59 protein-coding genes and 1 riboswitch (2 of these 60 running past the window's edge) are annotated in these 55,092 nt (G+C 71.6%); of the genes, 22 read left to right on the top strand and 37 right to left on the bottom strand.

The window, feature by feature from the left end; translation table 11 throughout:
• The 5 genes from carB to pyrR form a co-directional block, all read right to left on the bottom strand.
• Positions 1–225: the 5' end (the start) of a carbamoyl-phosphate synthase large subunit gene (gene carB, locus ACIBX3_RS18190; protein ID WP_397118242.1), read on the bottom strand. 3,063 nt of this gene lie to the left of the window's left edge; 225 of the gene's 3,288 nt are visible here — the first part of the coding sequence; it begins with the start codon at positions 223–225; its stop codon lies off the left edge, out of view.
• On the bottom strand, positions 212–1,318 hold the full coding sequence (gene carA, locus ACIBX3_RS18185) for a glutamine-hydrolyzing carbamoyl-phosphate synthase small subunit (protein ID WP_397118240.1): 1,107 nt from the start codon (positions 1,316–1,318) through the stop codon (positions 212–214). Before carA ends, carB begins: the two co-directional genes overlap by 14 nt.
• On the bottom strand, positions 1,315–2,646 hold the full coding sequence (locus tag ACIBX3_RS18180; RefSeq protein ID WP_397118238.1) for a dihydroorotase: 1,332 nt from the start codon (positions 2,644–2,646) through the stop codon (positions 1,315–1,317). The genes carA and ACIBX3_RS18180 overlap by 4 nt, the downstream gene beginning before the upstream one ends.
• A gap of 64 nt (positions 2,647–2,710) precedes the next feature.
• Positions 2,711–3,628 (bottom strand): aspartate carbamoyltransferase catalytic subunit, encoded by a 918-nt coding sequence (locus ACIBX3_RS18175; protein WP_397118236.1) that lies wholly within the window; start codon positions 3,626–3,628, stop codon positions 2,711–2,713.
• The gene (gene pyrR, locus ACIBX3_RS18170) at positions 3,625–4,170 is read right to left on the bottom strand and encodes a bifunctional pyr operon transcriptional regulator/uracil phosphoribosyltransferase PyrR (RefSeq protein WP_397118398.1); all 546 of its coding nucleotides are present in this window, start codon (positions 4,168–4,170) and stop codon (positions 3,625–3,627) included. Before pyrR ends, ACIBX3_RS18175 begins: the two co-directional genes overlap by 4 nt.
• 171 nt (positions 4,171–4,341) lie before the next feature.
• Between pyrR and ACIBX3_RS18165 the strand changes: the two genes are divergently transcribed.
• The 4 genes from ACIBX3_RS18165 to ACIBX3_RS18150 all read left to right on the top strand — a co-directional run bounded on the left by ACIBX3_RS18165 (position 4,342) and on the right by ACIBX3_RS18150 (position 8,894).
• A complete protein-coding gene (locus tag ACIBX3_RS18165; RefSeq protein ID WP_397118234.1) occupies positions 4,342–5,586 on the top strand; it encodes an arginine deiminase in 1,245 nt (414 codons plus the stop codon).
• Positions 5,587–5,588: 2 nt separating this feature from the next.
• Complete coding sequence (gene arcC, locus ACIBX3_RS18160; protein ID WP_397118232.1) at positions 5,589–6,524, top strand: carbamate kinase; 936 nt, start codon at positions 5,589–5,591, stop codon at positions 6,522–6,524.
• A 10-nt stretch (positions 6,525–6,534) separates the two neighbouring features.
• Complete coding sequence (locus ACIBX3_RS18155; protein ID WP_397118230.1) at positions 6,535–7,959, top strand: amino acid permease; 1,425 nt, start codon at positions 6,535–6,537, stop codon at positions 7,957–7,959.
• 440 nt (positions 7,960–8,399) lie between these two features.
• On the top strand, positions 8,400–8,894 hold the full coding sequence (locus ACIBX3_RS18150; RefSeq protein ID WP_026214021.1) for a transcriptional regulator: 495 nt from the start codon (positions 8,400–8,402) through the stop codon (positions 8,892–8,894).
• A gap of 43 nt (positions 8,895–8,937) precedes the next feature.
• Here the strand turns inward: ACIBX3_RS18150 and ACIBX3_RS18145 are convergent, their stop codons facing one another.
• Positions 8,938–9,321, bottom strand: a complete 384-nt coding sequence (locus tag ACIBX3_RS18145) for a hypothetical protein (protein ID WP_397118228.1) — start codon at positions 9,319–9,321, stop codon at positions 8,938–8,940.
• Between the two features lie 376 nt (positions 9,322–9,697).
• Between ACIBX3_RS18145 and ACIBX3_RS18140 the strand changes: the two genes are divergently transcribed.
• The gene (locus ACIBX3_RS18140) at positions 9,698–9,859 is read left to right on the top strand and encodes a hypothetical protein (protein ID WP_397118226.1); all 162 of its coding nucleotides are present in this window, start codon (positions 9,698–9,700) and stop codon (positions 9,857–9,859) included.
• Between the two features lie 301 nt (positions 9,860–10,160).
• Here the strand turns inward: ACIBX3_RS18140 and ACIBX3_RS18135 are convergent, their stop codons facing one another.
• The 3 genes from ACIBX3_RS18135 to ACIBX3_RS18125 all read right to left on the bottom strand — a co-directional run bounded on the left by ACIBX3_RS18135 (position 10,161) and on the right by ACIBX3_RS18125 (position 12,620).
• A complete protein-coding gene (locus ACIBX3_RS18135; RefSeq protein WP_397118224.1) occupies positions 10,161–10,607 on the bottom strand; it encodes an SAV_6107 family HEPN domain-containing protein in 447 nt (148 codons plus the stop codon).
• 621 nt (positions 10,608–11,228) lie between these two features.
• On the bottom strand, positions 11,229–11,423 hold the full coding sequence (locus ACIBX3_RS18130; RefSeq protein ID WP_397118222.1) for a ferredoxin: 195 nt from the start codon (positions 11,421–11,423) through the stop codon (positions 11,229–11,231).
• Positions 11,424–11,429: 6 nt separating this feature from the next.
• Positions 11,430–12,620, bottom strand: a complete 1,191-nt coding sequence (locus ACIBX3_RS18125) for a cytochrome P450 (protein WP_397118220.1) — start codon at positions 12,618–12,620, stop codon at positions 11,430–11,432.
• 97 nt (positions 12,621–12,717) lie between these two features.
• Between ACIBX3_RS18125 and ACIBX3_RS18120 the strand changes: the two genes are divergently transcribed.
• Complete coding sequence (locus tag ACIBX3_RS18120) at positions 12,718–13,371, top strand: TetR/AcrR family transcriptional regulator (RefSeq protein WP_397118218.1); 654 nt, start codon at positions 12,718–12,720, stop codon at positions 13,369–13,371.
• Positions 13,372–13,403: 32 nt separating this feature from the next.
• The gene (locus ACIBX3_RS18115) at positions 13,404–13,931 is read left to right on the top strand and encodes a hypothetical protein (protein WP_397118216.1); all 528 of its coding nucleotides are present in this window, start codon (positions 13,404–13,406) and stop codon (positions 13,929–13,931) included.
• On the opposite strand, the gene ACIBX3_RS18110 is transcribed toward ACIBX3_RS18115, so the two are convergent.
• A complete protein-coding gene (locus ACIBX3_RS18110) occupies positions 13,914–14,789 on the bottom strand; it encodes an NmrA family NAD(P)-binding protein (RefSeq protein WP_397118214.1) in 876 nt (291 codons plus the stop codon). The two genes, ACIBX3_RS18115 and ACIBX3_RS18110, sit on opposite strands and share 18 nt — an antisense overlap.
• A gap of 74 nt (positions 14,790–14,863) precedes the next feature.
• Between ACIBX3_RS18110 and ACIBX3_RS18105 the strand changes: the two genes are divergently transcribed.
• Positions 14,864–15,265 carry a winged helix-turn-helix transcriptional regulator gene (locus tag ACIBX3_RS18105; RefSeq protein WP_397118212.1) on the top strand — a complete coding sequence of 134 codons (402 nt, stop codon included), beginning with the start codon at positions 14,864–14,866 and terminating at the stop codon, positions 15,263–15,265.
• Between the two features lie 4 nt (positions 15,266–15,269).
• Here the strand turns inward: ACIBX3_RS18105 and ACIBX3_RS18100 are convergent, their stop codons facing one another.
• On the bottom strand, positions 15,270–16,943 hold the full coding sequence (locus ACIBX3_RS18100) for a hypothetical protein (RefSeq protein ID WP_397118210.1): 1,674 nt from the start codon (positions 16,941–16,943) through the stop codon (positions 15,270–15,272).
• 96 nt (positions 16,944–17,039) lie between these two features.
• Positions 17,040–17,870: a L,D-transpeptidase family protein gene (locus ACIBX3_RS18095; RefSeq protein WP_397118208.1), complete on the bottom strand. Its 831-nt coding sequence runs from the start codon at positions 17,868–17,870 to the stop codon at positions 17,040–17,042.
• 98 nt (positions 17,871–17,968) lie between these two features.
• Here ACIBX3_RS18095 and ACIBX3_RS18090 point away from each other — a divergent pair, with 98 nt between their 5' ends.
• The gene (locus ACIBX3_RS18090) at positions 17,969–18,445 is read left to right on the top strand and encodes a YbaK/EbsC family protein (RefSeq protein ID WP_397118206.1); all 477 of its coding nucleotides are present in this window, start codon (positions 17,969–17,971) and stop codon (positions 18,443–18,445) included.
• Between the two features lie 10 nt (positions 18,446–18,455).
• Entirely contained in the window at positions 18,456–19,031 is a 576-nt protein-coding gene (locus tag ACIBX3_RS18085) for a GNAT family N-acetyltransferase (RefSeq protein ID WP_397118204.1), read from the top strand.
• A 273-nt stretch (positions 19,032–19,304) separates the two neighbouring features.
• Here the strand turns inward: ACIBX3_RS18085 and metF are convergent, their stop codons facing one another.
• Positions 19,305–20,225: a methylenetetrahydrofolate reductase [NAD(P)H] gene (gene metF / locus ACIBX3_RS18080; protein ID WP_397118202.1), complete on the bottom strand. Its 921-nt coding sequence runs from the start codon at positions 20,223–20,225 to the stop codon at positions 19,305–19,307.
• Between the two features lie 109 nt (positions 20,226–20,334).
• On the opposite strand from metF, the gene ACIBX3_RS18075 reads away from it, so the two are divergent.
• A complete protein-coding gene (locus ACIBX3_RS18075; protein WP_397118200.1) occupies positions 20,335–21,402 on the top strand; it encodes a polyprenyl synthetase family protein in 1,068 nt (355 codons plus the stop codon).
• Positions 21,403–21,548: 146 nt separating this feature from the next.
• Here ACIBX3_RS18075 and thiE read toward each other — a convergent pair whose 3' ends face one another.
• Genes thiE through ACIBX3_RS18060 form a run of 3 tightly spaced genes read right to left on the bottom strand, consistent with a single transcriptional unit; the run spans position 21,549 to position 23,736 of the window.
• Positions 21,549–22,190: a thiamine phosphate synthase gene (thiE, locus tag ACIBX3_RS18070; protein WP_397118198.1), complete on the bottom strand. Its 642-nt coding sequence runs from the start codon at positions 22,188–22,190 to the stop codon at positions 21,549–21,551.
• Positions 22,168–22,542, bottom strand: coding sequence for an Rv2175c family DNA-binding protein (locus ACIBX3_RS18065; RefSeq protein ID WP_397118196.1), 375 nt, complete (start codon positions 22,540–22,542; stop codon positions 22,168–22,170). Before ACIBX3_RS18065 ends, thiE begins: the two co-directional genes overlap by 23 nt.
• Positions 22,543–22,572: 30 nt before the next feature.
• Positions 22,573–23,736, bottom strand: a complete 1,164-nt coding sequence (locus tag ACIBX3_RS18060) for an NAD(P)/FAD-dependent oxidoreductase (RefSeq protein ID WP_397118194.1) — start codon at positions 23,734–23,736, stop codon at positions 22,573–22,575.
• Between the two features lie 58 nt (positions 23,737–23,794).
• A riboswitch (TPP riboswitch) is annotated at positions 23,795–23,911 on the top strand.
• On the opposite strand from ACIBX3_RS18060, the gene ACIBX3_RS18055 reads away from it, so the two are divergent.
• From ACIBX3_RS18055 to pknB, 4 genes are all read left to right on the top strand, one after another.
• Complete coding sequence (locus tag ACIBX3_RS18055; RefSeq protein WP_397118192.1) at positions 23,901–25,160, top strand: FAD-dependent oxidoreductase; 1,260 nt, start codon at positions 23,901–23,903, stop codon at positions 25,158–25,160. It overlaps the preceding riboswitch by 11 nt.
• Before the next feature lie 5 nt (positions 25,161–25,165).
• Entirely contained in the window at positions 25,166–25,357 is a 192-nt protein-coding gene (gene thiS, locus ACIBX3_RS18050) for a sulfur carrier protein ThiS (RefSeq protein WP_397118190.1), read from the top strand.
• Positions 25,350–26,105, top strand: a complete 756-nt coding sequence (locus ACIBX3_RS18045; RefSeq protein WP_397118188.1) for a thiazole synthase — start codon at positions 25,350–25,352, stop codon at positions 26,103–26,105. Before thiS ends, ACIBX3_RS18045 begins: the two co-directional genes overlap by 8 nt.
• A gap of 161 nt (positions 26,106–26,266) precedes the next feature.
• Positions 26,267–28,222 carry a Stk1 family PASTA domain-containing Ser/Thr kinase gene (pknB, locus tag ACIBX3_RS18040; RefSeq protein ID WP_397118186.1) on the top strand — a complete coding sequence of 652 codons (1,956 nt, stop codon included), beginning with the start codon at positions 26,267–26,269 and terminating at the stop codon, positions 28,220–28,222.
• A 352-nt stretch (positions 28,223–28,574) separates the two neighbouring features.
• On the opposite strand, the gene alc is transcribed toward pknB, so the two are convergent.
• The 4 genes from alc to ACIBX3_RS18020 are packed head-to-tail and all read right to left on the bottom strand — an operon-like array spanning position 28,575 to position 32,281.
• Positions 28,575–29,531, bottom strand: a complete 957-nt coding sequence (gene alc, locus ACIBX3_RS18035; RefSeq protein WP_397118184.1) for an allantoicase — start codon at positions 29,529–29,531, stop codon at positions 28,575–28,577.
• Positions 29,532–30,860 (bottom strand): allantoinase AllB, encoded by a 1,329-nt coding sequence (gene allB / locus ACIBX3_RS18030; protein WP_397118182.1) that lies wholly within the window; start codon positions 30,858–30,860, stop codon positions 29,532–29,534.
• Positions 30,861–32,069, bottom strand: a complete 1,209-nt coding sequence (locus ACIBX3_RS18025; RefSeq protein WP_397118180.1) for a glycerate kinase — start codon at positions 32,067–32,069, stop codon at positions 30,861–30,863. It abuts the gene before it with no gap.
• A 17-nt stretch (positions 32,070–32,086) separates the two neighbouring features.
• Positions 32,087–32,281, bottom strand: coding sequence for a hypothetical protein (locus ACIBX3_RS18020; RefSeq protein ID WP_397118178.1), 195 nt, complete (start codon positions 32,279–32,281; stop codon positions 32,087–32,089).
• A gap of 180 nt (positions 32,282–32,461) precedes the next feature.
• On the opposite strand from ACIBX3_RS18020, the gene ACIBX3_RS18015 reads away from it, so the two are divergent.
• On the top strand, positions 32,462–33,574 hold the full coding sequence (locus ACIBX3_RS18015) for a winged helix DNA-binding domain-containing protein (protein WP_397118176.1): 1,113 nt from the start codon (positions 32,462–32,464) through the stop codon (positions 33,572–33,574).
• Between the two features lie 33 nt (positions 33,575–33,607).
• Here the strand turns inward: ACIBX3_RS18015 and ACIBX3_RS18010 are convergent, their stop codons facing one another.
• From ACIBX3_RS18010 to uraD, 7 genes are all read right to left on the bottom strand, one after another.
• Positions 33,608–33,820, bottom strand: a complete 213-nt coding sequence (locus ACIBX3_RS18010; RefSeq protein WP_397118174.1) for an EF-hand domain-containing protein — start codon at positions 33,818–33,820, stop codon at positions 33,608–33,610.
• A 151-nt stretch (positions 33,821–33,971) separates the two neighbouring features.
• Positions 33,972–35,357 (bottom strand): 8-oxoguanine deaminase, encoded by a 1,386-nt coding sequence (locus ACIBX3_RS18005; RefSeq protein ID WP_397118172.1) that lies wholly within the window; start codon positions 35,355–35,357, stop codon positions 33,972–33,974.
• Complete coding sequence (locus ACIBX3_RS18000; protein WP_397118171.1) at positions 35,354–35,827, bottom strand: (2Fe-2S)-binding protein; 474 nt, start codon at positions 35,825–35,827, stop codon at positions 35,354–35,356. Before ACIBX3_RS18000 ends, ACIBX3_RS18005 begins: the two co-directional genes overlap by 4 nt.
• Complete coding sequence (locus ACIBX3_RS17995; protein ID WP_397118169.1) at positions 35,827–36,690, bottom strand: FAD binding domain-containing protein; 864 nt, start codon at positions 36,688–36,690, stop codon at positions 35,827–35,829. Before ACIBX3_RS17995 ends, ACIBX3_RS18000 begins: the two co-directional genes overlap by 1 nt.
• Positions 36,691–36,694: 4 nt before the next feature.
• Positions 36,695–37,555: a factor-independent urate hydroxylase gene (gene pucL, locus ACIBX3_RS17990; protein ID WP_397118167.1), complete on the bottom strand. Its 861-nt coding sequence runs from the start codon at positions 37,553–37,555 to the stop codon at positions 36,695–36,697.
• The gene (uraH, locus tag ACIBX3_RS17985) at positions 37,556–37,861 is read right to left on the bottom strand and encodes a hydroxyisourate hydrolase (protein ID WP_397118165.1); all 306 of its coding nucleotides are present in this window, start codon (positions 37,859–37,861) and stop codon (positions 37,556–37,558) included.
• On the bottom strand, positions 37,858–38,367 hold the full coding sequence (uraD, locus tag ACIBX3_RS17980) for a 2-oxo-4-hydroxy-4-carboxy-5-ureidoimidazoline decarboxylase (RefSeq protein WP_397118164.1): 510 nt from the start codon (positions 38,365–38,367) through the stop codon (positions 37,858–37,860). The genes uraH and uraD overlap by 4 nt, the downstream gene beginning before the upstream one ends.
• A 156-nt stretch (positions 38,368–38,523) precedes the next feature.
• On the opposite strand from uraD, the gene ACIBX3_RS17975 reads away from it, so the two are divergent.
• Positions 38,524–39,366 carry a deoxyribonuclease IV gene (locus ACIBX3_RS17975; protein WP_397118162.1) on the top strand — a complete coding sequence of 281 codons (843 nt, stop codon included), beginning with the start codon at positions 38,524–38,526 and terminating at the stop codon, positions 39,364–39,366.
• 517 nt (positions 39,367–39,883) lie between these two features.
• On the opposite strand, the gene ACIBX3_RS17970 is transcribed toward ACIBX3_RS17975, so the two are convergent.
• The 5 genes from ACIBX3_RS17970 to ACIBX3_RS17950 form a co-directional block, all read right to left on the bottom strand.
• Entirely contained in the window at positions 39,884–41,374 is a 1,491-nt protein-coding gene (locus tag ACIBX3_RS17970; RefSeq protein WP_397118160.1) for a cation acetate symporter, read from the bottom strand.
• Between the two features lie 173 nt (positions 41,375–41,547).
• On the bottom strand, positions 41,548–41,838 hold the full coding sequence (locus ACIBX3_RS17965; protein ID WP_397118159.1) for a hypothetical protein: 291 nt from the start codon (positions 41,836–41,838) through the stop codon (positions 41,548–41,550).
• 91 nt (positions 41,839–41,929) lie between these two features.
• Positions 41,930–42,670 (bottom strand): LytR/AlgR family response regulator transcription factor, encoded by a 741-nt coding sequence (locus ACIBX3_RS17960; protein ID WP_397118157.1) that lies wholly within the window; start codon positions 42,668–42,670, stop codon positions 41,930–41,932.
• A gap of 55 nt (positions 42,671–42,725) precedes the next feature.
• A complete protein-coding gene (locus tag ACIBX3_RS17955) occupies positions 42,726–43,871 on the bottom strand; it encodes a sensor histidine kinase (RefSeq protein ID WP_397118155.1) in 1,146 nt (381 codons plus the stop codon).
• A gap of 65 nt (positions 43,872–43,936) precedes the next feature.
• The gene (locus ACIBX3_RS17950; protein WP_397118153.1) at positions 43,937–44,533 is read right to left on the bottom strand and encodes a molybdopterin-dependent oxidoreductase; all 597 of its coding nucleotides are present in this window, start codon (positions 44,531–44,533) and stop codon (positions 43,937–43,939) included.
• 233 nt (positions 44,534–44,766) lie between these two features.
• On the opposite strand from ACIBX3_RS17950, the gene aroF reads away from it, so the two are divergent.
• A complete protein-coding gene (gene aroF, locus ACIBX3_RS17945; RefSeq protein WP_397118152.1) occupies positions 44,767–45,798 on the top strand; it encodes a 3-deoxy-7-phosphoheptulonate synthase in 1,032 nt (343 codons plus the stop codon).
• Positions 45,799–45,919: 121 nt separating this feature from the next.
• Entirely contained in the window at positions 45,920–46,207 is a 288-nt protein-coding gene (locus ACIBX3_RS17940; protein ID WP_397118150.1) for a YiaA/YiaB family inner membrane protein, read from the top strand.
• Between the two features lies 1 nt (position 46,208).
• Here the strand turns inward: ACIBX3_RS17940 and thiI are convergent, their stop codons facing one another.
• The 3 genes from thiI to macS all read right to left on the bottom strand — a co-directional run bounded on the left by thiI (position 46,209) and on the right by macS (position 49,781).
• A complete protein-coding gene (gene thiI / locus ACIBX3_RS17935) occupies positions 46,209–47,405 on the bottom strand; it encodes a tRNA uracil 4-sulfurtransferase ThiI (RefSeq protein WP_397118148.1) in 1,197 nt (398 codons plus the stop codon).
• A gap of 81 nt (positions 47,406–47,486) precedes the next feature.
• Positions 47,487–48,128: a response regulator gene (locus ACIBX3_RS17930; RefSeq protein WP_397118146.1), complete on the bottom strand. Its 642-nt coding sequence runs from the start codon at positions 48,126–48,128 to the stop codon at positions 47,487–47,489.
• Positions 48,129–48,686: 558 nt separating this feature from the next.
• The gene (gene macS / locus ACIBX3_RS17925) at positions 48,687–49,781 is read right to left on the bottom strand and encodes a MacS family sensor histidine kinase (RefSeq protein ID WP_397118144.1); all 1,095 of its coding nucleotides are present in this window, start codon (positions 49,779–49,781) and stop codon (positions 48,687–48,689) included.
• A 117-nt stretch (positions 49,782–49,898) separates the two neighbouring features.
• Between macS and ACIBX3_RS17920 the strand changes: the two genes are divergently transcribed.
• Positions 49,899–50,765 carry an MHYT domain-containing protein gene (locus ACIBX3_RS17920; protein ID WP_397118142.1) on the top strand — a complete coding sequence of 289 codons (867 nt, stop codon included), beginning with the start codon at positions 49,899–49,901 and terminating at the stop codon, positions 50,763–50,765.
• Positions 50,766–50,885: 120 nt separating this feature from the next.
• Positions 50,886–51,647 (top strand): MHYT domain-containing protein, encoded by a 762-nt coding sequence (locus tag ACIBX3_RS17915; protein WP_397118140.1) that lies wholly within the window; start codon positions 50,886–50,888, stop codon positions 51,645–51,647.
• Positions 51,648–51,780: 133 nt separating this feature from the next.
• Here ACIBX3_RS17915 and ACIBX3_RS17910 read toward each other — a convergent pair whose 3' ends face one another.
• Positions 51,781–52,806, bottom strand: coding sequence for a 6-phosphofructokinase (locus tag ACIBX3_RS17910; RefSeq protein ID WP_397118138.1), 1,026 nt, complete (start codon positions 52,804–52,806; stop codon positions 51,781–51,783).
• A 145-nt stretch (positions 52,807–52,951) separates the two neighbouring features.
• Between ACIBX3_RS17910 and glpK the strand changes: the two genes are divergently transcribed.
• Entirely contained in the window at positions 52,952–54,412 is a 1,461-nt protein-coding gene (glpK, locus tag ACIBX3_RS17905) for a glycerol kinase GlpK (RefSeq protein WP_397118136.1), read from the top strand.
• A 3-nt stretch (positions 54,413–54,415) separates the two neighbouring features.
• Here the strand turns inward: glpK and ACIBX3_RS17900 are convergent, their stop codons facing one another.
• On the bottom strand, positions 54,416–55,092 hold the 3' portion of the coding sequence (locus ACIBX3_RS17900; protein WP_397118134.1) for a lactonase family protein. The gene runs 226 nt beyond the window's last position; only the last 677 of its 903 coding nucleotides appear in the window; its start codon lies beyond the right edge, outside the window; it ends in the stop codon at positions 54,416–54,418.

The following is a 55,092-nucleotide window of genomic DNA, read 5'->3' as shown; positions in this document are numbered from 1 at the left end:
CTCGACGAACTCGGGGGTGATCGGCTCGACGTACGTGGCGTCGGCGAACTCGGGATCCGTCATGATCGTCGCCGGGTTGCTGTTGACCAGGATGACGCGGAAGCCCTCGGCCCGCAGCACCCGGCACGCCTGGGTGCCCGAGTAGTCGAACTCGCACGCCTGGCCGATCACGATCGGCCCCGAGCCGATCACCAGGACTGACCTGATGTCCTCACGCTTGGGCACGGCTCATGACCTCACAGAACTCGTCGAAAAGGTAGGCGGCGTCGTGGGGCCCGGCGGCGGCCTCGGGGTGGTACTGGACGCTGAAGGCCCGCCCGTCGAGCAGCCGCAGGCCCTCCACGCAGCGGTCGTTGAGGTTGACGTGGCTCACCTCGGCCGGCCCGTACGGGGTGTCGAACGGCCCGTCGAGCGGCGCGTCCACCGCGAACCCGTGGTTGTGCGCCGAGATCTCCACCTTCCCGGTCCGCACGTCCTGGACGGGCTGGTTGACGCCGCGGTGGCCGTAACGCAGCTTGTACGTGGACAGCCCCAGGGCCCGGCCGAAGATCTGGTTGCCGAAGCAGATGCCGAAGAACGGCATCCGGGCGTCCAGGACCTTCTGGAGGGCGGAGACGTCCACGGTGGCCGGGTCGCCGGGCCCGTTGGACAGGAAGACGCCGTCCGGCTCGACCGCCATGATCTGCTCGAACGTGGCGTCGGCGGGCAGCACGTGCACCTCGCAGCCGCGCTCGGCCATGCGTTGCGGCGTCATGCCCTTGATGCCCAGGTCCACGGCCGCGACCGTGAACTTCTTCGCGCCGATGGCCGGGACGACGTACGGCTCGGTCGTGGAGACCTCGGGCGCCAGGGCGGCGCCCTCCATGCGCGGCGAGGTGCGCACCCGCTCGACGAGCTCCTCGACCGGCTCGGCGGGCGCGGTGAAGATCCCGGCGCGCATGGCGCCGCGCTCGCGCAGGTGGCGGGTGAGCGCGCGGGTGCCGGAGATGGCGATCCCGACGACGCCCTGCTCCTTGAGGTAGTCGTCCAGCGAGCGGTTGGCCCGCCAGTTGGAGACGATCCTGGACGGCTCGCGCACGACGTAGCCGGCCACCCACACGCGCCGCGACTCAGGGTCCTCGTCGTTGACGCCCGTGTTGCCGATGTGCGGGGCCGTCATGGCGACGATCTGCCGGTGGTAGGAGGGGTCCGTGAGGGTCTCCTGGTAGCCGGTCATGCCGGTGTTGAAGACCATTTCGCCGAACGTCTCGCCTTCGGCGCCGTAGGCGGATCCGTGGAAGACGCGGCCGTCTTCCAGGACGAGCACCGCTGTGTTCAAACCAGCTTCCCTTCGAGTACGGTCGGCCTGCCGCGCAGGAACGTGGCCACCACCCTGCCGGGCAGCGTCATGCCTTCGTAGGGGGTGTTCCTGCTCTTCGACGCGAAGGCGGAGGGGTCCACCTCGGTGCGCACGGACGGGTCGTACAGCGTGATGTTGGCCGGAGCACCCACCTCCAGCGGCTGCCCCTGCCCGGCCAGGCGTCCGATACGCGCGGGCACGACGGACATGCGCTGGGCGACGCCCGCCCAGTCGAGCAGGCCGGTCTCGACCATGGCCTCCTGGACGACGCTGAGCGCGGTCTCCAGCCCGACCATGCCCATGGCCGCGGCCGACCACTCGCTCTCCTTGTCCTCGATCGGGTGGGGCGCGTGGTCGGTGGCGACGACGTCGATCGTGCCGTCGGCCAGCGCGGCGCGCAGCGCCTCGACGTCGGCGCGGGTGCGCAGCGGCGGATTGACCTTGTAGATCGGGTTGTAGGCGCCCACCGGCGACTCCTCCACCAGGTCGTCGGTGAGGAGCAGGTGGTGCGGGGTGACCTCGGCGGTGATGTTCCAGCCCTTGGACTTGGCCCAGCGGAGGATCTCGACAGAGCCGGCCGTGGAGACGTGGCAGACGTGCAGCCGGGAGCCGACGTGGGCGGCCAGCAGGCAGTCGCGGGCGATGATCGCCTCCTCGGCGACCGCCGGCCAGCCGGTCAGGCCGAGCCTGCCGGAGATCACGCCCTCGTTCATCTGGGCGCCCTCGGTGAGCCTGGGCTCCTGGGCGTGCTGGGCGACGACGCCGTCGAACGCCTTGACGTACTCCAGGGCGCGGCGCATCAGCACCGCGTCGTCCACGCACTTGCCGTCGTCGGAGAAGACGCGCACGCGGGCGGCCGAGTCGGCCATCGCGCCCAGCTCGGCCAGCTGCCTGCCCTCCAGGCCGACGGTGACGGCGCCGACCGGATGCACGTCGCAGTGCCCGAACTCGCGGCCGAGCCGCCAGACCTGCTCCACGACGCCGGCGGTGTCGGCGACGGGCGAGGTGTTGGCCATGGCGTGCACGGCGGTGTAGCCACCGCGGGCCGCCGACTGCGTCCCCGTCTGCACGGTCTCGGCGTCCTCACGGCCCGGCTCGCGCAGGTGCGTGTGGAGATCCACCAGCCCGGGCAGCACGATCGCCCCGCCACCGTCGACCACGAGATCGTCCCCCTGGTCCCCGAAAGGCCGGTCGCCACTGACCGCGCCTGACGGGGGGTCGGCGGGAGTGATCGCGGCGATGACCCCCTGGGAGACCCGGAGGTCAACCAGCTCCCCGCCCAGAATCCTGACGTTGCGAATGATCATTACGCCTCCTTCGCCGGCACAATGATCAAGATGCTGTGCCCATTGGTTCGTTCGCTGCGCTCACTCACGCGATCTCTCCCCCGAGCAGCAGGTACAGGACGGCCATGCGGATGGTCACCCCGTTGGCGACCTGCTCCACGATCGTGGAGCGCGCCGAGTCGGCCACCTCGGCGGCGATCTCCATCCCCCGGTTCATCGGCCCGGGATGCATGACGATCGCCTCGTCCGGCATCTTCGCGAACCGGTCGCGATCGAGACCGTACCGCCGCGAGTATTCACGCTCCGAAGGGAAGTAAGCGGCGTTCATCCGTTCCTTCTGCACCCGCAGCATCATCACCGCGTCCGACTTGGGCAGCACCGCGTCGAGGTCGTACGACACCTCGCACGGCCAGCTCCCCACCGCCACCGGCAGCAGCGTCGGCGGCGCGACCAGGGTGACCTCGGCGCCGAGCGTGTGCAGCAGCAGCACGTTGGAGCGGGCGACCCGGCTGTGCAGCACGTCCCCGACGATCGTGACCCGGCGCCCCTCGAGGGCGCCCAGCCGCCGGCGCATGGAGAAGGCGTCGAGCAGGGCCTGCGTGGGGTGCTCGTGGGTGCCGTCGCCGGCGTTGACGACGCTGCCGCGCACCCAGGTGGCCAGGCGGTGCGGCGCGCCGGAGGCGCTGTGGCGGATGACGACCGCGTCGGCGCCCATGGCCTCGAGGGTGAGCGCGGTGTCCTTGAGCGACTCGCCCTTGGACACGCTCGAGCCCTTGGCGGAGAAGTTGATCACGTCGGCGGACAGCCGCTTGGCCGCCGCCTCGAACGAGATGCGCGTCCGCGTGGAGTCCTCGAAGAACAGGTTGACCACGGTCCGGCCGCGCAGCGTCGGCAGTTTCTTGATGGAACGTTCCGAGACCCTCGCCAGCTCCTCGGCGGTGTCGAGGATGAGGAGCGCGTCGTCCTTGGCGAGGTCGCCCGCGGAGATCAGATGCCGGTTCACAGGGTGTCCCCCTTCATGAGAAGCACGGCGTCGCGCCCGTCGATCTCCTGCACGTAGACCTTGACCTTCTCGCTCTTGGCCGTGGGGAGGTTCTTCCCGACGTAGTCGGCGCGGATGGGCAGCTCGCGGTGGCCGCGGTCGACCAGCGTGGCGAGCTGGACGGCGGTGGGGCGGCCGAGGTCGTTGAGCGCGTCGAGGGCGGCGCGCACGGTGCGTCCGGAGTAGAGGACGTCGTCGACGAGTACGACGATCTTGCCGTCGATGCCGTCGGACGGCAGCTCGGTGCGGCCGAGCGGCCGGGCCGGTCTGAGCCGCAGGTCGTCGCGGTACATCGTGATGTCGATCGAGCCGACGGGGATCTTGACGCCCTCGAACTGCTCGATGCGGTCGCCGAGCCGGCGGGCGAGGGTCGCGCCGCGGGTGGGGATGCCGAGGAGGACGACGTCACCGGCGCCCTTGGTGCGCTCGAGGATCTCGTGCGCGATCCGGGTCAGCGCCCGGTGGACGTCGGGGGCTTCCAGGACTGCCCTGGAGTCGGACATGACGAAGCTCACCACCTTTCCCGCCTCACGGGACGGGTTTTAAAAGGGTGTTGGTCGGGACACACAGTACCAGGGGCTACCAGGAACAACGCGAGTGCCCTACCGTGGCGCCCGCCGACGCGCCGCGGCGGAACGCGTGAGATCCGGCCTGCTCGAGGGGATACCGCAAAGATGACATTCCACGTCGATTCGGAGGTCGGGCCGCTGCGCCAGGTCCTCCTCCACAAGCCCGACCTGGCGCTCAAGCGGCTGAGCCCGGCCAACAAGGACGAGTTCCTGTTCGACGACGTCCTGTGGGTCCAGCGCGCCATGGAGGAGCACGAGGAGTTCCAGCAGGTGCTGCGCGCGCGGGGCATCACCGTCCACCTGCTGGACGTCCTGCTCAAGGAGACGGTCGACATCCCCGAGGCCCGCAAGCACATCCTCGACGCGGTGATCGACGAGCACTGGCTGGGCCCGGTGGCGATCGACGACATCCGCAACACGCTCGACGCCATGGACGCGGCGACGCTGCAGGTCTACCTGACCGGCGGCATCACGAAGCGGGAGCTGGTCGAGCTGGGCTGCGACCCGCAGTCGGTGACCTTCCACACGCTGGGCGACGACGACTTCATCATGCCGCCGCTGCCCAACCACCTGTTCACCCGGGACACCTCCTGCTGGGTGTACGACGGCGTGTCGATCAACGCGATGCGGAAGAAGGCCCGCAGGCGGGAGACGGTCAACATGGAGGCCGTCTACATGTACCACCCGATGTTCGCGAAGGGGTTCAACCGGCCGGAGCACGGCGGCTACCACTGCTGGATGCCGGGCCACCAGGCGGCGCCGGCGACCATGGAGGGCGGCGACGTGCTCGTCATCGGGCGCGGCGCGGTGCTGATCGGGATCAGCGAACGCACGCAGCCGCAGGCGGTCGAGATGTTCGCGCAGCGGCTGTTCCGGGCCGGCTCCGCACGCAGGATCGTGGCGCTGAACATGCCCAAGGCGCGGGCGTTCATGCATCTCGACACCGTGATGACGATGCTGGACGTCGGGGTGTTCACCAAGTACGCGGGCCTGGGCATGCTGCCCGCGTACACGATCGAGCCCGGCGGCACCCACAAGGAGCTCAAGTTCACCGACCATCCTCCGGAGGACATGCACAAGGCCATCGCCCACGCGCTGGACATGGGCGACATCACGGTCCTCACGCCGACGCAGGACGTGCGCGCCGCCGCGCGGGAGCAGTGGGACGACGGCTGCAACGGGCTGGCCCTGGAGCCGGGCGTGGTGGTCGCGTACGAGCGCAACACCACCACCAACAACTACCTGCGCGACAACGGCATCGAAGTGATCACGATCAGGGGCAGCGAGCTCGGCCGGGGCCGCGGAGGGCCGCGCTGCATGAGCTGCCCGCTGGAGCGGGACGGGATCTGAGCGTGCGCGTCATCGTGGCCTTGGGCGGCAACGCGGTGCTCAGGCGCGGCCAGCCGCCCGACGCCGACGTGCAGATCGCCAACGTCAGCGCGGCCGTCAAGACGCTGGCCCGGCTGGCGGGCGAGCACGAGCTCGTCATCACCCACGGGAACGGCCCCCAGGTGGGCCTGCTGGCCCTGGAGAGCGCCGCGGACCCGAACCTGACCAGGCCGTACCCGTTCGACACGCTCGGCGCGCAGACGCAGGGCATGATCGGCTACTGGATGCAGCAGGCGCTGCAGAACGCGCTGCCCGGCCGGCAGGTCCTCGCCGTGGTCACGCAGACGCTGGTCACGGCCGTGGACCCCGCCTTCGAGCGCCCGTCCAAGTTCGTCGGCCAGGTCTACGAGCGGGAGGAGGCGGAGAAGCTGGCCGCCGAATACGGCTGGACGGTGGAGAAGGACGGCCCGTACTGGCGGCGCGTCGTCCCCTCCCCCGCCCCGCGCCGCATCGTCGAGACCCGCCTGATCCACAAGCTGGTCCGCGAGGGCGTGGTGGTGATCTGCGCGGGCGGCGGCGGCATCCCCGTGGTCCGCGACGAGCGCGGCCGGCTGACCGGCGTCGAGGCGGTCGTGGACAAGGACCTGGCGGCGTCGGTGCTCGCCGAGGCGCTGGAGTGCGACGCGTTCCTGAGCCTGACCGACGTGCCCCGGGTGCTGCGGGGGTACGGCACGGCGCACCAGAGCGAGATCGCCCACACCACGCCGCACGAGCTGCGGGCCCTGGAGTTCCCCGCCGGGTCGATGGGGCCGAAGGTGGAGGCGGCGTGCCGGTTCGTGGAGACGACGGGCGACATGGCCGCCATCGGGAAGCTGGACGAGGCGGAGCGCATACTTGACGGCTCGGCGGGAACGATCGTGACACCCAACGGCAGGTGGCCGCTGACGAGCACGCTGTAGGGGGTGTCCCGTGGCACTGGCCCGGCGGCTCTTGCGCACCAAGCCCACGGAACGGCTCGTGGCCGAGGGCGGGCACGGCGAGGGCGGCGAACTGCGGCGCACGATGTCACTGTGGCAGCTGACGCTGTTCAGCGTGGGCGCCACGCTCGGCACCGGCATCTTCGTCATCCTCGGGCAGGCGGTGCCGAAGGCGGGTCCGGCGGTGGTGCTGTCGTTCGTGCTGGCCGCGATCACGGCGCTGTTCTCGGCCCTGTCGTACGCGGAGCTGGCCGGGACGATCCCGGTGTCCGGCTCGTCGTACTCGTACGCCTACGCGACGCTGGGCGAGCTGGTGGCGTGGATCTGCGGCTGGTGTCTCATGCTGGAGTACGCCGTGTCCGTCGCGGCCGTGGCCGTGGGCTGGGGCGAATACCTCAACTCGTTCCTGCGGTCGCTGTTCGGCGTCACGCTGCCGGCCGCGATCACCCGCTCCCCCGGCCAGGACGGCGGTGTGATCAACGTCACCGCGATCGTCATCGTGCTGCTGGCCACCTGGCTGCTGCTGTACGGCGCCTCGGAGAGCGCCACGGCCAACGCCGTCTTCGTGCTGATCAAGGTCGCGGTGCTGCTGTTCTTCTGCGTGGTGGCGTTCACCGCGTTCCGGTCGGGCAACCTGGCGCCGTTAGCCCCCATGGGGGTGGCCGGGATCACGGCGGCGGCCTCACAGGTGTTCTTCTCCTACATCGGCTTCGACGCCGCCTCCACCGCGGGCGAGGAGGCCAGGAACCCGCGGCGCGACCTGCCCCTGGCGATCATCCTGTCGCTGGCCATCGTGACCGCCGTCTATGTCCTGGTGGCGGTGGCCGCCGTGGGCGCGATGCCGTGGACGGCGTTCGACCCGGAGAGCACCGAGGCGAGCCTGTCGTACATCGCGGACCTGGCCGCCGGCGCGACCTGGCCCGGCCTGATCGTGTCGTTCGGCGCGGTCATCGCCATCGCGAGCGTCGTCCTGACCGTCATCTACGGGCAGACGCGCATCCTGTTCGCGATGTCCCGCGACGGGCTCATCCCGCGCGTCTTCCAGCGGGTCGACCCGCGCCGCCAGGTCCCGGTCGCCAACACGCTCATCGTCGCGCTGTTCATCTCGGTGCTGGCGGGGCTGGTGCCGCTGGGGCAACTCGCGGAGGCGACGAGCATCGGCACGCTGTTCGCCTTCGCCCTGGTGAACATCGGCGTGCTCGTCCTGCGCCGCCGCCGCCCTGACCTGCCGCGCAGCTTCCGCGTCCCGCTCTTCCCCGCCACGCCGGTGCTGGGCGCGGTCTTCTGCGCGCTGGTGATGGCGGGGCTGGCCGGGGTCACCTGGGCGGCGTTCGGGCTGTGGATGCTCGCGGGCCTGGTCTGCTACTTCCTGTACGGCTACGGGCATTCGCGGCTGAATGCCGAAGTGAGCGAATGAAGCTCGTGGCTCCCCGGCGAGATGATCATATGCGCTTCGAGCGACACCGGGCCACTCAGGCGGGTCTTCCCGGGGATGCCTCGCTCAAGATCGTCCAGACCTCGACACGCCCTGTCATGATTCTCACCTGACAGCCCTGACTGGGTGACTTTTATCGGCAAACTGTGACGAATTAGTGTTACTTCCGGGACATGTGGGGCGTTTGTGGCGTTCAGTACCGGACCGGATTCGGCATCTTTTTTCCAATCAGCTTGACCTGCGGCGTCCGCCCCTTTACCGTCACTGTGCGTAACCACACCTCGCGGCGTTCTGGGGTAAACCCAGGGCCATGGCTACCGATGGTGCCGAGCCTGGCACCGGACCCCCGGTGGCCCGGGCATATGCCGCGAGGGAGCACAATCTACTGAGAGCGATAACACGAGAGCCGGGGGGCCGACACGATGCCGTCTGAGTACGCAAAGTCGCTGGGTGCACGACTCCGCGCAATCCGCACCCAGCAGGGCCTGTCCCTGCATGGAGTCGAGGAAAAGTCGCGTGGCCGGTGGAAAGCCGTGGTCGTCGGCTCCTATGAGCGTGGCGACCGAGCGGTCACGGTGCAGAAGCTTGCCGAGCTTGCCGACTTCTACGGGGTGCCCGTCTCCGAGCTGCTGCCGGGCGGAGCCGCCCCCAGCCCGCTCGGGCCGACGCCCAAGCTTGTGATCGACCTGGAGCGGCTCGCGACACTGCCGAAGGAGAAGGCGGGGGCCCTGGCCCGGTACGCCGCCACGATCCAGAGCCAGCGTGGCGACTACAACGGCAAGGTCCTGTCGATCCGCCAGGAGGACCTGCGCTCCCTGGCCGTGATCTACGACAAGTCGCCCAGCGAGCTGACCGAGGAGCTCATCAGCTGGGGCGTCCTGGACGCCGAGGCCCGCCGGGCCGTCGAGTCCTTCTGAGGCCACGTCGCCGGAGGGTGTGTCGTGCCCTCCGGCGGTCCCGTCAGCCGACGGCGTAGGCGCGGATGATCGTTTGAGTCAGTTCGGTCCCCGCCGCGCCCCACGCGGTCACCCGGAGCGAGACGAAGCCCGCCACCTGCGGGTTGCGCACCGTGGCGGCCTTGTCCGTCACCGGGATCCGCTGCCAGGTGGTTCCGTCGTCGCCGGAAACCTCCAGCGACGTCACCCTGGCGGGCGCGCCCTCGATCCAGATCGGCAGCGGGGTGATCGAGCCGGGCCGGGCCCGGCTGAACCCGTCCAGCCCCTCAGGGGCGCACCTGTCCAGCCCCTCAGGGGCGTACCTGACCGCCGCGAGCGGGAGCGGCTCCCGTCGAGCCGTGCGCGCCGACCGGAACGTCCAGACCGCCTCCACAGCGACCGGCGGCATTGAGCACGGCGCCCGCCTGAGGGCCGCGCCGCATGAGCCTGCTGCCGTCCGTCAGCAGCGCCTCGCCGTCGGCCGCCCCTCCGCCGCCACGCCCGCGGCCCGGAGCCGCCCGCGACCATCACCCGGTCAGCGGTGATCAATGTCACACCGGCCTTTCCGCGGGAAGCGGACCGGTCTGCTGCCGCCCGCGAGTTCGCGGGCGAGAACCTGATTGCGGGGATCGGGAAACAGCAGGCATGACAAGCACGCAACCGGAGAAACTGGTCGAGGCCGACGACGCCGAGCTCATCCGCCGGTCCCATGACGTCCCTGAGGCGTTCGCGGCCATGGCACGGCGTTCGTCTACACCGGCGCATGGGAGCGGTTCGAGATCATCGTGAGCTCCGACGGCTACCGGTTCCTAGGCACGTACGGCGAGAGCGTCGCCGACCGCACCTTCCCGAGCGACAAGGTGGGAACGGTCAAGGCGGGCACCCCGCTGGGCTGGACCGCCCGCCTGGAGACGAGAGTGGTTGACCAGCCGGGCAACCGCGGGTAGAGGGGCGAATCGGGCGGCCGTCGCCGCGCCCGCCAGAACCGGCTGAAACGGCCGCAGGCCGCACCGTCACTACAGACGCCAGGCGATCAGGCGCCTCCTGGAACCCGCGAGCAGTCGCCCTCGCAGAACCCGCAGGTGAGCACCGATGCGCGGCCACAAGCGGCATCACCACGACGGAACGCATGCGTCGGGTGCCCTCACGGGGACCGCAGGCGGGCACCGTCACGGCACCACGTGCGTGGCAGGCAGCCTCATGGCGTCCCTGGGAGACGTGGCGCTCCCGGGGTGTCCAGGTCGGGGGTCAGCCTGCCAGAGGGACGTTGACGGGGAGTTGGGGTTGGGAAGGGACGCCGAGGAGGTCCTCCACCGTGGAGACGAAGGTCTCCGCCTCGGCCAGGATCTCGTCGGCGTCGGCCGCGCTGACCCTGCTGACCATGCCCGCCTCCGCGGCGGCGCGCTTGGCGGCGCTCACCGAGAAGTAGGCGGCCCATTCGGCCAGGTGCGGCTCGGCCTCCGGCAACTGCTCCCAAGCGCTGCGCAGCCTGCGCCTGCGGCCCTCCGCCGGACGGGGACGGGCGGCCAGGATCGCCGCCGCCGCCCGAAGGGCTGCCAGGTGGGCGGCCACATATCGGGATGCCGGGGTGCGAGCGCTGCTCGCCTCCGCCAGGCAGGAACGTGAATCGGTCAGATGTGCCCGAACCGCAGGCGACAGCCGGGGCCCGGGCGTGTCTCTAGGCCGTGGTGCCATCTTGCGCGCCTCCTTGGAGTCGTGGGCCGCTGCCGGCGTCTCCGCCGGTGGAGCCAACACTTGCAGACGCCACCGACATTTCCGCCGAGCCGGCCGGACGAGGAGCTTCCCCTCTCCCCGTCCGGCCAGGACACGCCCGCTCGTCTCCGCCGACGACGAGGACGCGCCCTTCGCCCTCGGAGCCTGGCCACGGGGCTCGCTTGGGGAAGCGAACGGCCCGCGACCAGGTCCTGTGACGTTGAGCCGCGAGCCTCACCGCCACTAGGTCGAACATAATTTCGATCACGCTGACTTGTCAATCTGTTCCACGAACATAGGTTCGATGACCTTGAACGGGAAAGACCGCCACACCCCGAAAGGCCTCCTATCGGCGGAGTCAGGTGACGGAGGGAGCCCGTTTCGTGTCGTTCACCCCGTGTCGGTTCATGGCCAGGCCGGGCGCGCCATGCGGGTGGAATTCGCGCGTGGCGAGGGGGGCCGCCATGCCGTCTGAACGCTGTGCCCGCGTCGAGCGGGAGCCGCGCAGGAGGCGGGAGTGGGCCGTCGCCGCAGGGCCGGGTCGCGGCGACGGCCGGTGGTTCAGGGGGGTGTCAAAGGGCCGGCGCGGGGCGCGGCCCGGTGTCAGGAGACGGAGATGGCTCCCGAGGGGCACAGGGTCACGGCGCGGCGGACGGCGTCCTCCAGCTTCTCCGGCACCTCACCCTCCAGCAGCACCACCACCGTGCCCTCGTCCTCACTCTGATCGAACACCTGCGGCACCGTCAGCGCACACATGCCCGCCCCGATGCACACCGTCGTATCTGCCTTGATTTCCATGGTGACCTACCAAGTGACTGGGAGGCGGTGCACTCCATAGATGCTCATATCCGACCGCATCGGCACCTCCTCGGGTGTTACGGCCAAGCGTAGGCCAGGGAAGCGCCGCAGCAGCGCAGGATAGGCGATGCGCATTTCGATGCGGGCGAGCTGCTGGCCGAGGCACTGGTGGATGCCGTGGCCGAACGTCATGTGCCCGCTCGCGGACCGTGCGACGTCGAGGGTCTCGCCGCCGGGGAAGCGCGAGGGGTCGCGGTTGACGGCGGGCAGCTGGATGCCGACCATCTGACCCGCCTCGATCAGGTTGCCCTCGATCTCGACGTCCTCCAGGGCGACGCGGAAGGGGCCGAGGTGGATGATCGTGAGGTAGCGCAGCAGTTCCTCGACGCCGTTGCCGACCACGGACGGGTCGTCCCGCATGGCGGCGAGCTGATCGGGATTCGTGAGCAGCGCGTACGTCCCCAGCCCGAGCATGTTGGCGGTCGTCTCGTGCCCCGCCACCAGCAGCAGGAACGCGACCCCGGTGAGCTCCTCGTCATCGAGCTCCCCGCTCTCGATCAGCCCGCTGAGCAGGTCGTCGGCCGGCTCCTTGCGCTTGCGCTGGATCAGGCCGTGCAGGTAGGCCATGGTGCTGCCCAGCGCCGCCAGCGCGTCCTCGGCCTTGGTCTCGAGGTTGACCAGCACCTTGGCGTCCTCGTGGAACCGGGCGCGGTCCTCGTACGGGACCCCGAGCAGCTCGCAGATCACCAGTGAGGGAATCGGCAGGGCGAACGCCTGCACCAGGTCCACGGGCCCGCCGGCGGCCTCCATCTCGTCCAGGCAGGCGTCGGTGATCTCGGCGACCCTGGGCTCGAGCAGCTTCATCCTGCGTACGGTGAACTGCCCGGTGAGCAGTTTGCGGAAGCGGGTGTGCTCGGGCGGGTCGGTACGCAGGAAGAACCCCGGCGGCACCCGGAACTCCCCCTTCTTGAGGAGGTCCATCCTGGAGGCGATCGGCGGGTGCATGTTGTCCGGCCGGTTGCTGAAGCGCGGATCGGCCAGCACCGCGCGGGCCGCCGTGTAGCCGGTGACGAGCCAGCCGACGTGGCCGTCGGCGTACGTCATGGGGTGCATCGGCGCTTGACGTCCCAGCTCGATGATCTCCTCGGGCGGGTCCAGCGGGCGCTGCCGTGCGATGGGCAGGGTCAGATCAGACATGCCGTGGCTCCTTTCCAGGTTCGTTCCTCCAGAAAACCTCAATCAATGCAAATTTACAATGCATGAAAAACCCTATGCTGTGCAGTATAGTTCGCGCATGGCGGGACTGCGGGAGCGCAAGAAACAGCGCACACGCCGGGCGCTGATCGAGGCGGCGCTCCGGCTGTTCGAGGAGAAGGGCTACGCCGAGACCACGCTGGCGGAGATCGCCGCCGAGGCCGAGGTGTCGACGCGGACGTTCTTCAGCTACTTCGCGAGCAAGGAGGACCTGGTCTTCCACGACGGGCCGGAGCGGCTGGAGAAGGCGCTGGCGCTGCTGGCCACCAGGAGGCCCGGTGAGACGCCCTCCGCGCTGCTGCTGAGGCTGATCGAGGCGAGCTTCGACTGGGCGGCCCAGGATGGGGACCTGACGCCGGAGGAGGCGCGGCTGCGCACGCGGCTCATCATGACGGAGCCGGCGTTGCAGGGGCGGGCGCTGCTGCTGCTGTTCGACAGCCAGCTCAAGCTGGCCAGGGCGCTGCACGACGCCTTCCCCGGAGAGTTGGACCTGGTCGAGGCGGCGACCGCGGTGGGCTCGCTGATCGGCTCGGTCAAGCTGGCCGTGATGGCCAACCTGGAGCACGATCGGTCGATCGAGCAGATCTGGGGGACCGCCCGCCGCGCGGCCGAGCTCACGCTGGGCGGGCTGCGGTCCCTCGACGAGCAGGCCGCGGCGCGGGTACGCGCGGGCGCGCCCGGGATGGCAAGCTGAATCCTCGAAGCCCCGAGCGGAGAGGAACGCGGATGGCGCGCGTCGGTCTCGTCCTGCTGGCGCTGGGGCCGCTGCTGGTGGCGGCGTACGCGGCCGTCAACCGCTCGGCCATCCAGGCGGCCGCGAAGGCGCAGGTCAACGGAGCACAGTGGGAGGGCGGCCTGGTCGGCGCGGATGGCCTGACGTCGCTGGGGGTGGACGCCTGGCGGGTGATCCTGGGGATCGCGCTGCTGGTGGGCGCGGTCGCGGTCGCCTACGTGGCCATCGGCGTGCTCCTGCGGCGGCGGACCCGGGGGCGCACGTTCCTACTGGTCCTGTCGGGCTTCCTGATCCTGCCGTACGCGCTGGGATTCCTGGTCGCGCTCGCCGATCCCGTGCGCGCCCTCGCCGGCCTCTACGACAAGCCCGACTTCGAGGACGGCATACCGTCCTGGCAGGCGGCCACGGCCTTCCTCCTGCCCGCCGCCGGCCTCGCGCAGGCGGTCGGCCTGGTGCTGGCGGGCAGGCGCACCTCCAAGGCCGGGGACGAGAGCGCCGTGCCGTCAGCCTCGCAGCCGTGAGGTGACGTGCGCCGCGATCAGGTCCCGCACCGGTCGCGGCGCGTCCAGGAAGGCGGGCAGGTCGCTGCGCCCGGCCTCCAGGAGCCCGGCTTTGATGTTGGAGAACGTCGAAACCGTGTGCCCCGCCCGGTACGGCTCCAGCCCCGCCAGCAGCGGCCGCACGTCGCCCAGGGACACGGTCCGGTATTCAACGGGCCGCCCCACCACTCCGGCCAGCACCTCGGCGAGGTCCGTCCCGCCGACCGCGCCCACCCCCTCCAGCTCGTACGTCTTCCCCGCGTGCCGCCGGGGCGCCCCGGCGGCCAGGTCGGCCCAGACCTCGGCGGCCACGCGCACGGCCACGGCGGCGAGGTCGTCGCGGGCCACGACCGACAGCCGCCCGTCGCCGAACGGCGCGGCGAACACCCCGCTCTCGGCCGCCGCCGCGGCCCCGGCCAGCGCCAGGTCGGCCGGGATCTCGGCGTAGAGGCCGTTGCGCAGGACGGTGACGTCGAACGCCGCCTCGGCCAGCCGCGCCTCCGTCCACCGGTGCGCGAGGGCGATGGTGAGCCGCTCGCCGGATCCGGCCAGGCTGGTGTAGATCACGTGCTTGACGCCCGCGGCGGCGGCCGCCCGCACCACGGCGCCGTGGCGGGCCAGGACGACGTCGTCCTCGGCGTACCCGGCCGACACGAACACCAGCACGTCCACGCCCGCGAACGCCGGCTCCAACGTCCCGGGCCGGTCGAAGTCCGCGTGCCGCACCGCGCCGCCGTCGCCGGAACTGCTGGCCCCGGCGACGTCGAGACCGTCGACGGCCCGCAGCCCGTCGAGAATCGCCCCGCCCAATGCCCCGGAAACGCCCGTAACGAGAATCATGAGACACCCCTAGTGTTGATGTGCAGGTGAAAAGCATGGGCGTGCTCGCGCGCCCACCGTAAGGAGGCACTCTCATGTCAGTCGCGCACACGGGCGTAACCCTCCAGGTCAGCGGCCCGTGCGGGGATGACGACTGCGGGATCCGGGACGTGCTGGACCGGATCGGCGACAAGTGGACGGTGCTGGTGATGGTGGAGCTGGCCAAGGGGGTGCGGCGGTTCAGAGAGCTGCACCGGGCGATTCCCGGCATCTCCCAGCGCATGCTGACCTTGACGACGCGGCGGCTGTGCCGTGACGGGCTGGTGGAGCGCACGGCGTACCCGACGATCCCGCCGCAGGTCGAATACCGGCTGACGCCGATCGGCCGCAGCCTGGCCGAGGCGATCGAGCGGCTGGCCGACTGGTCGCGCGAGCACAAGGGCGCCATGGCGGAGGCCCGCGAGCACTGGGACGCCACGCACCCGGACGAGGACTGAGGAGCTACCGGCAGCGCCGGTTGGACCAGCTCGTCCAGCCCTGCCGGGCGCCGCCCTCGCCGGTCGCGGTCCATCCGGCCGGCGGCGGGCCGGCGTCCCGCGGGACGATCGCGGTGCAGGCGCCGGACGGCGGCGTGCCGTGGTAGAGCTCCAGTTCGGTCCACCACACCCGGTGCGCCAGCGGCACCCACATGTTCCACTTCACCCGCCGATCCACCGCCACCCGCCCCGGGGGCGGCGCGGGCAGCCAGTCCCGGCCGGACGCCGACGGGGTCGCGGGGGCCAGGTCCACGGTGAACGCGATGTTGATCATCGCCAGCACGCCCACGGCGAGCAGCCCGCCCCGGCGGGCAAGGAGCAGGGCCGGGGCGGTCAGGGAGCCCAGCAGGACCAGGGCGGAGACGGAGGCGGCGGGCATGTCGAACGCGTCGCGAACCCCGCTGAGGAACATCGCCTCGGGGAAGTCGAACGCGATGAAGGCGTAGCGTTCGAGGCGGTCCCCGGCGTACCCGGCGGCCACACCGCCCGTCACGGCCAGCAGCCCCGCGGCGGCCAGCGCGTGCCGCGCCGCCGCCGCCCGCCCGCACCGGAGCAGCACGACCAGCCCCGCCAGCGTCCAGGCCACCGCGGCGCAGGCCAGGTAGCGGCCGTAGGCGTAGTTGCCCACCCGGTGCTCGTCCGGCAGCGCGGCCGACGAGGCGTACGCGATGCCCAGGGTCGTGGCCAGCAGCGCACCGGCCAGCACGCGGTGCGGGAGCGGCGCGGCCCGGCGTACGAGCAGAACCGCCGCGCCCGCCAGCCCGATGCCCGCGAGCCCCCACGTGGCCGCGATCAGGTACCAGAGTTGCCCGGCCGCCCCCGACAGCGCCCACGCCTGCCCGTCAACGCTCGTCAGCCGGGCGGCCAGCATCCCGGACAGGTCACGCGCCCCGTCCGGGTACAGCGCGGCGGCCAGCGCCCCGTTGAGCGCCTGCCCCGCCACCGTCGCCAGCCCCGCGCTCCCCAGCGCCGCGGCGGCGGCCGCCCGTGGCACCCGCCTGATCAGCACCACGACGACCAGCACGCACACCGCCAGGACGATCATCCCCCGCAGGTGCACCGCCGTCGCGTAGCCCGCCAGCGCCCCTGCCACCGCCCCTGCCTTGACCGAGCCGCGCGCGGCCAGGTCGTGCACCGCGACGAGCCAGGCCAGCACGAGAGAGGGCAGGATCGCGTCGGCCAGCGCCAGCCCCGCGAACACCAGCAGCGCCGGCGACAGTCCCGCCGCGAACGCCATGACCAGCGCCGTCCGCCGCCCCACCGCCAGGCGCCGCAGCAGCGCGTACGCCAGCGGGCAGGCGCCCGCGGCCGCCATCGACCCGGCCACGACCACCATCCGGTACGCCACCACCGGATCGGACGTCAGCCAGAAGACCGGGACGATCAGCAACGCGTACCCGCCCTGGTAGAACGTCGAGCCGCTCAGATCCGCGCCCGGTCCGCCCGCCAGCCACCGGGCGGCCAGCAGGTATCCGGTCTCGTCCGGGTTCGCCACCGGCCCCGCGTGATAGCGGTACAGCCACAGCCGCAGCGCCACGTGCGCCGCCCACCCCACGGCCGGCAGCCACCACAGCCGCCGGGGCCGTTTCTCCTCCCGCCGCGCGATTTCCGGCACGCGGGATATGGACACCGTTGTCATGGATCCCCCCTGAAGTCAGGAGGGAGTCCAGCAAAAGATCCATAACCCGCATGTCACGCGATCCGGTTATGCGGGCGTTATGTCAGCGGCGGCGGCTCACGGGCGCTTGAACGCGCCCTTGACGTGCACCGGGACACCCTTGCCGAGCATGCCGGGCAGCACCTGGGCCACGTTCATCGGCATGCGCACGCACCCGTGCGAGGCCGGGTAGAGCGGCACCGACAGCGCGCCGTGGAAGGCGATTCCGCCGTTGAAGAAGATCGGGTTGTACAGCCGGCCCAGGTACGACGTGTGCCAGCCGCTCTTGCGCCACGTCGTCCGGTAGTTTCCGGTCGGCGTGCGGGCCGAGCCGCAGAACCGCTGCTCCTTGCCCTGCCACTCGGTGGTCTCGCAGTACGGGACGCCGCTGCCGGAGGAGATGTGGGTGATCAGCTTGGCCTCGCCGCCGACGTACAGGACCATGATCTGCTTGGTCAGGTTGACCTCGGCGCGGGTCGCCTTGCCGTTCCTGACCAGCACCTTGGGGAACTTCGGGCTCTCCAGGGCAGTCCAGGTCCGCTTGGCGATCGTGCTGGTCGGCCTGATGCCGTTGACCTTCTGGAACGCCCACACGGCGGCCAGCGTCGTGCCGCCGTACCTGCCGTCGGCCTTGCCGGGACGGTAGCCCAGCTCGGTCAGCCGCTTCTGCATCCAGGTGACGGCCTCGCCCTTGGCGCCCAGCTTGAGCGTCTTGCGCGGCGCGGTGACCGCCGTCGCGGACGGGCCGGATCGCCCGCCTGCCGAAGTGGTCCACGTGGCGGCGGGCACCGCCTTGGTGATGACGGGCGACGCCTGCGCGCGTTGCGGCGCCTGCGTTCCGCAGCCCGAGAGTACGACGGCGCCAGCCGTCAGCAGAGCAGCCATCCCGGGCAGCCGTCCAGCCCCCACCGGTACCACCTCTCACACCCGTCGAACAACGATCAAAGGACCCTACACCAGTCACCATGAATCGGTAATCAAGCGGTCAATCTGTTTAGAGTGTCACCATGTCTGAGAAGTTGCCGGCGAATGCCGTCGTCGTGGAATCCGCGCTGCGCGAGCTCGGGGCGACCGGCGAGATCGTCGTCCTGCCCGAGAAGGCGCCCACGGCGGCGACCGCGGCAGCCCAGCTGGGCTGCGAGGTGGGGGCGATCGCCAACAGCCTGATCTTCGACGCCGACGGCGAGCCGCTGCTGGTCCTCACCAGCGGATCGCACCGGGTGAACACCGAGCTCATCGCCCGCACGGCGGGCGCCGGGAAGGTGCGCCGCGCGACCCCCGAGTTCGTCAGGGCAGCCACCGGCCAGCCCATCGGCGGCGTCGCCCCGGTCGGGCACCCGGCGCCGGTCCGGACCCTGGTGGACAACTGGTTGAGCAAGCACGAGGTGGTGTGGGCGGCCGGGGGGCACCCGCTGACGGTCTTCCCGACCACGTTCGACGAGCTCGTGCGCATCACGGGGGGCACCCCCGTTGACGTCGAGTAGTGTGCGACGGGTGATCGAGTTTCGCGGGGCGGGTCCGGCCGAGTTCACCGAGCGGCTGGAGGCGGTGATCGACGTTTACACGGCAGCCATGAACCCGCCCCGGGATCAGATCACCGGTCGCAAGAGCATCATGCGAAATCACGCGACATATCCCCTTTTCCAGTGTTATTTCGCAGAATTGCGTAATTCATCCCCTGCCCCGGGCGACCTGGAGAAATCTCAGATCGTGGGCTTCGCGTACGGCTTCCACGGCGCCCCCGGACAGTGGTGGCACGACGTGGTATTCAGGGCGCTCACCGAGCAGTCGGGCAGGGAGGCCGCCAACGCCTGGCTGGGGGACGCGTTCGAGCTGGCCGAGATCCACGTCCACCCCGACTACCAGGGCAAGGGCATCGGGCGGGCCATGATCAAGACGTTGTGCGCAGGCCGCCGCGAGCGCTCGGCCGTCCTGTCCACCCACGACCAGCCCACGGCCGCCCGCCACCTCTACGCCAGCCTCGGCTTCACGGACCTGCTGGCGAGGTTCGTCTTCCCGGGCGGCTACGAGGAGTACGCGATCGCCGGGCGTCCCCTTCCCTTGCCCTGACATGACGCGTGGGTTTACCGCGGGGTGACCCGGGGCACGTTCCATTACGGAAAGTGACCAACCGATTACCGATTGTCAACCTTCCCCTGCCCGTCACCCGCCCGGTCCCCCTGCGGGCGGGTGGCGGGTCAACGCTTCCCGCCACTTCCCCGGCCCACGTGGCGTCGTCACGGCGCCCGGCCCCGTGCGGGGTCAGAGACCGTCTCCCTGGAGGCCCTCAGCCCCGGTCGGCGTCTGGGTGACCGTGGCCGGCCGTAAAGGACGACGGGGTGATCAGGCGGAGAGCGGAATCCGCTCGAGACGCTGGAACACCTCGCGGGACGCGCTGGAGCGGTTGAACGTGATGAAGTGGATCCCCGGCGCGCCCTCGTCCAGCAGCCGCTGGCACAGCTCGGCCCCGTGGTCGATGCCCAGCCGCCGCACCGCGGCCGGATCGTCCGCCACCGCCTCGAAACGCGCCGCCACGTCCGGCGGGAACGGCGCGCCCGACAGCTGCTCGGAGCGCGCGATCGTGCTCATCTGCGTGACCGGCATGATGCACGGGATGATCGGCGTGTCGCAGCCCCTGGCCGCCACCCGGTCCCGCAGCCGCAGGTAGTCCTCCGCGCGGAAGAACATCTGCGTGATCGCGTAGTCCGCCCCGGCGCGGCACTTGCGCACGAAGTATTCGGTGTCGGAGTCGATGGACGGCGAGCGCGGGTGCTTGTAGGGGAACGCGGCCACGCCGACGCAGAAGTCGCCCGCCTGCCGGATCAGCCGCACCAGCTCTTCGGCGTAGAGCACGCCCTCGGGGTGTTTGACCCAGTCGCCGTTCGGGTCGCCCGGGGGGTCGCCGCGGACGGCCAGGATGTTGCGCACCTCGGCGTCGGCCAGGCGCCCCACCAGGTGGCGCAGCTCCCGGATCGAGTGGTTGACCGCGGTGAAGTGCGCCACGGGCGTGAGCGTGGTGTCGTGGGCGATGCGCTCCACGATGCCGACGGTGCGGTCCCGGGTCGAGCCGCCGGCGCCGTACGTCACCGACACGAACGTCGGCCGCAGCGACTCCAGCTCCCTGATCGCCCGCCACAGCTGCCGCTCGCCCTCGTCGGTCTTCGGGGGGAAGAACTCGAAGGAGAATGTGCGGCCACCGGCGGCGAGCATCTCGCGGACGGTGGGAACACGATCGGGCCGTATGGAGGGTTGACCAAGCGCCATGCCCACCAGGCTACAGGGAGTCCGCCGGAAGCCCGAGGCCGTGGATGCGGCCGGGCGCGGGTCATGAGCCGATATCAGAGTGTGTGCGCCCGGCCACTAGTCTCAAGGCATGACCACTGACGCCGCGAGCATGTACGCCCTGCGCACGCAGGTGGAGCGTGCCCTGGGCCGGTTCGTCGAACGGCAGTTCCCCGCCCCCGGCGACCCCGATCTGGAGCCGTTGCGCACGGCCGCCGAGGAGCTGCTGGCCGGCGGCAAGCGGCTGCGGCCCGCGTTCTGCTACTGGGGCTGGCGCGGCGCGGGCGGCACGGACGTGCCCGAGATCTTCACCGCCGCGGCCTCGCTGGAGCTGCTGCAGGCCAGCGCGCTGGTGCACGACGACGTGATGGACAAGAGCGACCTGCGCAGAGGCATGCCGGCCGCGCACCGCCGCTTCCAGGCGCTGCATGAGAAGGCCGGCTGGCACGGCTCGGCGGAGCAGTTCGGCGAGGGCGCGGCGATCCTGCTGGGCAACCTGCTGCTGATCTGGTCCGGCGAGATGTGGCGCACCAGCGGCCTGCCGCCGGAGGCCCTGGAGGCGGCCCAGCCCGTGCACGACCACATGCGCACGGAGCTGATGTGCGGGCAGTATCTGGACCTGCTGGAGCAGGCGCACGGGGAGAACACGTTCGAGTCGGCGCTGCGGGTGGCGCTGTTCAAGAGCGGCAAGTACTCCGTGGAGCAGCCGCTCCGGCTCGGCCTGGTGCTCGCCGCCCGGGAGCTCGCGCCGTGGATGGACGAGCTGTGCACCGGGTACGGCAGGCGGGTCGGGATCGCGTTCCAGCTGCGTGACGACATCCTGGGCGTGTTCGGCGACCCGGCGCAGACCGGCAAGCCCGCGGGGGACGATCTGCGTGAGGGCAAGCGGACGATGCTCGTGGCCCGCACCCTGGCGGCCGCCTCCTCCGGCGACGCGCAGACCGTACGGCGGCTGCTCGGGGATCCGGCGCTGGACGAGCGCGGGGTGGCCGCGCTGCGGCGGATCATCGAGGACACGGGCGCGCTGCAGGAGTGCGAGGACCTGATCGCCGACTACCTCGGCGACGCCCTGACCGCGCTCGACCAGGCCCCCGTCACGCCCGAGGCCCGCACGGCCCTGACGGAGCTCGCCGTCGCGGCCACCTCACGCAAGACCTGAGCCGCCCCGGCTCCTTCACCCATGACCGGAGCCCGGCCGTCGCGATCACATCACGCGATGCCGGGCCGTCACGGCTCGCCTGCCACCGGGTTGGCCGGCGCACGCAGGCGGGCGGCGGCACGCGCGTGATGACCGTCCTCCCGGGGTCAGGAGGCGGCGGACAGCCGCTTGGCGAACTCCGCGGCGGCCGCGCCGGGATCGTCGGCGGCGGTGATCGCGCGGACCACCACGACCCTGCCGGCCCCGTACGACATGACCTCGTCCAGGTTGCCGAGGTCGATGCCGCCGATCCCGAACCACGGCCGCGACGTCCCCAGTGACGCCGCGTGCCGCAGCAGCGACGGACCGGGGGCGGGGCGGCCGGGTTTGGTCGGCGTGGGCCAGATGGGGCCGCAGCAGAAGTAGTCGACGCCCTCCTCCACCGCCGCGGCGGAAGCCTCGGCGGCGGAGTGGGTGGACCGTCCGATGACGATGTCGTCGCCGAGCATCTCTCGCGCGACCGTCACAGGAAGGTCGTCCTGCCCCAGATGGAGCACGTCGGGCCGGGCGGCGTAGGCGATGTCCGCCCGGTCGTTGACGGCCAGTAGCTTGCCGTGCCGGTCGCAGGCGTCGCGGAAGACTTCGAGGAGTGCGAGTTCTTCGCGTGCCTCCAGGCCCTTCTCCCGCAGCTGGATGATGTCCACGCCGCCGGCCAGCACCGAGTCGAGGAACTCTGCCAGGTCCCCGCGGTCGCGGCGGCCGTCCGTGCAGAGATAGAGGCGCGCCTCAGAAAGCGAGGGCTTGGGCACGCCGCTTGACCTCCGTGTGACGGCCGGCCTTGATCGCCTCGATGGGAGATCCCGGCAGCGAGTCGTCAGGGGTGAAGAGCCAGCGCAGCGACTCGACATCGTCGTAGCCGGCGTCCTGCAACACGGTCAGTGTGCCGGGCAGGCCCTTCATCACTTCCTTCCCGTCCAGGAACACCGCGGGCACCTGCGGCCCACCGCTCCCCCGGCGCACGCCGAGGAGCTTGTGGTCCTTGAGGAGTTGCTTGGCCCGGCCGATCGAAACGTCGAGGCACCGGGCCACTTCGGGGAGCGTGAGCCACTCGTCGACGAGCTGCTCGGTCTCCCGGTCGATCTGTGCAACAGAAAGCGTCACGAAACCACAACTACCACATGCCGTGCTTGCTCAAACAACACAATCTCGTAGGGATACGTCTGGATCTACCAGGCGTTCCACGTCGAGACGGTGGCCGGCGTCGATGATCCGGCGTCCCTGTACGAGATCCCGCGGCCGGTCCACGGCGAGCACCGCGGCGAGCGTGTCGCCCTCGGTGAGCCAGACGGCCGACCACTTGCCCTCCGGACCGCCGCGGTAGACGAGGCGCTCGCCCGCCGGATGGTGCCCGGCGTACTGGACCATGTGCCCGAACTGCTCGGACCAGAAGTACGGCACCGGATCGTACACCGCCTCCTCCCCCAGCAGGGTCGCGGCGGCGACCTCGGGGGCGTTGAGCGCGGTGTCCCAGTGCTCGACCCTGAGCCTGGTACGGAAGCGCCGCGACCACCAGGCGGCGCAGTCGCCGACGGCGACCGTGTCCGGCAGCGAGGCGCGCAGGCGCTCGTCGACGACGACGCCGTTGTGCAGGTCGAGGTCGGCGTCGGCCAGCCACTCGACGGCCGGGCGCACGCCGATGCCGGTCACGACGACGTGGGCCTCGACGAACTCGCCGTCCACCAGTTGCACGCCGCCCTCGTCCACGGAGCGGACCATGGTGCCGAGGCGCAGGTCGATGCCGTCGTACCAGCGCTGGGTGCGGGCCCCGATCTCCGTGCCGACGGCGGTCGCGAGCGGGGTGGCGGCCGCCTCGATCACCGTGACCGCGCAGCCGGCGCGGCGGGCGGCGGTGGCCACCTCGGCGCCGATCCAGCCGGCCCCGATGATCGCGACCCTGGCCCCCGGCACGAGCATCGCCCTGAGCTCGTGGGCGTCGTCGAGGGTGCGCAGCACGTGCTGGGGGCCGTCTCCCGGGAGCCTGATCGGCTCGGCGCCGGTGGCGATCACCAGGCCGTCGTAGCCGAGCTCGCCCTCGGTCGTCTCCACGACGCCCTCGCGCAGCGCCTTGGCGCAGACGCCCGGCCGGAAGGCGACGTCGAGCGCGGTCAGGTCGGTGTCGACGAAACTGGTCTCGGCGTCGCCGAACAGCACGGCCTTGGACAGCGGCGGCCGGTCGTAGGGTCGATGCCGCTCCTGGCCGATCAGGGTGATCCTGCCGCCGAATCCCCGCCCGCGCAGCGCCTCCACCGTGCGAACGCCCGCCAGGCCCGCTCCTACCACCACGACATGGTTCACGTTCAAGACCATAACGGGGGCCGTGTCCGGCCGTCGCACCGAGGCCGTAGGCTGTGGAGGAAAGACGCGCGGGAGTCCGGCCGTTACCGGGCTGAGAGGAAGGCTTCACCGGGCCTTCGACCGCAAGACACCTGATCCGGATCATGCCGGCGAAGGGAGCGCGGATGGATGTGATCGTAGGCGGCGGAATCGTCGGGCTGTCCATCGCCTGGCGGCTGGCCCGGGCGGGGCGACCGGTCACCGTGGTGGACCCGGCCCCGGCCTCGGGGGCCTCGCACGCGGCGGCGGGGATGCTGGCGCCGGTCAGCGAGGTGTCCTATACGGAGGCGCCGCTGCTGCGGCTGGGGATGGCGTCACTGCGCCTCTGGCCGTCGTTCGCCACCGAGCTGGCCGAAGACGCCGGCCTCACGGCGACCGGCCCTCCCGTCGGAGCCGCCCAGGGCGGCGAGCGCACCGCTGCGGCGGCCGCCGATGTGCCCGTGGCCGGGTCGTCCGGCGGGCTGGAGATCGGTGACAGGGCTCGGCGGGGGCTGGACCTGCGGGCCGATGGGACGCTTGACGTGGCGTTCGGGGCCGATGACCTGGCGGCGCTGGATGAGCTGGCGGCGTTCATGGACAAACTGGAGCTGCCGGTCGAGCGCCTCACCGGGCGTGAGTGCCGCCGTCTGGAGCCCATGCTGGCCCCGTCCGTGCGCGGCGGGCTGCTGGCCCCCGGCGACGCCTGGGTGGACCCGCGCCGCGTCACGGCCGCGCTGCTGGCCGCCCTCGACCGCCTGCGGGCGCCGGTGGTCCGGGCACGCGCCGCCGGGCTCCTGCGCGACGGTGACAAGGTCGTCGGGGTGCGCCTGGAGCCGCCGCCGCACGTACCCGGCTCGGTGCCCGGCTCGCCGCGGCGAGGACCGGAGCCGCCGGACGAGATCCGTGCGGAGCGGGTCGTCCTGGCGGCCGGAGCCTGGAGCGGCGAGCTGGCCGAGGTGCCGGTGCGGCCGGTCAAGGGGCAGATCATGCGGCTGCGTTCCCCGCAGCCGCTGCTCAGCCGGTGCGTACGCGGCACCGTGCACGGCTCGTACGTGTACCTGGTCCCCCGGGGCGACGGCGAGCTGGTGGTCGGAGCGACCCAGGAGGAGATGGGCTTCGACACCAGGGTCACGGCGGGCGGGCTCTACGAGCTGTTGCGCGACGCCAGAGAGCTGGTGCCGGGCGTGACCGAGCTGGAGGTCGCCGACGTGGTGGCGGGACTTCGGCCGGGCACGCCGGACAACCTGCCGATCATCGGCCCGAGCGGGACGCCGGGGCTCACGCTGGCCACCGGGCACCACCGGGGCGGCGTGTTGCTGGCGCCGCTCACGGCAGCCCTGGTGAGCGGCGAAGAGGGTGAGCTGGCGGCGTTGTGCTCGCCAGGGAGGTTTCGGGAAATTTCATGATTGTCATGATCAACGGGGCCGCGCACGAGATCGCCGACGGCACGACCGTGGCGCAGGCCGTGCGTACGCTGACCACGGCCACCACCGGAGTGGCCGTGGCCGTGAACGACGAGGTGGTCACGCGGAGCGCGTGGGAGACGACGGCGCTTCGCGACAGCGACCGCATGGAGGTGCTGACGGCGGTGCAAGGTGGATGATCTGATCATCGCCGGGGAGAAGTTCTCCTCCCGGCTCATCATGGGAACGGGCGGCGCGCCCTCCCTCGAGGTGCTCGACCAGGCGCTGGCCGCGTCCGGCACGGAGTTGACCACGGTCGCCATGCGGCGGCTCGACCCGGCCGCCCGCGGCTCCGTGCTGGACGTGCTGCGCAGGCGGGACATCACGGTGCTCCCGAACACGGCCGGCTGCTTCACGGCGGGCGAGGCCGTGCTGACGGCGCGGCTGGCCAGGGAGGCGCTCGGCACCAACTGGGTCAAGCTGGAGGTCATCGCCGACGAGCGCACGCTGCTGCCGGACCCGATCGAGACGTTCGACGCGGCCGAGCGGCTGGTGGCGGACGGGTTCGTGGTGCTGCCGTACATCGGTGACGACCCGGCGCTGGCGCGGCGGCTGGAGCAGGCCGGCTGCGCGGCCGTGATGCCTCTCGGAGCGCCGATCGGCTCGGGGCTGGGCATCCGCAACCCGCACAGCATCGAACTGATCGTGGAGGCCGCCTCGGTGCCGGTGATCCTCGACGCGGGCATCGGCACGGCCAGCGACGCCGCGCTGGCGATGGAGCTGGGCTGTGACGCCGTCCTGCTGGCCACGGCGGTCACCCGGGCGCAGCGGCCCGACCTCATGGCGGCGGCCATGAGGTCGGCGGTGGTGGCGGGGCGGCTGGCGCGGCAGGCGGGCCGCATCCCGCGCCGCCGTTACGCCGAGGCGTCCTCGCCGATGACGCCCTGACGCTCCCTTTGGAAGGGCGCGGTCCGGAACCGCGGACGCCGTGACCCGAGTGAGCCTGTGTCCGCTTCTCCGGACGCGGGCACGTTCCACTGGGCACGGCTCCGCATCGGTTTCGGGCGGTCGGGCCCTGCCAGTGGCAAAACGCCCGTAAACTCAGCGGGGTGGACACGACGACTGCGGACCCCCTGGTCGGTCGGCTCCTCGATGGGCGCTACCGCATCGAGAGCCGGATCGCCCGGGGCGGTATGGCGACTGTCTACCTTGCGCTCGACGTCCGGCTCGACCGGACGGTGGCGCTGAAGGTCATGCACCGCTCGCTCGCCGAGGACCCTGCGTTCGTCAGGAGGTTCATCGGCGAGGCGAAGTCGGTGGCCAGTCTTTCCCACCCCAACGTGGTGCACGTCTTCGACCAGGGCACGGACACCGACATCGTCTACCTGTCGATGGAGTACGTGCCGGGCAAGACGCTGCGCGACATCCTGCGCGACCGGGGCCGGCTGCCCGCCCGCGAGGCGCTCGAGATCATGATCCCGGTGCTGGCCGCCCTCGGCGCGGCCCACCAGGCCGGGATGGTGCACCGCGACGTCAAGCCGGAAAACGTCCTGATGACCGACGACGGCCGCGTCAAGGTCGTCGACTTCGGCCTCGCCAGGGCCATCGAGGCGACGAACCAGACGCGTACCGGCGTGATGATCGGCACGATCGGCTACATGGCGCCCGAGCAGGTCATGACGGGCGCCGCCGACGTGCGCAGCGACGTCTACTCGGCGGGCATCATGCTGTTCGAGCTGGTGACCGGGCAGCAGCCGTACGACGGTGAGACGCCGATGTCCGTGGCGTACCGGCACGTCCACGACACCGTGCCGGCGCCGTCGTCGTTCGTTCCCGAGGTGCCGCCGCTGGTCGACACGCTCGTCGCGCACGCGACGGCGCGCGAGCCTGCGGACCGCCCGGCGGACGCGACCGCCATGCTGGTCGAGGCCGTGGACGCGCACCGGATGCTGCCGCGGACGACCACGCCGCCGACGTCGCGCTCCGGGCAGCACGGGCCGCTCGCGGCTCCGCACGGGCCGCCCCCGGGGCAGCACGCATCGTCCCAGCCGGACGCCAGGACGACCGTGCACGCCGCCCCGTCGGTACCCCAGACCGTACCGGGTCACACGATGATCCAGCCGCGGGCCGAGGTGCCGTCGCGGCGCGGGTTCCGGCCCAACTGGTTCCTGGTGATACTGGCGGGCGTGATGGTCGTCGCCGTCGCGCTGACGGGATGGTTCTTCGCCCAGCCCGACTACGTCTTCGTCCCCAAGCTGGTGGGCAAGAACATGGTGGTGGCCGAGAAGAACGCCGTCCAGGACGGCTTTCAGGTCAAGATGGGCGAGGGCCTGTACGACGAGAAGGTCGCCGAGGGCCACGTCCTCAGCACCGACCCGGCCGAGGGGTCCGAGGTGGTGAGCGGCAGCACGATCACGCTGGTGCCCTCGCTCGGGCCCAAGCGCGTGGTCGTGCCCAACGTCGCGGGCATGACCGGCAACGACGCGCGTGCCGCGATCGCCGGCGCCGGGCTGACCGTGGGCTCGGTCAAGCGGCTGGCCAACACGGAGGTCGAGCGCGACAAGGTGATCCGTACCTCGCCGCAGGTGGGCGAGAAGGTGAAGGAAGGCGCGAAGATCGACGTCTTCGTGAGCGCCGGCCTGGTCATGCCCGACGTCAACGGCATGCCGAAGGACGAGGCCGCCGCCTACCTCCAGCAGCAGGGCTTCCAGGCACAGGTCCAGGAGGTGGACGACGACGCCGAGCCGTGCACGGTGATCGCGCAGACGCCCAAGGCCAAGTCGGAGGTCGACCGCGGCGCCCAGGTCATGGTGACGGTGGCGCGGTGCCAGACGGACTTCTGGGACTGGTTCAGCAGGGGCGACAACCAGGCACGGGACGATCAGCAGTTCGGTGTGGTGCCCGGGGTGATCGGCAAGGACGTCAGGGACGCCCGGGCGGAGCTGGAGGGCCTGGGGTTCAAGGTACGGATTCAGCGGCTCGGGAACCGGGGAGTGGTGCAGTTCCAGCGCCCGCTTCCCGGCAACGAACGACCGGCCGGCACCACGGTCTTCCTCTGGCACTGACGCCGTCCCGCGCGGCGCCGCCGACCCGGCTTGGGCGGATCGGCGCCCGCTGCGGACGGGACGCGGCCCGTGTGCGGGCCTGACCGCGGCGGCGGGCCGGGCGCCCGCAGGCCGGGCCACGCCCCCGCATCGCGAACGACGGGCAACTCACGCCGCGGGCGGGCGGCAGGACACGCACGCCGCGGTGCCGGGCGGGCGTACGGCACGCCGTGACTGCGGGCACCGCAAACCGCGGGCACCGCAAACCGCAGCGGCTAGGCGGGCCGGCGGAAAGGCAGGTGCCGACGGTAAGGCAGGCGCGGACCGCGATGGGGCGGGCCGGCGGTGGTGGGGCGGGACGGTGGTGGGGGCGTCAGGCCAGGTGGCCGTGGAGGCGGACTCTGGCCAGGCCGCCGTCCGGGTAGATGTCCACGCGGACATGGGTGACCGGGTCGGTGTGGGTGAGTGTGAAGCGGTGCGGGGTGTCCGGTTGGAGGCGGGTCCGGGGAAGCAGCTCCACCGTCCGAGCCCCCTCGCCTTCCCCGTCGAACCCGGTCAAAGCGACCGCCGCAGGTGCGTTGAACAGCAGGTTGGTGGTGTCGATCTCCGCCAGCCGGATCAGGCCGCGCCCCGCCAGGCGGATGACGAGCCAGTCGTTCCCCCCGTCCCTGCGCCGCGCGGTCTCCCAGCCCTCCGCCTGGTGGCGGGCCAGCCCGGGGGCGAGGGCGTTGTTGGGCGCCGAGTAGAACTCGTTGGAGCAGGTGGTGACCAGGGCGCCGTTCTGGAGGGCGGCCAGGTCGAGGCCGAGGCCCTCGTACACGGACAGATCGGGCCGGGGCTCGCCGTGCACGCGGAGGCGGGCGACGCCCCCGTCGGGGTGGATGTTCAGCCGCACATGCGTGTAGCGGCCGTCGTCGGCCACCTCGAAGTGGTGCTCGGCGTCCCCCTTGAGATCGACACTCGGGAGGATCTCCACCCACTCGGCGGCCTGCAGCTCCGCGGGTGACGGGTGGCCCTCGACCGAGGCGGCCTCGACGGAGGCGTGGGGCGGGTAGTTGCCCTTGAACCAGGCCGTGTCGATCACCACACCGCGGATCACGCCGGGCATCCCGAGCCGTACCAGCGCCCAGTCGTGGCCGGGCTCGCGGCGGCGGCGGGTCTCCCAGCCGTCGTAGACCTGCCCCTTGCTGCCGAACGTCTCCGCCTGGAAGCCGGGCCGGCCCGGCCTGATGAGGCACTCCTTCTCGGCGAACGACTCGTCGCTGGCGGCCACGACCGAGCCGCCGAACGTCCGCAGGGCGAGGTCGGGAAGGGTGGTGAAGCGGGACATCTACTGCTCTCCCAACATGTGGTGCTCGATCGGCAGGAATCGTCCGTGCGCGACGCCGTCCACCGGCCTGCCGCGCAGCCAGGTGGTCAGGACCGCGCCCTTGAGCACGCGGCCGTGGTAGGGGGTGACGGGATTCTTGTGGTGAAGGAGGGTGGCGTCCACGGGGTTGTCGGCGGCAGGGTCGAAAGCGACCAGGTCAGCATCATTGCCCGGTTTTATGCCACCTTTTCCGGAAATGTCGGCCAACGCCGCCGGGTTGGCGGACATCCAGCGCACCACGTCGCCGAGCCCGTACCCCCTGCGCGAGGCCTCCGTCCAGACGGCGGACAGCCCGAGCTGGAGGGAGGCGATGCCGCCCCAGGCGGCGGCGAAGTCGGGCACCTTCAGATCCGCCGTGGACGGCGAGTGGTCCGACACGACGCAGCTCAGCACCCCTCTGGCCAGCCCGTCCCACAGCAGGTCCCGGTTGGACTCGGACCGGATGGGCGGGCAGCACTTGTACGCGGTGACCCCCTCCGGCACCTGCTCGGCCGCCAGCGTCAGGTAGTGCGGGCAGGTCTCGGCCGTGACCGCCACGCCGCCGGCCTGTGCCGCCTCCAGCACGTCCAGGCAGTCGGCGCTGGAGACGTGCAGGATGTGCACCCGGGCGCCGGTCTCCCCGGCCAGGTCCACGACACGCTGGACGGCGCTGCGCTCCGACGCCCCCGGCCGTGATTCCAGGAATTCCGGATACGTCGGGCCGACCGGGTCCCGCAGGAGGGCCGGGTCCTCGGCGTGCACCACCATCAGGCCGCCGAACCCGGCGATCTCCGCCAGAGCCTGCCGCAGCTCGGCGGTCTCCAGCGGCGGGAACTCGTCCACGCCGGAGGGCGACATGAAGCACTTGAAGCCGTATACGCCGCGCTCGTGCAGCGGCGCAAGGTCCTTGATGTTCCCGGGCACGGCCCCGCCCCAGAACCCGACGTCCACGTGGCACTGCCCCAGCGCGGCCCGCAGCTTGGCCTCCAGAGCCGCCACGCTGATGGTGGGCGGCAGCGAGTTGAGCGGCATGTCGACGACGGTCGTGACGCCGCCCGCGGCCGCCGCCCTGGTCGCCGACGCGAAGCCCTCCCAGTGCGTCCGCCCGGGCTCGTTGACGTGGACGTGCGTGTCGACCAGCCCGGGGAGCAACGCGAGGTCGCGCAGGTCGATGTCCTCGGCGGCGTCGAGCGGCGCCGCGTAGTCGTACAGGCCGGTGATCTTCTCTCCCTGGACGGCCACCGCGGTCGCCCGCTCCCCTTCCGGCGTGACGGTCCGTCGGGATCGGACCACGAGGTCCAGCTGGGTCATCTACTTCCCTTCGAGGTGGTCGGCGGCGATCCTGGCGGCGAGGCGTTCCAGCAGCGGCCCGGCCTCCGCCATGCAACGGTCCGGGTCGGCCTCCAGATCCGTGAGCGCGTACGCGGCCTCGATGCCGGCGACCTGCAGTTCCTCGTCCGTGAGCGTACGCCGCCCGCAGACGGCGATCACGGGCACCCCGGCCTTGGCCGCCGCCTGCGCCACGCCGATCGGCGCCTTGCCGCGCAGCGACTGCTCGTCCAGCGAGCCCTCGCCGGTGATGACCAGCCGCGCGCCCTCGACCTGCGCCCCGAACCCGAGCAGCCCGAGCAGGTAGTCGATGCCGGGCCGGATGTCGGCGTGCAGGAACGCCAGCGCCGCGAACCCGACCCCGCCGGCCGCGCCCACCCCCGGGGCCCCGGCGACGCCCATGGGCCGGGGCATGTCGTCATGTTCGTGTTCATGGTCGCGCCCGCTTCGCTCCTCGTTGGCTCGTCCCTCGCTCTCTCGTCGCGAGCTCCTGCGCTCCGGCGCCCCCAGCAGCCCGTGCGTCTGCGTCGCCACCGCCGCCAGCCGCGACAGCGCCGCCTCCAGCGTCGTGACGTCCTCGGCGGTGGCGCCCTTCTGGGGGCCGTAGACGGCGGCGGCGCCGTGCGGGCCGAGCAACGGGTTGTCCACGTCGCTCGCCACCACGAACTCCACCCCGGAAATATCCATAAATCCAGACATGTCGATGCTGTCCAGCGTCCGCAACGCGGCCCCTCCCCGAGGAAGGTCATGGCCGCCGGCGTCCAGCAACCGCGCGCCCAGCGCCTGCGCCATCCCCGCGCCCCCATCGGTGCACGCACTGCCGCCCAGCCCCAGCACCACCCGGCCGGCACCGCGCCGCACGGCGTCGGCGACGAGCTCCCCCGTCCCGTAGCTGGTCGCGGTCAGCGGCTCACGATCGCCCGGCAGCCGGCGCAGCCCGGACGCCTCGGCCAGCTCGACCACGGCCGTGGCGTCGGCGGCGTGCCAGGCGTACGAGGCGGGGATCCGCTCACCCGTCGGCCCGGTGACCTCGATCGTGATCCGCTCGAAGCCGCACGCCACGGCCGCGTCGACGGTGCCGTCGCCGCCGTCGGCCACCGGCAGCTCCACTGTGGGCACGCCGAGCCCCGCCGACACCCGCCCGGCCACCTCGGCCGCCGTCAGCGACCCCTTGAACTTGTCAGGGGCCACCAGAACATGCTGAACCACTACGAACTCCCACACGATGATGAACAATGGCCGGACACGCCTTCCTGCCCGGTGCGAGCGGGCAGGAAGGCGTGACCCATCATCACACGCGCGAACGGCGTGCCCGCCGCGCCGCCCACCAGCACCGCCACCGTGCCCGGGGACCCCTTCGGCAGCCGGTGGACGGCCAGGACGAGCAGGACGGCGGTGGTCATGGATCATCTCCCACGAGTCCCCTCCAGTGAACGACGCGGCGGCGTGGATGCCTATGCACGTGCCCATCAACCGCCGCCGGTCCAGACCGTCGCCGGGTGTGTGATCCTCCAACTACGCTCGCTCCGACGAAGGGAGCGTTTGTGCGGATTTCGACGCTACAGAGGCAGGCGCGGCTCGCCGTGAGGCACCGGCTCGCGGCCAAGGCCGCCACCCCGGAGGAGGCCGCGGCGTCGATGGTGGCGCTGCACGGCACCGATCCGGCGACGGTGTTCCTGTCGGCGGGCGCGCGCCTGGCCGCCCCCGGCCCGGAGCCGGTCGAGCGGGCGCTGTACACCGACCGCACGCTGGTGCGGATGACCGGGATGCGGCGGACGGTGTTCGTGGTGCCGGCGGAGCTGGTGCCGGTCGTCCACTGCTCCTCGACGCTGGCGATCGCCCGCAAGGAGCGCAAGTCGCTGCTGAAGGTGTTCGGCGAGGGCGGCTGGGACGAGGCCAGGTTCGCCGACGTCGAGGCGTCGGTGCTGCGGGTTCTGGCCGAGGTGGGCGAGGCGACGGCGGCGGAGCTGGGCGCGCTGGAGCCGCGGCTGCGCGAGCAGGTAAAGGTGGCGGTGGGCAAGCCGTACGAGGGGACGGTGAGCGTCGGGTCGCGGCTGCTGTCGCTGATGGCGATGGACGGCGCCCTGGTACGGTGCGGCCGCTCCTCCGGCACGTGGATCAGCGGCCACCACCGCTGGGGCCTAGGGCCGGAGCTCGCCGGGCTGCCGGTGCCGGACGCGCAGGCGGAGTTGGTGAGGCGGTGGCTGGCGGCGTTCGGTCCGGGCACGGAGGCCGACGTGAAGTGGTGGACCGGCTGGACGCTGGGGGACGTGCGCCGAGCCCTGACCGCGGCCGGCGCGGCAGCGGTCGAGCTGGACGAGGGCGTCGGGTACGTGCTGCCGGACGACCTGGAGGAGGTCGCCGAGCCGGAGCCGTGGGCGGCGCTGCTGCCCGCGCTCGATCCGACGCCGATGGGCTGGCAGGCCCGCGACTGGTACCTGCCGCCCGAGCACCGTGCCGAGCTGTTCGACCGCAGCGGCAACGTGGGGCCGACCGTGTGGTGGGACGGCCGCGTGGTGGGCGGCTGGGCGCAGCGGGCGGACGGCGAGGTCGTGTGGCGGCTGCTGGCCGACGTGGGCGCGGAGGCCGCCGCCGCGGTCGAGAGCGAGGCTGCCGGGCTGGCCGCCTGGCTCGGCGGGATCAAGGTCACTCCGCGCTTCCGCACCCCGCTGGAACGGGAGCTGTCCGCGCTCTAGAGACGTGTTCGAGGCCCGCCCTGCGGCGTTCCGTCAGGAAACCGTCCGGATGAACTCCTCCAGCGAGTAACGCCCGTCCTGGTCGGAGTCGGCGGCCTGGCTCATCGCGCCCAGGGCCTCGGCCGGGAGGTCGGGGAAGTGCTTCTTCAGCTCGCTCTCGCTGATGTAGCCGTCGCCGTCGGTGTCGATCGACGCGAAGGTGCTCTTCAGCTGCGCCAGCCGCTCGGCTGAGATTTCCGCCGCCACGGGACCGCCTTTCGTTATCCGGACATCCATACCTTAACGGGCACGCCATTATGGCCTCATGGACGCGAACCGTGTATACCGGCGCACCGAGCCCGGCCAGGAGGACGACGGCCTGGCCGGGTACGTGCACCGCATGGCTGTCCGCCGCCCCTCAGCCCCGGTGGACCTCCTTGGCGGCGGTGACTCCGCGTTGCTCCGCCAGCCGTAGCAACCGCCGCCCGGCCTCGGCGCCGGCCCGCCCGACGGCGTCCTGGGAGACGGTCTTCAGCTCGCCGTCCTCGACCAGGGTCCGCCCGCCGACCAGCACCCGGGCCAGTGGCAGCGCGGGCCCGAAGACGAGCGCGCAGACGGGGTCGGCGACGGCGGAGGTGAACGGCCCGTCGATCCGCCACAGGGCGATGTCGGCGAGCTTGCCGGCCTCCAGCGACCCCAGGTCGCCCGCGCGGCCGAGGTTGCGTGCCCCGCCGAGCGTGGCGAGTTCCAGGGCCTGCCGGGCGGTGAGCGCGGCGGGGCCGTACCGGGCGCGCTGGAACAGCAGGGCCTGCCGCATCTCGCCGGCCAGAGGCGTCAGCTCGGAGGAGGCCGCGCCGTCCACGCCGAGCCCGACGTTCGCGCCGCGGCGCAGCATCTCGGACACGCGGGCGATACCGGCGCCGAGCCGCCCGTTGGAGGACGGGCAGTGCGCGGAGCCGGTGCCGGTCGCGGCGAGCTTGCCGATGTCGGCGTCGCTGAGGTGCACGGCGTGCGCGAACCACACGTCCGGCCCGAGCCAGCCCAGCTTCTCCATGTAGTCCACCGGCCGCAGCCCGAACTGCGCCAGGCAGTGCTCGTCCTCGTCGAGCGTCTCGGCGAGATGCGTGTGCAGGCGTACGCCCTTGGCCCTGGCCAGCGCGGCGGACTCGGTCATCAGCTCGGCGCTGGACGAGAACGGCGAGCACGGCGCGACGACCACCCGCAGCATCGAGGAGGACGACGGGTCGTGGTAGACGTCCACGGCCTCGGCCGTGGCGGCGAGGATGTCGTCGAGCTCCTCCACCACGGCGTCAGGCGGCAGCCCGCCGTGCGACTCACCCCTGTCCATGGAGCCGCGCGCCGGATGGAACCGGACGCCCACCTCCCGTGCGGCCTCGATCCCGGCCGCGAACAGGTCTCCCCTGCCCTTGGGGAAGATGTAGTGGTGGTCGCTGGTGGTGGTGCAGCCCGACAGCGCCAGCCAGCCGAGACCGGCCGCGGCGGCGCCCTTGACGACCTCGGCGTCCATGGCGGCCCACACCTTGTAGAGCGCGACCAGCCACTCGAACAGCGTCGCGTCCTGGGCGAGCCCCTGCGAGGCCCACTGGTACAGGTGGTGGTGGGTGTTGACGAGGCCGGGGGTGGCCAGGCATCCGGTGCCGTCGACGCGTTCCGCGTCCGGGACGCCGGGGGCGGGTCCGGCGCCCAGGCCGGCGATCCGATCCCCCTCGATCCTGATGTATCCGGACTCGATCTCCGGGCCGACGACCGGGGCGATGTGGACGTTCTCGATCAGCAGCGTCATCCGGCCGCCGCCTTCCGCGCCGCGGCCAGCCGTACCGCGTCGAGGATCTTCTCGTACCCCGTGCACCGGCACAGGTTGCCCGCCAGCGCCTCGCGGATCTCGGCGTCGGAGGGCCGCTCGACCCGTTCGAGCAGGTCATGTGCCTGTACGAGCAGCCCCGGCGTGCAGAAGCCGCACTGCACGGCCCCGCACTCCACGAACGCCTCCTGCACCGTCGAGAGCCTGTCCCCCTCGGCCAGGCCCTCGACGGTGCGGACCCGCCGGCCCTCGGCCTGCCCGGCGGCGACCAGGCAGGAGCAGACCGGGACGCCGTCCAGGTACACCGTGCAGGAGCCGCATTCGCCCTGCTCGCAGGCGTTCTTGGAGCCGGGCAGGCCGAGGCGCTCGCGCAGGACGTACAGGAGGCTCTCGCCCTCCCACACGTCGTCAGTGGTCTCCTCGCGGCCGTTGACGGTGAAGGTCACGCGCATCAGGCGGCCCTCCTTCCGAGGTAGTCGTTCCAGGCCCAGGTGAGCGTGCGGCGGGCCATCACGTCGATGGCGTGCACGCGGTACCCGGCGGTGCCGCGCACGTCGTCGATGGGCGCGGCGGCGGCCGCGCACAGCCGCCCGAACCGCTTGACCAGCGCGGGGTCGAGCGCGGGCGAGCCCCAGTCGAGCTCCCCGGCGAGGAATTCCTCGGCCTCCTCCGCCCGGCGCGGGGTCGGCGCCGCCGACCCGATCCCGGTGCCGACGCGCCGCTCGTCCGGGTGCAGCGCGACGGCGAACGAGCACACCGCGATCACCATGGCGTTGCGGGTGCCGACCTTGGAGAAGTACTGGGGCCCGGTCGCGGGCCTGACGCGCACGGCCCTGATGAGCTCGTCCGGCTCCAGCGCGCTGCGCTTGACCCCGAGGTAGAACTCGGCCGCCGGGATCATCCTGACGCCCCGGTCCCGCGACTCCACCTCGATCACCGCGTCGGCCGCCAGCAGCGGCGGGTGGCTGTCGCCGGCGGGCGAGGCCGCGCCGAGGTTCCCGCCGACGGACCCGCGGTTGCGGATCTGCGGCGACCCGACCGTGCGCGACGCCTGCGCCAGCCCGGGCAGCGGCCCGCCGAGCTCCTCGATGATCGTCGTGTACGGCACCCCGGCCCCGACCCGGCACATTCCGTCTGCCAGGTCCCACTCCCGCAGCTCGGCCACCTGGTTGAGATCCAGCAGCGCGGGCGGCCTGCGCACGTCGAAGTTGATCTCGACCATGACGTCGGTGCCACCCTGGATGGGCACCGCCTCCGGCTGGTCCGCCTTGGCGGCCAGCGCCTCTGCCCACGTCGTGGGCCGCAAGAAGTCCATCGTCCTACTCCCAGGCGAATCCGGCGTCGGGTGCGTCCTCACGCAGCACACTGCCCTCGATCAGGCCGTAAGGGCGGTCGGCGGCGTAGTAGACCTCGTTGTCGTTGTCCAGCCCGAACGGCGACAGGTCGACGAGGAAGTGGTGCCTGTTCGGCAGGGCGAGCCTGATCTCGCAGATCTCGCCGCAGGTGGTGAGCGCGCGCTCGCCCATGGCGTACAGGGTCTGCTGGAGCGACAGGCTGTGCGTGTCCGCGAACGCCTCCAGCAGGCAGCGGCGCGCCTCCTCGTACGACTTGCCGTACGAGGAGGTCTCGCCGGTGTGCCGCCACCGGGCCGTGACGGCGGTGGCGAGGACGCGGTCGGTGGCGGGCGGGAGGGTCGTGTACGGATCGACGATGTAGCCGTGGAACTCCGACCCGGTCGAGTTCAGCACCACCAGATCCGTAAGCCCCGACACCACCGTGCTGCGCCCGTCCCTGTCGTGGTGGACGACGCAGGTGCGCACCTCGCCGCCGTCGCGCACGAACGAGTGGGGCCCGCCGCGGTTCCAGGCGTACTCCTCGATCTCCACCCTGGCGTGGTGGATCGTCGGCTGCGACTCGACGAAGTGCCTGGCCAGCAGCAGCGCGAACGCCTCGATCTGGCCGACGCCGTGCTCCTTGGCCAAGGCGTACGCGGTGTTCTTCTGCGTGTCGGTCGGCAGGACGGTGGCGTTGTCGCCGGTCAGGTGCACGGCCTCCATGTCGCCGGAGAGCGAGGTGCTGACGTTGATGTCCTTGATGTGGTGGACTGGGCCGTCCCTGACGACGTGGACGAGCCTGGTCTCCGCCTTGCCGTAGCGGTTGGGGCCGAGCTTGACGGACATCTAGCTCCCTCGGTAGGTGGAGTAGGCGTACGGGCTGAGCAGCAGCGGCACGTGGTGGTGCCGCTCGGGGTCGGTCACGGTGAAGGCGATGACGACCTCGGGGTAGAAGGTCTCCGGCAGGTACGCCCCGGTGTCGAAGACCACGCGGCGGACCCCGCCCCCTCCGGTGTCCCACCTCTTGATGCGCCCGTCCTCGTCGGTACGCCCTTCGGCCAGGACCTGCCCGTCGTCCCGCTCCAGCCGTACCCGGACGCCGGCGGCCGGCCGCCCGGTGACCGCGTCCAGCACATGTGTCGAGAAACTCACCGCTCTCCCCCCAGCAGTTTCACCAGCCGCAACCGAGTGATCTTCGCCAGCTCGTCGCGCACGACCGCCCGCTCGCCCTCCTCGTCGTTCCCCAGCCGTTCGCGCAGCCTGGCGAGCAGCCGCGCCCCGCTCAGCCCGGTCGCGCACACGAGATACACGTGCCCGAACCGCGTCTCGTACGCCCGGTTCCCCTCGGCGAGCGCCTCCCGCACCTCGTCCTCGACCCCGGACTGCTCCTGCCGCGACCAGGCCGCCTCCCGGCTTCCGCCTCCCGCCCGCTCCCCGATCCTCGGATGCGCGGCCAGCGCCTCCAGCACATCGCCCCACTCCAGCCCCTTGACGGCCGCCTCCGCCGCCGCGAGAAGCTCGTCGAGATCGCGGTACGGCCGCCGCTCCGCCACGCCCCCCGCGAAGGCCCTGGAGGCGCAGCAGGCGATCAGCTCCTTCCGCGCCTCGTCCGGCGGGCGGGAGTTGAAAGCGTCGAGTGCGGTCAGCGTGTGGGCCATGTCAGAAGTACACACATGCGCTTCGTGCCCGGTCCATCCGCGAGAACTCCGAAGTGCCGTGCCCGATGGCCAGGACTTTTCGTGTCATGCTCCAAACGCCGCGCGGTGCGTGACACGGCGGGAGTGTCGGTCGGCGGGCCTAGACTTGGGGCCATCATGAGCCCAACATCCCTGATCGGCGGACACGTTTCCGTGACGGGCGGCCTGGCGACGGGCGGCCTGGCGTACATGGCCGAGATCGGCGCCGAGATGATCCAGGTGTTCGTCACCAACCCGCGCGGCTGGGCGCTCACCGAAGGCAAGCCCGACCAGGACGCCAAGCTGGCCGAGTCGGGAGTCGACACGTTCATCCACGTGCCCTATCTGGTCAACTTCGGCTCGCCCAGCCCGGAGACGCTCGCCAACTCCATCGCGATCGTCCGCCACACGCTGCGGCGGGGTGTGGACACCGGCGCCAAGGGGGTGGTGGTGCACACCGGGTCGGCGGTGACGCAGTCGCGCGACGACGCGCTGCGCCAGTTGCGGGAAAACCTGCTGCCGCTGCTGGACGAGATCCCCGACGGCGGGCCCGACCTGCTGCTGGAGCCGATGGCGGGGCAGGGCGCCATGCTGTGCGCCACCGTCCAGGACCTCGAGCCCTACCTGGAGACGCTGGACTGGCATCCGCGGGCCGGTGTGTGCCTCGACACCTGCCACGCCTTCGCGGCCGGCCACGACCTCGCCGCGGAGGGCGGGGTGGCGGAGACGTTCGACGCGCTGCACCGGATCGCGCCGGGGCGGCTCAAGCTGATCCACGCCAACGATTCGAAGGACGCGTGCGGGTCCAAGAAGGACCGGCACGAGAACATCGGGGCCGGGTTCATCGGCGCCCAGGCGTTCGCCGGCATGATGCGGCATCCGGCGGTGGCGGGCGTCCCGATCTGCATCGAGACACCGGGCAAGGCGCCCAAGAACGCCGAGGACATCGCCCTGCTGAAGAAGCTCCGCGACAACGGCTGAGCGGCCCTTCCCCGCCGGGCCGCAGCACCCGGGATCCCGGCCTGCCGCCGCATGCTCGCAGCCGGCGCCCGCCCGCGTCGCGGGGTTCCGAAAGCGCGTGAGGTGCCGGGGCATGGCCCTTCCCTTGGGGCGTCCGGGTGGCGGGCAGCCGGGTGAGCGGCGAACCAGAATAAAACCCTTACCGAGGCAGAAACCGCGATAGGGGCGCCCGCTCGCGCGATCCGACCGCCCCCGAAGGCCGGATCGCGGGGCCGGTGTCCGGCCTCAGCGGGCGCCCCCTCACGAACCGGCGTGGCGGGCCCTACCCCCCGGTCAAGGGCCCGACCGCCGCGGCGACCTGGGTGGTCACCGGTGAAGCCGGCGCACCAGACTTGCAATGAGCCCCCCGGCTCGTCCCTCCGATGCGCCGGAGTGGCTATCCGATGCCGAAACACTACGGTTGCGATCTTGTGGGCGAAACCCCGTTTAAGGTCAGCTCGTTGAACGGTCCGTAGCCATCGCTGTACGGAGAGTACTGTCACGACGAGCGGTCTTCTGGGGCCGACGAGCGGTAGGTTGGGGGGCTCGCGAGAGGCTCGGGCAGATGCATCTTGGCCATCATCCGCCCCACCCCACGCGGCACCCGACCCGGCGTGACCAGGGAAGTCATAACCATCGCGGCAAAGGCGACCGGCACCGCGAGCGCTGCGGGATGGGAAGTGAGCGCCCCCATTTTCACGCCCGCCTGATCGGCGATCACAAGCGCCGTCGTCACGCCCCCTCCCACCGCGAACCCCGCCGCCACGCCCGCATCCGTCAGCCGCCGCCACCAGATCCCGAGCACCAGCAGCGGGCAGAACGTGGCCGCCGACAGGCTGAAGGCGAGCAGGACGAGCGGCACCGAGGCACACGGCCCGGTGACCGCGGTCACCGGGAGCGCGATGAGCAGCACCAGGACCACGGCCACGCGGAAGGACGCCACGCCGCCACGCCTCAGGCACGACGACACCGCACCCCCGACCGCCACCAGGACGCCCCCGGCCGTCGCCAGCAAAGCCGCGAACGCGCCCGCCGCCAGCAACCCGGTCAGCACCTCCCCTACGGTCCCAGGAAGCATCCTGGCGGGCAGCAGCAGCACGATCTCATCCGTCGCGGCGCCGGAGGCGTGCGCGCGCCCCAGAACCCCGTACAGCGGCGGCACGACGCAGAACACCGCCAGCATCACCTGAGTGGCCACGATCGACCGCCTGGCCCCGTTCCCGTCCCGGTTGGTGTAGACGCGGACGATCACCTGCGGCAGCCCCATGGTCCCCAGCGCGCACGTCAGCAGCACGGTCAGCACCCCGGGCAGCGAGGTGTCGCCCGCGCCCGCCAGCTCAGGAGCCCCGGCCCGGTACGCGCCCTCGAACCAGATGACCGGCCGCGTGCCGGACATCCACCAGCAGACCGCCCCGACCCCGAGGAAGACGGCCAGCTTGAGCCAGAACTGCGAGGCCTGCACGCTCGTCACGCTCCCCAGCCCGCCCGCGAACGCCACGATCAGCGCCGCCCCCGCGACGGCCGTCCAGCCCAGCCAGGGCGGCAGCCCGGTCAGGAGCCGTACCACGACGCCGGCCGCGTGGAACTGCGCGACCATGAGCGTGAGCCCGACGAGGAGGACGAAGCAGGTGGTGAAGCGGCGCAGCACCGCGGATCTGAGCCGCCATTCGGCGAAGTCGGGCAGCGTGTACGTGCCCGAGCGGCGCAGCGGCGCCACGACGAGGGCGAGGAAGACGACGAAACCGGCCGCGGCGCCCGCCGGGTACCACACCATCGGGCCGCCGCGGGTGGCGATGAGGCCGGCGATGCCCAGGCAGGACGCGGCCGAGGTGAACTCTGAGGTGATCGCGGCACCGTTCCACCAGGGAGGGACCATCCTGGCGGCCACGTGGAAGTCGGCGGCGCCGCGGCTGCGACGTGGCCGCGCGGCGCCCACCATGACGCCCAGGACCAGCACGAAGGCGATCCCGGTCAGCACCGCGACGGTCATATCGCCGACCGCCTCAGCCCAGCACCGGCAGCGCCACGGTCATCGCCCCCGCACGCGCCCCGACCGGCCCGCCGCCCACGGCAGGCGTCTCCCCCGCACGTGCCCTGACCGGCCCGCCCACGGCAGGCGTCTCCCTCGCACGTGCCCTGACCGGCTTCCGCCCCGTGGCGCTCTCACCGCTCCAGCCGTTCGGCTCGGCGCAGCTGGAATACGGCCAGGCCCACCCAGGCGCCGTGCAGGGCCAGCGACAGCGCCACCCAGGCCCCCGGCTCGGGCAGCCACAGGGCGGCGACCGGGGCCGCCACGAGCAGCGCGGCGACCGCCCCCACGGTCAGAAGGGCCTGCCGTAACTGCCGCCCCACGATCGCCGGCGCACCGGGCCCGCACTCCCCGGTGGCGTACCGGTCCCGGGCATGCCCGAGCGCGACCGGTTCTCGGGAGACGACCACGCGGCGCTGGGTCACCGGACGCCTCCGATGTGAGCGGTGGCGACGCGCGGGATGCCCCCGGCCCGAGCGGTGGCCGGGCACCGGACGCCTCCGGCGCCGGGGGCGGTCACGAGATCACTCCCCGGTGCTGGCGGACGAGCTGCTCGCGCACCTGCCGGCTGTGCCGCCTGCTGACCTGGAGCGTCTCGGTGCCGACCGTGAGCGTCACCCGCCCGCCCTCGAACCTGAGCTCGCTCACGTGCCGCGCCGAGACCAGCGTGCTTCGGTGGATGCGCAGGAACCCGGCCTCCGACCAGCGTCGTTCCAGCGCGGCCAGCGACATGCGCACGAGGTAGCTGCCGTCCACGGTGTGCAGGCGCACGTAGTCGCCCTTGGCCTCGGCGAACCAGACGGCCTGCTGCGGCACGAATCTGGTGCGCCCGCCCAGCTCGACCGGGATCACGTCGTCCTGGCCCGGCTCGGGCGCGGGGCAGGTGGCGGCCTCCAGCCTGCGCACGGCCTCCGACAGGCGCTCGGCCCTGACCGGCTTGAGCAGGTAGTCGACCGCCTCCAGCTCGAACGCCTGCACCGCGCACTCCTCGTGCGCCGTGACGAACACCAGCCGGGGCGGGCTGGGGAAGCCGCCGACCAGCCGGGCGAGGTCGAGGCCGTCGAGCCCGGGCATGCGGATGTCGAGGAACACCCCGTCGAGCCGCTCGCCCCCGCCGATCATCTGGACCATGTCCTGCAGCGCCGTGACGCCGTCGGCCGCGGTCGTGACGTGCTCGATCCTTTCGTCCTGGCGCAGCAGATAGGCGAGCTCCTCCAGAGCAGGCACCTCGTCGTCGACGGCCAGAACTCTCAGCATGCCCCTACGCTGCCGCATGATAGGCCATGTCCACAAGCTCTGAGTAATGAAATGACTACAATGAGCTGAGTTGTGTCTTGGGTACCCGCAGCCGCACCTTGGTGCCCGCGCCCAGCGCCGTCTCCACGACGAGCCCGTAGCCGTCGCCGTAGATCTGGCGCATCCGCAGGTCCACGTTCGCCAGGCCGATGCCGCTGCCCTCGCGGGCGGGATCCTCGTCGAGCATGCGCCGGGCGCACTCGGGGTCCATCCCGGCGCCGTCGTCCTCGACCGTGATGTGCGCCTCCGGGCCGGCGTCGCGCACCACGACCCGCACCTCGCCGGTGCCGCCGCGGCCGCGTATGCCGTGCTTGATGGCGTTCTCGACCAGCGGCTGCAGGCACAGGAACGGCACCGGCACGGGCAGCACCTCGGGCGCCACCTGCATGCTGAAGCGCAGCTTGTCGCCGAAGCGGGCGCGCTCCAGCAGCAGGTAGCGGTCGACGCAGGTCAGCTCGTCGGCCAGGGTGGTGAAGTCGTGCGCCCTGCGCAGCGCGTACCGGGAGAAGTCGGCGAAGTCGAGCAGCAGCTCGCGGGCGCGCTTGGGGTTGGTGCGGACGAAGGAGGCGATCGTCGTCAGCGCGTTGTAGACGAAGTGCGGCGAGATCTGGGCGCGCAGCGCGCGCATCTCGGCCTCCAGCGCGCGCCGCCGCGAGGCGTCCAGCTCGGCCAGCTCCAGCTGGCCCGACACCCAGGAGGCGACCTCGGTCACGGTACGCACGAGCGCGGCGCTGATCTGGTCGTCGAACGCCGCCAGCACCCCCACGACCGTGCCGTCCACGGTCAGCGGCACCACCACGGCCCCGTGCGGCTCCCCCGCGAACACCTGCGCCCGCCCCGCGGACAGCGCGGCCCTGGCGTAGGTGAGCACGTCGTCGGTGCACGGCCCGTCCCAGGCCAGCGCGGCCTCGGTGGAGGTGATCGCGACGGCGTGGGTGCCGAGCAGCGCGCGCAGGTGGCGTACGGCCTTGCGCGCGGAGTCGCGGTTGAGCCCCGCGCGCAGGGCCGGGGCGGCCATCGCGGCGATGTGCAGCGCGGTGTACGTCGCCTCGTCCTTGCACCGGCCCTCAGGCAGCGCGTGGCCGCGCCACCGCACCCGGGCGAGGAGGTGGCCGGCGACGAAGGCCAGGCAGGACAGCGCCACGCACGCGGTGGTCAGCACGTGGGCAACCGTAGCCAACAACTGAGCGTGACGGAAGGAGAACGCAGAGTGAAATCACGCGGGGATCACGGAGGTCCCTCGCCGGGTTCTTCCTGGTAGGAGTAGCGCTGCTCGTGCCACGGGTCGGCGATGTTGTGGTAGCCGCGCTCCTCCCAGAAGCCCCGGCGATCTTCGAGGAGGTATTCGATGCCGCGCACCCACTTGACGCTCTTCCACGCGTACAGGTGCGGCACCACGATCCGCAGCGGGTAGCCCCGGTCGGGGCTGAGCGGCTTCTCGTCCAGCTCCATGGCGAACAACGTGTCGGGCGCCGCGAAGTCCGACATGCGCAGGTTGGCGCTGTAGCCGTACTCGGCCCAGATCATCACGTGCCGCACGCCCGGGTCGGGCGGGGCGGCCGCCATGATCGTCGCCGGGGCGACCCCGCGCCACTCGTTGGCCATGAGCGAGAACTTGGTGACGCAGTGGAAGTCCGCGACGCGCGTCGTGCGGGGCAGGGACTCGAACTCGCTCCAGCCGAAGCGGTGCTCCTCGCCCGACGCGGTGGCGCCGAAGACGCGGAAGTCCCAGCTCTCCGGCTTGAACTGCGGCACCCTGCCGTAGTGGATCACGGGTCGGCCGCGCGGGACGTACTGGCCTGGAGGCAGGCGCGACTCCTCCACGATCACTCCCCTCACCGGTCTCGCGTCTTGGGCCATCCTGCCACCGGATGGTTCGCGGCTCGCGCCCGGGTGCCGTGCGCTACGATTACGGCCTATGCGCACCGCGTTCCTGTTTTGGTATGGCGACGGACCCGAGTCCGTTCGCCATCTGACGCTGCGCTAGCAGACAGGCGAACGAAGGCCCCGGGTCCGACAGGACCCGGGGCCTTCTGTGTTTCCGAGGAGGATTTGAGATGGTGATCGTGATGGGGCCGGAGGCCACGTCCGAGGATCTCGCGTCGATCGTGGCGGTCGCCCAGGCGGCCGGGGTCGAGGCGTTCGTGAGCAAGGGCGTACGACGGACGATCGTCGGCCTGGTCGGCGACGTGACTCAGCTCGACGAGGCCGGGCTTCGCGGCATGGGGGGCGTGCGCGACGTCATGCGCGTGTCCACGCCGTACAAACTGGTCAGCCGGGAGAACCATCCGGAACGCTCCACGATCCACGTGGGCGGCGTGCCGATCGGTCCCGACACTGTGACGTTGATCGCGGGGCCGTGCGCCGTCGAGACGCACCAGCAGACCCTGGAAGCGGCCAGGATGGCGCAGGCGGCAGGGGCGACGCTGCTGCGCGGCGGCGCGTTCAAGCCGCGCAGCTCGCCGTACGCCTTCCAGGGGCTGGGCGAGAAGGGGCTGCGCATCCTGGCGGACGTGCGCGAGGAGACGGGCCTGCCGATCGTGACGGAGGTGGTGGACGCCCACGACGTGGAGCTGGTGGCCTCGTACGCGGACATGCTGCAGGTCGGCACCCGCAACATGCAGAACTTCGCACTGCTGCAGGCGGTCGGCGCGGCCGGCAGGCCGGTCATGCTCAAGCGGGGCATGAGCGCCACGATCGAGGAGTGGCTCATGGCCGCCGAGTACGTCGCCCAGCGCGGCAATCTGGACATCGTCCTGTGCGAGCGGGGCATCAGGACGTTCGAGAAGGCGACCCGCAACACGCTCGACGTCTCGGCCGTGCCGGTGGCGCAGCGCCTGTCGCACCTGCCGGTGATCGTGGACCCGTCCCACTCGGGCGGCCGGCGCGACCTGGTGCTGCCGCTGACCCGGGCCGCCATCGCGGTGGGCGCGGACGGTGTGATCATCGATGTGCACCCGCAGCCGGAGCAGGCGCTCTGCGACGGGCCCCAGGCCCTCGTCGACACCGACCTGGGCGAGCTGGCCCAGGTCATGACGGACTTCCCGCCGCTGCTCGGCAAGTCCGCCGCCGCCACGGTCGCCGCCTGACCCTCTTGCCAGGAGTGATGGGGTACGACCGGCCGCGCCACCAGCCCGCCGGTCGTACTCAGCGGTAACTTGAGTACTTCATCCCATACGCCGCCCGGGATCCGGGCGCGACGATGGCCGCATGACGAAACCCATCCAGCCCACGCAGACCACCGCGTTCTACGTCCAGGCGATCCTGTCGTTCGCCATCTCGCTGGCGTCCATGGTGATCGCCCTGGCCTACCTGCCCACCGCCGGGTGGGTCAGGGCGTTCCTGGGGCTCGGCCTGTTGTACCTGGTCACCTCGACGATCACGCTCTGCAAGGTCGTCCGCGACCGGCAGGAGCTGTCGGAGGTGACCAACCGGGTCGACCAGGCCAGGCTCGACAAGCTGCTGGCCGAGCACGACCCGTTCAAGGTCGACGCCTGACCTACAGGGTGTACTCCTGGATCGAGTCGGCGAGCTGCACGCACAGCTCCTCGGCGTCGAGCCGCTTCTCGATCTGCTTCAGGTCCTCGATCTTCGCCCGCGTCTCGGCGCGCTTGGGCGCCAGCAGCGAGCAGCAGTCCTCGTCGGGCAGCTCCGAGATCTCCAGCGTGCCGATGCGCCGGGCCTCGGCCATGATCTCGGTCTTGTCCCAGCCCACGAGCGGCCGCAGGATCGGCAGGTCCACCGCGTTGTCCTGGGCGGTGATGTTGGCCAGGGTCTGCGAGGAGACCTGACCGAGCGCGTCGCCGGTGATCAGCGCGGAGGACTTGATGCGGTGGGCGACCTCCTCGGCCGTCTTGAGCATCAGCCGCCGCTGCGAGATCACCGCCAGCCGGTCCTGGCCGGAGGTGCGGATCGACTGCTGCGCCTTGCCGAACGGCACCACCCACAGCCGCGACTTGCCCTGGAACCTGTCGAGCTTCCTGACCAGCGCGTACGCCTTGTAAATCGACTCGGACGTGGTGAACGGGATGCCGGAGAAGTGCAGGAAGTCGACGTGCAGCCCGCGCCGCATCATGCGGTACGCCGCCACCGGCGAGTCGATGCCGCCCGACATGAGCACCAGCGCCCGGCCGCTGGTGCCGACCGGCAGGCCGCCCTGGCCGGGGATGCCGCCGGTGAAGACGAACACCTCGTCCCTGTCGACCTCGATGTAGACGGTCAGCTCGGGGTTCTTCAGGTCGACCGGCAGGCCGTACTCGTCGTTGATCGCGCCGCCGACGAGCCGGTCGAGCTCGTTGGAGCGCAGCGGGAAGCGCTTGTCACGGCGGCGCGAGCGGACCGCGAAGCGGGCGCCGCGCTTGACCTCCTCGCTCTCGCCGACCAGCTCCAGGCCGGCCTTGAGCACGGCGTCGGGGTCCTTGGCGACCCGCCAGGCCCGGTGGATCCAGACCAGCCCCGGCACGTCCGCGACCCGCTGGGCCACGGCCTCGGCCTGCTCGACGGTGGCGCCCTGGGGCAGGAGGATCGCGATGACGCCGTGGCGCCTGCGCACGTCGACCTTGGTGTCGAGGCTCTGCAGCGCGTCGCGGATGTTGGCGATCAGGCGGCGTTCGAACAGCTCGCGGTTCTTGCCCTTGAGGACGATCTCGCCCAGCTTGAGCAGAACGCACGGCTCGCCCAGGGCGGACATCGTCATGGTGGAACCTCCGGGAAATCGCCCTAAGACCGACAACGGGGAAATGGCACGCCTTGTTGGCAACGCCGAGCCCCATTGAGTTTAGTCCGCGTCCAGTCCTCGCTCGATCGCATATCGCACCAGTTCCACGCGGTTGTGGAGCTGGAGCTTGCCGAGGGTGTTCTGGACGTGGTTCTGGACCGTGCGGTGGGAGAGCACCAGGCGGTCGGCGATCTGCTTGTACGACAGACCCTTGGCGACCAGCCTGAGCACCTCCGTCTCGCGTTCGGTCAGGCGCGGCCCGTCGCTCGGGACGTTCTGCGCGGCCAGCCTGCGGTATTCGCCGAGGACCAGGCCGGCGAGTCCCGGGGTGAACACGGCGTCGCCCTCGGCGGTGCGGCGTACCGCGTCGAGGAACTCCTCCCGGCTGGCCGACTTCACCAGATATCCGGACGCGCCCGCCTTGACCGCTTCCAGCACGTCGTCCTGCTCGGCGCTGGCCGACAACACCAGCACCCGGGGCGGCGGCTCGACCTCGGCCAGCCGGGCGGCCACCTCCGCACCCGCCATGTCGGGCAGGCGCAGGTCGAGCACGACAACGTCCGGCCGCACCGCGCCGGCGGCCCTGACCGCCTGCCGGCCCTCTCCCACGGTGGCCACGACGTCGTAGCCCGCCTCGGCGAGATCCCTCGCGACGCCGTCACGCCACATGGGATGGTCGTCCACCACCATGACCCGCACCATGCCGCAACTCTAAACCGCTCAGCCGTCCGCCCCGGGGGCATGAGGGCGAACGGTCGGCGCCCACGGGACCGGACCGTGGACCGCCGCGCCCACCAGGACCGAAGGGGAAAGGGCGGCACCCGCCGGGCCGCCCCGGACGACGCCGCCGACAAGCGGCGGGGGGACAGGCCAGAACAGCGTGGACCCGGCACGGGACGGGCGCAGTCCGCCGAGGCAGCCGCCACGCGGACGACCAGGCGCGGCGCAGGCGCTCCTGGGCCGGAGCAGCGCGTCGTGCACACACCCTGTCAACGGCACGAGACGACGGCACGACCGGACGGCACAGCCCGCCGGCACGACCCAGCGGCACAAGATGGTGGCACAAGATGGCGGCACAATCCGACGGCACGAGACGACGGCACGAGACGACGGCACGGCCCAGCGGCCCAGCGGCGCGACATGGCGGCGCAAGACGGCAGCGCAAGACGGGCAAGATGGCAGTGTCGTGTGGGAGGGGCGGCGCGTGGGCGCGGTGGCGGCGGTGGGTGAGCAGGGTGCAGGCCGCTCGGGCCGTGGGCGTCAGGTGGGGAGGGTGATCTCGACCTCCGTCCCTTGGCCCGGGACGCTGACGATCGAGACCTCCCCGCCCAGTTCCGTCACCCGCCCCCGGATCGACTCGGCGACCCCCAGGCGGCCATTGGCACGGGCCTCGGCGAGGCGGCCGTCCGGGATGCCGGGCCCGTCGTCCCTGACGCTGACCGTCACCGTCCCCTCCCCGGACTCCGCCAGCACCCACGCACGCGCCTGCGGCCCGCAATGCGCACGGACGTTGTCCAGGGCGGCCTTGACCGCGGCGGCGATCTCCCTGGCCATGTCGGCGGGCAGGAGCAAGGGGGTCGCCGGAGTGGAGACCGTCACCTCGGGCGAGCCGTGCCGCAGCAGGAGGGAGCGCAGGTCGATCGTGCCCCGGGGTGCGGGCCGGGCGGCGACGAGCTCGCGCAGCGCGGCCTCCTGCTCCCCCGCCAGGCGTCCCAGCTCGGCCGCCTCGCCGCCGATCTGCCGCCCGCGCCGCTGGACCAGGGCGAGAACCTGCAGGACCGAGTCGTGGATGTCGCGGGCCAGGCGGTCGCGCTCCCGCTGGGCGGCCTCCATCTCGACGGCCTCCTGCATGCGCTCCTCGGCCTGCCTGGCCAGCTGGGCCACGTGGCCGACGACGACGCCCGCGAGGAACAGCAGGACCACCCCGTTGATCACCACCGGCTCGTCGGGCGCGCGGACGAGCCACAGGTCGCCGGCCGCCACCACGGCGGCCGCAGCCGCGCCCGCGCGCCGCCCGCTGTGCACGGCCGCGGCCAGAACGGGCCCGGCCACCCATGTCGCGGGGACCGGCATGGTCCCGGCGCCGCCCTGCAGGGAGCCCTGCACGTACGGGGTGGCCAGCAGACACGCCATCGTGACCAGCAGGTCCAGGACCAGTAAAGGCCGGCGGCGCAGCGCGGGGACGGAGTAGGCGTAGGTCGAGCACGCCGTCCACAGCGCCATCACGCCGATCACCGACCAGCCCGCGACCGGCTGCTCATAGCCGCGCTGCTGTGCCATGAGCACGACCGCGTAGACCAGCGACGCCACGCGGTAGACCGCGATCGCCCGCCAGAACGGGCCCTCGATACCCATGAGGCCCTCTCATGTTTCCGACATGCAAGTTGACACGTAGTGGTGATATCTCTATAAATGGGACATCCCAGACGGCATAATCCGGTAATCCCTAACCCCCACAAGGACTCCCGCGATATGACCTCCGCTGTAAATCATTTCACCCATGGCCTGCTCACGCCGGTGCTCGCCTACGTGATGTCCTGCATGGGGTCGATGCTGGGCCTTCGGCTCACCGCCCAGGCCCACGCCTCCCGGGGGGGCGCCCGGGTGCGCTGGCTGCTCGGAGCGGCCGTGTCCATCGGCGGCACCGGCATCTGGGTCATGCACTTCATCGCCATGATGGGCTTCGACGTGGAGGGCACCCCCATCCGGTACGACGTGCCCCTCACCGTGGCCTCGGCGCTGGTGGCGATCGCGGTCGTGGGCACCGGCCTGTTCCTGGTCTCGTACGGCGGGGGCCGGTTCGCCGCGCTCCTCGGCGGCGGCCTGCTGACGGGGCTCGGTGTGGCCTCCATGCACTATCTGGGCATGTACGCGATGAACATGTCCGCCCACGTCTCCTACGACCGCGTCATCGTGGCCGCCTCCGTGGGCATCGCCGTGGTCGCCGCGACCGTGGCACTCTGGTTCACCCTCCGGGTCAAGAAACCCATCTGGATCACCGCCGCGGCCCTCGTCATGGGCGTGGCCGTATCCGGCATGCACTACACCGGCATGTACGCCATGCACGTCACCGTCGACCCCGAGCCCGGCATGATCGCGGGAGCCGACGCGCTCGACTTCCTCGTCCCGCTCATGACCGTGATCAGCCTGATCACGCTGACCATGCTGCTCATGGTGCTCCTGTCCCCGTCCGAGCAGGAATTGCACGAAGACGCCGAACTCGTGGCCAAGCTGGAATTGCGCCGGCGCACCGCCCACCAGCAGCAACAACTCGCTTACAACGCGCCACCGATTCCGGTCAGACAAGAAATGGAATCCATGCCGGTCCGCAGAAGATAGTTGCGCGCACGGCGACTCCCTGTTCATACTCCCTTATCGGTGCGTAAGGGATGGGTGGGGGATATGTCGCCGATTGACCATTTTTCGTTTGGGCTTTTAACGCCGGTTCTCGCTTACATCATGTCCAGCGTGGGCTCCATGCTGGGCTTGCTGCTGACGTCGCGCGCGCGCCTCATCGGCGGCCGCGAGGGCAAGTATTGGCTCGTCGGCGCGGCGTTCGCGATCGGCGGCACGGGCATCTGGACCATGCACTTCATCGCGATGCTCGGCTTCTCGGTGGGCGGCACGGTGATCCGCTACAACGTGCCGCTCACCGCGCTCTCCGCGCTCATCGCCGTCGTCGTCGTGGGCATGGGGCTGTTTCTCGCCTCGTACGGCGGCGAGCGCCTGGCGTTCCTGCTCGCCGGCGGCATTCTCACGGGCTGCGGCGTGGCGAGCATGCACTACCTCGGCATGGCCGCGATGAACATGTCCGGCCACGTCACCTACGACCCCGTGATGGTGTCGCTCTCGATCCTGATCGCGATCGCGGCCGCGACGGTGGCGCTCTGGTTCACGCTGCGGGTCAGCGGCGCGCTCAAGATCGGCGCGGCCGCCCTGGTCATGGGCGTGGCGGTCTGCGGCATGCACTACACGGGGATGTCCTCCATGTCGGTGCGGGTCCACGGCGACCTGGTCGTGCTGTCCGGCGCCAAGGCGATCGACTTCCTGCTGCCGCTGATCGTCGGCATCAGCGTGATCACCGTGGGCCTGCTGCTCACCGTCATCCTGTCTCCGTCGGAGAAGGAGCTGCGCAGCGAGGCGGAGTTCCGGGAGCGGCTGCGCAGACGCGACGAGGGCGCGCCGCCCGAGGTTGACCTCTTCGGCACGCCCCGGCACTAGATATCGCGGAAGGTACGGCTTGCGACGCGTAGTGGGCCGCCGACTTCTGCGGCGCAAGCCGTACCTTTGAGCGGGTTGTAGCGGAAACCCCGCTGACTCAAAGGTACGGCCGCCGCTTGCAAGCCACTTTCAACTAGCCGAAGAAGACCTCGGCCTCGGAGTAACGCCCGACCGGCACGGTCTTGAGCTCGGCCGTGGCCTCGTCGAGGCCGACGCGGACGATGTCGGTGCCGCGCAGGGCGACCATCTTGCCGTAGTCGCCCTCGTGGGCCGCGTCGATGGCCTGCAGCCCGAACCTGGTGGCCAGCACCCGGTCGTACGCCGTGGGGGTGCCACCGCGCTGGATGTGGCCGAGCACCGTGGTGCGGGCCTCCTTGCCGGTGCGCTTCTCGATCTCCTTGGCCAGCACCTCACCGATGCCGCCCAGCCGGACGTGGCCGAACGCGTCCAGTTCGCCCGCCTGCAGCTCCATCTGGCCCTCGATGGGGTGGGCGCCCTCGGCGACCACGATGATCGGCGAGTAGCGCGTGCGGAAGCGGGACTCGACGTATTCGCAGACCCGGTCGATGTCGAACGGCTTCTCGGGGATGAGGATCACGTTGGCGCCGCCCGCCATGCCCGCGTGCAGCGCGATCCAGCCGGCGTGCCGGCCCATGACCTCGCAGATGAGCGCCCGGTGGTGGGACTCGGCGGTGGTGTGGAGGCGGTCGATGGCCTCCACCGCGATGTTGACGGCAGTGTCGAAGCCGAAGGTGTAGTCGGTGCCCGACAGGTCGTTGTCGATCGTCTTGGGCACGCCCACGACGTTGACGTCGCGGTCGTAGAGCTGCTTGGCGACGCCGAGGGTGTCCTCGCCGCCGATGGCGATCAGCGCGTCCACGCCGCCGGAGGCCAGGTTCTCCTTGATCCGGTCGACGCCGCCCTCGATCTTGATGGGATTCGTCCGGGAGGAGCCCAGGATGGTCCCGCCGCGCGGGAGGATGCCGCGCACGGCCTGGATGTCGAGCGGCATCGTGTCGCCCTCCAGGGGACCGCGCCAGCCGTCGCGGAAGCCGACGAACTCGTGGCCGTAGACGCTCACCCCCTTACGGACCACTGCCCTGATCACGGCGTTGAGCCCGGGGCAGTCGCCGCCCCCTGTCAGCACACCAATACGCATGGGGTTCCTCCCGATGGGGTTCACGAACCGGAACCTTCAGTGTTAGGACCTCTGTATTCAGACTCGCATTCTGCCCGCCTCCGTGGGCAGTGGTCTAGACCAAACGCCAGGTCCGCGAACGAAACCCGCCGTAGGAGTGAAATTCGTGAGTGTGTTGGCCATTGACGCCGGGACAACAGGGGTCACTGCGCTCGTTGTCACAGAAAACGGGCAGATCGCAGCCAAGGGGTACGAGGAGTTCGCCCAGCATTTCCCCGAGCCGGGCTGGGTGGAGCACAACCCCGAGGACATCTGGCAGGCCACGCTGTCGGCCTGCGCCGCCGCCCTGCGCGCCGCCGGCGACCGGCCGTCCTGCGTGGGCATCACCAACCAGCGCGAGACCGCGGTGTTGTGGGACCGGCGCACGCTGGCCGCGCCGCGCCGGGCGATCGTCTGGCAGGACCGCCGCACGGCCGGCATCTGCGAGCGGCTGCGCTCGGCCGGGCACGAGCCACGCGTGTCCGAGCTGACCGGGCTGCGCCTCGACCCCTACTTCACGGCCACGAAGCTGACCTGGCTGGCCGAGCACGACCCGCGGGCGTGGGCGGGCGTCGAGTCCGGAAATGTGGCCGTGGGGACGGTGGATTCCTACCTGATCGCCAGGCTCACCGCGGGTGCGCGGCACGTGACCGACCCGTCCAACGCCTCGCGCACCCTCCTGTACGGCCTGCGGTCCGGCGGCTGGGAGCCCGAGCTGTGCGAGCTGTTCGGGGTGCCCGGGGAGGCGCTGCCGGAGATCGTGCCGAACCACGGGCCGCTCGGGTCCACGGACCCGTCGGCGTTCCTGGGGCTGGAGCTGCCGATCAGCGGCGTGGCGGGCGACCAGCAGGCGGCGCTGTTCGGGCAGACGTGCTTCGACGTGGGCGATGTGAAGTGCACCTACGGCACGGGCTCGTTCGTGCTGACCAACACCGGCGGCGAGATCGTCCGCTCCCAGTCGGGGCTGCTGACCACGGTGGCCTGGCAGGAGCCGTCGGGGGCGCGGACGTTCGCACTGGAGGGGTCGATCTTCGTGACCGGCGCGGCCGTGCAGTGGCTGCGCGACGGGCTCGGGCTGATCGGGACGGCGCCTGAGTCGGAGGCCGTGGCGCGCACCGTGCCCGACAGCGGCGGCGTGGTCTTCGTGCCCGCGCTGACAGGGCTTGGGGCGCCGCACTGGGATCCGCAGGCGCGCGGGCTGATCACCGGCATCACCCGCGGCACGACGCGGGCGCACCTGGTCAGGGCGACGCTGGAGGCGATCGCGTACGAGGTGCGGGACGTGGTCGAGGTGATGACCGGGGGCACGGTGCCGGTGCTCAAGGCCGACGGCGGGGCCAGCGCCAACGACCTGCTCATGCAGGTCCAGGCCGACCAGCTGGGCGCGGCCGTGGAGCGGCCGGTGATCCAGGAGACGACGGCGCTGGGCGCGGCCTTCCTGGCCGGGCTGGGGTCCGGGGTGTGGGCGTCGAAGACGGAGCTGCGCAAGACGTGGCAGCTGGAGCGGCGCTTCGAGCCGGGCGAGCGCGACGACGCGGCCTACGAACGGTGGCGCGCGGCCGTGCGGCTGGCGTCCGCCCGGCCCTGACGCCTACCCGATCAGCACGCAGGCCGGGCTCTCCACCTCGTACGCCTCGCCGGCCGGCTCGGGGATCCCGTCACGCAGCGCGAAGACGGTCACGGTGTTGGAGAACTGGTTGGCCACGTACATGCGGTCGCCGTCGATGGCGAAGTGCCGGGGCCAGTCGCCGCCGGAGGGCACCTCGGCCACCGGCGACAGGTCGGCGGCGCGCAGGACCGTGATCGTGTTGGGACCGCGGTTGGCCACGTAGACCAGGTCGCCGTCGAGCTGCAGGTGGGAGGGGAAGTTCTGGCCCTCCTGGCGGGAGGCCGGGGCGGTCGTGCGCCGGTCGCCGTCGATGAGGGTGACGGTGGCGGCCAGCTCGCCCGCGACGTACAGGCGGTCTCCGGCGAAGGCGAAGTGGCGCGGGCCCGTGCCGGGGGCCAGCACGATCGGCTCCAGCGGCGTGCCGTCGTAGCGGTAACGGCGGATCTCGTCGGTGCCCAGGTCGGAGACGTGCAGGAGACCGTCGTGGAAGACGGCCTGATGGGCGTGCGGACCCTCCTGGCGCTCGGCGTCGGGCCCCGAGCCCTTGTGGCGCAGCACGATCGGGTCGCCCTCGAACGCGCCCCGCGCGTCGAGCCGGTAGAGGATCGCCGTGCCGTCCATGTAGTTGGCCGCGGCGAGCAGGCGGCCGGTGGGATCCA

The organism is Nonomuraea sp. NPDC049480, assembly GCF_044465905.1.
GTDB lineage: Bacteria > Actinomycetota > Actinomycetes > Streptosporangiales > Streptosporangiaceae > Nonomuraea.
This window is presented reverse-complemented; position numbering and strand designations above follow the sequence as displayed.

Coding starts and splice junctions, on each gene's coding strand:
- ACIBX3_RS18180 (WP_397118238.1), bottom strand. CDS start 2,646: ATGATCATTCGCAACGTCAGGATTCTGGGCGGGGAGCTGGTTGACCTC.
- pyrR (WP_397118398.1), bottom strand. CDS start 4,170: ATGTCCGACTCCAGGGCAGTCCTGGAAGCCCCCGACGTCCACCGGGCG.
- ACIBX3_RS18165 (WP_397118234.1), top strand. CDS start 4,342: ATGACATTCCACGTCGATTCGGAGGTCGGGCCGCTGCGCCAGGTCCTC.
- ACIBX3_RS18150 (WP_026214021.1), top strand. CDS start 8,400: ATGCCGTCTGAGTACGCAAAGTCGCTGGGTGCACGACTCCGCGCAATC.
- ACIBX3_RS18145 (WP_397118228.1), bottom strand. CDS start 9,321: ATGCCGCCGGTCGCTGTGGAGGCGGTCTGGACGTTCCGGTCGGCGCGC.
- ACIBX3_RS18135 (WP_397118224.1), bottom strand. CDS start 10,607: ATGGCACCACGGCCTAGAGACACGCCCGGGCCCCGGCTGTCGCCTGCG.
- ACIBX3_RS18130 (WP_397118222.1), bottom strand. CDS start 11,423: ATGGAAATCAAGGCAGATACGACGGTGTGCATCGGGGCGGGCATGTGT.
- ACIBX3_RS18125 (WP_397118220.1), bottom strand. CDS start 12,620: ATGTCTGATCTGACCCTGCCCATCGCACGGCAGCGCCCGCTGGACCCG.
- ACIBX3_RS18120 (WP_397118218.1), top strand. CDS start 12,718: ATGGCGGGACTGCGGGAGCGCAAGAAACAGCGCACACGCCGGGCGCTG.
- ACIBX3_RS18115 (WP_397118216.1), top strand. CDS start 13,404: ATGGCGCGCGTCGGTCTCGTCCTGCTGGCGCTGGGGCCGCTGCTGGTG.
- ACIBX3_RS18110 (WP_397118214.1), bottom strand. CDS start 14,789: ATGATTCTCGTTACGGGCGTTTCCGGGGCATTGGGCGGGGCGATTCTC.
- ACIBX3_RS18105 (WP_397118212.1), top strand. CDS start 14,864: ATGTCAGTCGCGCACACGGGCGTAACCCTCCAGGTCAGCGGCCCGTGC.
- ACIBX3_RS18100 (WP_397118210.1), bottom strand. CDS start 16,943: ATGACAACGGTGTCCATATCCCGCGTGCCGGAAATCGCGCGGCGGGAG.
- ACIBX3_RS18090 (WP_397118206.1), top strand. CDS start 17,969: ATGTCTGAGAAGTTGCCGGCGAATGCCGTCGTCGTGGAATCCGCGCTG.
- metF (WP_397118202.1), bottom strand. CDS start 20,225: ATGGCGCTTGGTCAACCCTCCATACGGCCCGATCGTGTTCCCACCGTC.
- ACIBX3_RS18075 (WP_397118200.1), top strand. CDS start 20,335: ATGACCACTGACGCCGCGAGCATGTACGCCCTGCGCACGCAGGTGGAG.
- ACIBX3_RS18055 (WP_397118192.1), top strand. CDS start 23,901: ATGGATGTGATCGTAGGCGGCGGAATCGTCGGGCTGTCCATCGCCTGG.
- thiS (WP_397118190.1), top strand. CDS start 25,166: ATGATCAACGGGGCCGCGCACGAGATCGCCGACGGCACGACCGTGGCG.
- alc (WP_397118184.1), bottom strand. CDS start 29,531: ATGTCCCGCTTCACCACCCTTCCCGACCTCGCCCTGCGGACGTTCGGC.
- allB (WP_397118182.1), bottom strand. CDS start 30,860: ATGACCCAGCTGGACCTCGTGGTCCGATCCCGACGGACCGTCACGCCG.
- ACIBX3_RS18020 (WP_397118178.1), bottom strand. CDS start 32,281: ATGACCACCGCCGTCCTGCTCGTCCTGGCCGTCCACCGGCTGCCGAAG.
- ACIBX3_RS18005 (WP_397118172.1), bottom strand. CDS start 35,357: ATGACGCTGCTGATCGAGAACGTCCACATCGCCCCGGTCGTCGGCCCG.
- ACIBX3_RS18000 (WP_397118171.1), bottom strand. CDS start 35,827: ATGCGCGTGACCTTCACCGTCAACGGCCGCGAGGAGACCACTGACGAC.
- ACIBX3_RS17995 (WP_397118169.1), bottom strand. CDS start 36,690: ATGGACTTCTTGCGGCCCACGACGTGGGCAGAGGCGCTGGCCGCCAAG.
- pucL (WP_397118167.1), bottom strand. CDS start 37,555: ATGTCCGTCAAGCTCGGCCCCAACCGCTACGGCAAGGCGGAGACCAGG.
- uraD (WP_397118164.1), bottom strand. CDS start 38,367: ATGGCCCACACGCTGACCGCACTCGACGCTTTCAACTCCCGCCCGCCG.
- ACIBX3_RS17975 (WP_397118162.1), top strand. CDS start 38,524: ATGAGCCCAACATCCCTGATCGGCGGACACGTTTCCGTGACGGGCGGC.
- ACIBX3_RS17970 (WP_397118160.1), bottom strand. CDS start 41,374: ATGACCGTCGCGGTGCTGACCGGGATCGCCTTCGTGCTGGTCCTGGGC.
- ACIBX3_RS17960 (WP_397118157.1), bottom strand. CDS start 42,670: ATGCTGAGAGTTCTGGCCGTCGACGACGAGGTGCCTGCTCTGGAGGAG.
- aroF (WP_397118152.1), top strand. CDS start 44,767: ATGGTGATCGTGATGGGGCCGGAGGCCACGTCCGAGGATCTCGCGTCG.
- ACIBX3_RS17940 (WP_397118150.1), top strand. CDS start 45,920: ATGACGAAACCCATCCAGCCCACGCAGACCACCGCGTTCTACGTCCAG.
- thiI (WP_397118148.1), bottom strand. CDS start 47,405: ATGACGATGTCCGCCCTGGGCGAGCCGTGCGTTCTGCTCAAGCTGGGC.
- ACIBX3_RS17930 (WP_397118146.1), bottom strand. CDS start 48,128: ATGGTGCGGGTCATGGTGGTGGACGACCATCCCATGTGGCGTGACGGC.
- macS (WP_397118144.1), bottom strand. CDS start 49,781: ATGGGTATCGAGGGCCCGTTCTGGCGGGCGATCGCGGTCTACCGCGTG.
- ACIBX3_RS17920 (WP_397118142.1), top strand. CDS start 49,899: ATGACCTCCGCTGTAAATCATTTCACCCATGGCCTGCTCACGCCGGTG.
- ACIBX3_RS17915 (WP_397118140.1), top strand. CDS start 50,886: ATGTCCAGCGTGGGCTCCATGCTGGGCTTGCTGCTGACGTCGCGCGCG.
- ACIBX3_RS17910 (WP_397118138.1), bottom strand. CDS start 52,806: ATGCGTATTGGTGTGCTGACAGGGGGCGGCGACTGCCCCGGGCTCAAC.